Origin of the sequence: Mycobacterium sp. (assembly GCF_035633495.1) — a bacterium.
In the GTDB taxonomy this organism is placed as follows: domain Bacteria; phylum Actinomycetota; class Actinomycetes; order Mycobacteriales; family Mycobacteriaceae; genus Mycobacterium.
In genome coordinates this window covers 1-44020 of record NZ_DASQEU010000137.1, presented here as the reverse complement: position 1 = coordinate 44020, position 44020 = coordinate 1, and the positions used below count along the sequence as shown (strand labels likewise).

The following is a 44020-nucleotide window of genomic DNA, read 5'->3' as shown; positions in this document are numbered from 1 at the left end:
GCCGCTGCCGCTCATCCAGATGAGCACGCAGCACCGTGTACCGACCCGAGATCGACTCCGCCACATCCACGCTCGACGACATACCACAACCGTAGAGGCCATGGATGCGAAAACCTAATCTATTGTGTCGCGGATCCTTAGCGTGACGCCATCGGTCACCCCGCGGCCTCGATGTCGGAGATCAGACCGGTCAGCCCGTCGACGGTGCCGACGTAGCGCAGCGTCCCGTCGTCCACGGCAGCCAGATCACGCACCGAGCTGAAGTCCGGTGCCACCGCCACCGTGATGTCGAGGATCACCTCGACGTCACGCCGATCGGATCTGATTCGCGCGCGGCCGCGCTGGGCCCGCTGCAGGTCGGGCTCCGCCAGCCGGACGGTGGTTTCGCCACCAGCCGTCAGCTCACTCCAGTCGTCTTCGGACCCGTCCAGCACGAATAGCCGCACCGTCGCGACGGTAGGCCCGCCGACGCCCCCCTGCGATGGTTGCAATCACACGGAATCCATTGGAATGGCGCGCGGCGGCGATGAGTGAAGGGCACCGGCTTAGTAGTTTGTACACGTGACAACGGACCCTCGGCCGGACATTCCCGCGCAGTACCTGTTGTCGCGGTCGGCACCGGAACCGCGGACGCTGATCGACATCCTGCACGAGACCGCCGAACGTCAGCCCGATGCTCCCGCCCTCGACGACGGCGACGTACAGCTGACCTACGCGGAGCTGATCGCCGACATCGAGGAGAGCGTGGCGTGGCTGGCCGCCCGCGGTATCGGTCGCGGCGACCGCATCGGCATCCGGATGCCGTCGGGCAGCTACGCGCTCTACGTCGCCATCCTTTCGGCACTGGCCGCCGGCGCCGCCTACGTGCCCGTCGACGCCGACGACCCGCAGGAGCGCGCCGATCTGGTGTTCGGCGAGGCCGGGGTGGTGGCGATCATCACCGAACAGGGTCTGGTCCGCGGTCCCGGCTCGTCCCGCGGCTGGCGCGCCGGGGACCCGATGATCCGCGACGACGCCTGGATCATCTTCACGTCCGGCTCCACCGGAACGCCCAAGGGTGTCGCGGTGACACACCGCAACGCCGCCGCATTCGTCGACGCCGAGGCCCGCGTCTTCATGCGAGACAATCCGATCGGGCCAGGTGACCGCGTCCTTGCGGGACTGTCCGTGGCGTTCGACGCATCGTGCGAGGAGATGTGGCTGGCGTGGCGGTACGGCGCGTGCCTGGTGCCCGCCCCGCGCTCGCTGGTGCGCAGTGGCATGGATCTGGGTCCGTGGCTGGTGTCGCGTGACATCACGGTCGTCTCGACGGTGCCGACGCTGGCGGCGCTGTGGCCCGCCGAGGCGCTCGAGGCGGTGCGGCTGCTGATCTTCGGCGGCGAAGCGTGCCCTCCCGAACTCGCCGAGCGGCTCGCCGTCGAGGGCCGCGAGGTATGGAACACCTACGGTCCCACCGAGGCGACCGTGGTCGCGTGCCTGGCCAAACTTCAGGGGAGGGCGCCGGTCAGCATCGGCCTGCCGCTGCCGGGCTGGGACCTCGCCGTCGTCGACAAGGACGGCAATCCGGTGGCGATGGGCGAGATCGGCGAGCTGGTGATCGGTGGCGTCGGCCTGGCCCGCTATCTGGATCCCGAGAAGGACGCCGAGAAGTACGCGCCGATGCCGACCCTGGAGTGGTCGCGCGCCTACCGCAGCGGTGACCTCGTTCGCCTGGAGTCCGACGGCCTCTACTTCCAGGGCCGCGCCGACGACCAGGTGAAGGTCGGCGGCAGGCGCATCGAGCTCGGCGAGGTCGACTCGGCGCTGGTGCACCTGCCCGGCGTCAGCGGCGGCGCAGCGGCCGTGCGGCGGACGGCGAGTGGCACTCCCCTGCTGGTCGGCTACATCGCGAGCGCCGACCCCGACTTCGACGTGGCGGCCGCCCGTGTGGCGCTGGCCGAGTCGTTGCCCGCCGCGCTGGTGCCCAGGCTCGTGCTCCTCGACGAGCTGCCGACCAGAACGTCGGGCAAGGTCGACCGCAACGCGCTTCCCTGGCCGGTCGCCGACGACGCGGGAGACGGCCCCGATCTGGGCGGCACCACCGGCTGGCTGGCCGGCCTCTGGCGGGACGTGCTCGCCGCCCGGGTGGGCGGGCCCGAGGAGGACTTCTTCGCACTCGGCGGCGGCTCGCTGTCCGCGGCGCAGTTGGTGGCTGCGCTTCGGGCGCGCTACCCGGAGGTGACGGTCGCGGATCTGTACGACCATCCCCGGCTGGGTTCGCTCGCGGGATACCTCGACGAACTCGATCCGCCGGCCGCCGTGGAGACCCGGGTCGTCACACCGGTCTCCCGGCTGACGGAGCTGGCGCAGGTCGCGGCGTCCGTGCCACTGGCCACGTTGACGGGCATGCAGTGGGTGGTGTGGCTGGCACTGCTGAACAACGTGGTCGCCGAGGTGAGGCCGTCGTCCTGGGCCGTGCCCGTGAACTGGTGGCTCCTGCTGGCCGGGTTCATCGTCTTCGTCACGCCGCTGGGCCGCATGGCGATCGCGGTGATCGGCGCGCGGATCCTCATCGGCAGCTTGGCACCCGGCACCTACCGCCGCGGCGGGACCGTCCACTTGCGGGTGTGGCTCGCCGAGCGCCTCGGCGAGGCCAGCGGCGCCGAAAACCTAGCGGGCGCACCGTGGTTGGTGTACTACGCCCGCGCGCTCGGCAACCAGGTGGGCAAGGGCGTCGACCTGCACTCGTCCCCGCCCGTCACGGGAATGCTCACGTTGGGCCATCGCTGCTCCATCGAGCCCGAGGTGGACCTCACGGGGCACTGGATCGACGGTGACCTCTTCCACGTCGGCGAGATCACGATCGGCAACGACGCCACCGTCGGCGCCCGGACCACGCTGTTCCCGGGCGCCGTGATCGGTAAGAACGCCGACGTCGCGCCCGGCTCCGGGGTGATCGGCAAGGTCAAGGCCGGTCAGTACTGGAAGGGCTCGCCCGCCGTGAAGTCTGGCAAGGCGCGCCATCCGTGGCCCAGCGAACGGCCGCCCCGCGCCCCCGTCTGGGTGGCGATGTTCGGCGTGACGTCCATCCTGCTCGGCGCCGTACCGCTGCTGGCCCTCGGTGCGGGCCTTGCCGTGGTGGGCTGGGCGATCCGCGACACCGCGTCGCTGACCGACGCAATCCTGCCCGCGCTCGCGTGGACACCCGTCGCCACCCTGGTCGCGCTGGTGGTCTACGCGTGGGCGACGGTGATCGGCGTCCGGGCGATGGCACTGGGCCTGCGCGAGGGCTATCACCCCGTGCGCAGCAGGATCGGCTGGCAGCTGTGGGCCACCGAACGGCTGATGGACGCCGCCCGCAATTACCTGTTCCCGATCTACGCCAGCCTGCTGACGCCGTCGTGGCTGCGGCTGCTCGGCGCGCGGATCGGCCGGGGCACCGAGATCTCGACCGCGCTGCTCACGCCGAAGTTCACCGTCGTCGAGGACGGCGCCTTCCTGGCCGACGACACCATGGTCGCGTCGTACGAACTCGGCGGCGGCTGGATTCACGTCGCGACGGCGACCATCGGCAAACGGGCGTTCCTCGGCAACTCCGGAATCACCCAACCGGGCAGACGGGTGCCCGACGACGGGCTCGTCGCGGTGCTCAGCGCGACACCGCACAAGGCCAAGCCGGGATCGTCGTGGCTGGGCAGCCCGCCGATCCGCCTGCGTCGACAGCCGACGGCCGCCGACGTGCTGCGCACCTTCCACCCGTCACGCAAGCTGAAGATCATGCGCGGCATGGTCGAGACGTGCCGGCTGCTGCCCGTGATCGTCACGTTCGCCATCGGCGTTGCCGTGCTCGGCGGCCTGCAGGCCCTCGCCATCGAATTCGGTTGGCTCTGGACGTCACTCGCGGGCGGACTCGTCCTGCTGGTGGCGGGTGTCACTGCGGGCACCATCGCCGTGATCGCCAAGTGGCTGGTGGTCGGGCGCATCGAAGCCGTCGAGCATCCACTGTGGTCGTCGTTCGTCTGGCGCAACGAGGTGTCCGACACCTTCGTCGAGACCGTGGCCGCACCGTGGTTCGCGCGGGCGGCAAGCGGAACGCTGGTGATGAACCTGTGGCTGCGTGCGCTGGGCGCGTCGATCGGTCGCGGCGTCTGGTGCGAGACGTACTGGCTGCCGGAGGCGGACCTCGTCACCGTCGGCCGGGGTGCGACGGTGAGCCGCGGCTGCGTGGTGCAGACCCATCTCTTCCACGACCGCATCATGCGGCTGGACACCGTCACCCTCGAGGAAGGTGCGACCCTCGGGCCGCACTGTGTGGCGCTGCCCGCCGCCAAGATCGGGGCGGGCGCCACGGTGGGGCCCGCCTCGCTGGTGATGCGGGGCGACGAGGTGCCTGCGTCGTCACGATGGCAGGGCAACCCGATCGCGCCGTGGGGAGTCAAGCGCAAGAAGCGAGGCGGCTCGGCTCCAAAGGCCGGAAAGAACTCTGGAGCAAGCGCCGCGTGACGCGTTTCAAGCGACCGGCGAAGGGCACCCCGCCCGTCATCGACCCCTACCTTCCCGGCAACGGCAACTTCGGCTACCGGGTATCGCGGTACGAGCTCGACATCGAATACAAGGTCAACATCAACCGGCTCGCCGGATCGGCCACCATCACCGCGGTGACGCTCGCGTCGCTGAAGACCTTCAGCCTCGACCTGTCCGACGCGCTCTCCGTGTCGAAGGTCTCGGTCAACGGCCACCGGCCCGCGCACTTCAGTCGCACCCGCGGAAAGCTGAACGTCACGCTGTCCTCGGCCGTGGCCGCCGGTGCCGCGTTGTCGATCACCGTGCGCTACGCGGGCAACCCGAAACCCATCCGATCCCTCTGGGGTGACGTCGGATTCGAGGAGCTGACCTGTGGCGCACTGGTCGCGGGCCAGCCCAACGGTGCCGCGTCCTGGTTCCCGTGTGACGACCATCCGAGCAGCAAGGCGAGCTACCGCGTCGCCATCGCATGCGAGAACCCGTACTACGCGGTGGCCAACGGCAAGCTGGAGTCCCGCCGCACCAGGGCAGCCATGACCACCTGGACCTACGAGCAGCCCGAACCCACCTCGACGTACCTCGTCACACTGCAGATCGGCCAGTACGAGCAACAGCGACTCGCCAAACAACCGGTGCTGATGAATGCCGTTCTGCCGCAACGGTTGCGGCAGAACTTCGAGCACGACTTCGGGCGTCAGCCCCAGATGATGAAACTCTTCGTCAAGTTGTTCGGCGCGTACCCGCTCTCGAACGGCTACACCGTCGTGGTGACCGACGACGATCTCGAGATTCCCCTTGAGGCACAAGGTATCTCGATCTTCGGCGCCAATCACTGCGACGGCTCCCGCAGCGCGGAGAGACTGATCGCGCACGAGCTCGCACACCAGTGGTTCGGCAACTCGGTCACCGCGCGGCGGTGGCGCGACATCTGGCTGCACGAGGGCTTCGCCTGCTATGCCGAGTGGCTGTGGTCCGAGGATTCCGGCGGCCGGACCGCCGACGAGCACGCCCGCTACTACCATCAGCGGCTGCGGAACTCACCGCAGAATCTGCTGCTGTCCGACCCGGGGCCGCGCGACATGTTCGACGACCGGGTCTACAAGCGCGGCGCGCTCACCCTGCACGTGCTGCGCGGCGCGATCGGCGACCAGAACTTCTTCAAGCTGCTGAAGGACTGGACGAAGCGGCATCGGCACGCCACGGCCGTCACCGACGACTTCACCGGGCTCGCCGCCAACTACGCCGACGAATCACTGCGGCCGCTGTGGCAGGCGTGGCTGTACTCGACGGGCGTGCCCGACCTGTGACCGACGGCGCGGCCGTCCCCTCCCAAGGACCCGTCACCAGGAGCAGCGTCATCAGGGTCGGCGCAGCGACCGTCATCAGCGCGCTGTGCGGGTACGCGGTGCTCTATCTCGCCGCGCGTGACCTGGAACCAGCCGGCTTCTCGGTGTTCGCGGTGTTCTGGGGCGCGTTCGGACTGCTCGCGGGAGCGGCCAACGGCCTGTTGCAGGAGTCCACGCGCGAGGTGCGACAGGCCAGGCAGACGCCGCAGTCCGACGGCCCGCACATTCATCCGATGTGGGTGGCCGTCCTGGTCGGCGTCGTCGCCGCGGCGGTCGTCGCGGGGAGTGCGCCGCCGTGGTCCGGTCACGTCTTCGTCGACGCGCGGTGGCTCAGCGTCGCCCTGCTCAGCGTGGGGATCGCCGGATTCTGCATGCACGCGACGCTGCTCGGGGTGCTGGCCGGGGTGAACGGCTGGAGCCAGTACGGATCGCTGATCGTGGGGGACGCGATCGGACGGGTGGCGGTCGCGACTGCGACCTTCCTCGTCGGCTGGGGACTGGTCGGCTACCTGTGGGCCACCGTGGCCGGTTCCATCGCGTGGCTGGTCCTGCTCCTGGCCTCACCGACGACGCGGGCGGCGGCGCGACTGCTCACGCCCGGCACGATGTTCACCTTCCTGCGCGGCGCCTCCCACTCGATCGCGGCAGCGGGGGCCAGCGCAATCCTCATCATGGGCTTTCCCGTGCTGCTCAAGGCGACGTCAGCCGACCTCGGCGCGGCGGGCGGCGTAGTCATCCTCGCCGTCACGCTGACCCGCGCACCGCTGCTGGTGCCGTTGACGGCGATGCAGGGCAATCTCATCGCGCACTTCGTCGACCAGCGCGAGCGGCGCCTGCGGTCTCTGGTGGCGCCAGTGGCGGTGTTGGCGGTTCTCGGCGCCGGGGCGGTCCTCGTCGCCGGACTGCTGGGGCCGTGGCTGCTGCGCACCGCGTTCGGGCCCGACTACGAGGCGGGCGGCGCGCTGCTGGCCTGGTTTACCACCGCGGCCGTCGCGATCGCGCTGCTGACGTTGACCGGCGCCGCGACGGTCGCCGCGGCCATGCACCGGGCCTATGCCGCGGGGTGGATCAGCGCGACGCTGGCGTCGACTCTCCTGCTTCTCCTGCCGTGGGCGTTGGAGACCCGCACCGTCGTGGCACTGCTCTGTGGTCCGCTGGTGGGAATCGCCGTACACGTGGTCGCGCTTGCCAGAGTCCCAGCACCGTGACCGTGTAGTTTTGTCGCATCGACATGCGAGGCAACCGCTACGACGACGTGTGGATCGTGATCCCCGCCTTCAATGAGGCGACCGTCATCTCCGACGTCGTCGCCGACGTTCGTTCCGTCTTCGACAACGTGGTGTGCGTCGACGACGGTAGCCGCGACGACACCGCCGAGCAGGCGTGGCAGGCAGGCGCCCACGTCGTGCGCCACCCCGTCAACCTAGGCCAGGGTGCGGCGATCCAGACTGGTGTCGAGTACGCCCGCAGCCGACCGGGCGCCGCCGTCTTCGCGACGTTCGACGCCGACGGCCAGCATCGCGTCGCGGACGTGATGCGGATGATCGACCGCCTCACCAAGGAAGACCTCGACATCGTGGTGGGCACGCGGTTCGCCGACAGTGCACCGGTCGACATGCCGATGCTGCGGCGGGTGCTGTTCCCGTTGATCGCCAAGCTGAGCCCCACCAGCCGCAAGCTCGGGCTCACCGACGCCCACAACGGGCTGCGGGTGTTCAACCGCACCGTCGCCGACGGGCTGAACCTGACGATGAACGGCATGGCGCACGCCAGCGAGATCGTCTCCGACATCGTCGAGAACGGTTGGCGGGTGGCAGAAGAACCCGTCGAGATCCTCTACACCGATTACTCGATGTCGAAGGGCCAGCCCCTGGTGAACGGCGTCAACATCGTCTTCGACGGGCTGCTGCGAAGGAGGATTCGCCGATGAACTGGATCCAGGTTCTGCTGATCGTGGCCATCGTCACGCTGCTGGTGTACTTGCTGCGGTCCCGGCGCAGCGCGCTGTCCCGGGCGTGGGTGAAGGTGGGCTACGTGGTGTTCGTCCTCCTCGCGATCTATGCGATCGTGCGGCCGGACGACACGACGGTGGTGGCGAACTGGCTGGGCGTCGACCGCGGTACCGACCTGCTTGAGTACGCGCTGATCATCGCGTTCCTCTTTACGACGATCAGCACGTACATGCGCTTCAAGGACCTCGAACTCAAGTACGCGCAGCTGGCGCGGGCGGTCGCCCTCGGGGGTGCGCGGACGCCCGACCCTCACTAACAACCGGCGATTTCGGCGCGCTAACCGTCGCGTGGCGAACTGTAAGCGATGTCCTGAAAGTTCACACGTCGCGTGGCGAACGTTGACGCGCCCAAGTCGCATCAAGTGCGGAAGAAGTCGACCGTTCGCGCGATGCCGTCGACGAGCGGCACCATCGGAGCCCAACCGAGAACGTCCTTGGCCCGACCGTTGTCAAGGCGCGACCGCCGCACATCACCGAGGCGGGGCGGATGGAGCTCCGGCTCGTCGGGCGCACCGGCTGCGGCCGCGATGGCCGTGTGGAGTCGACGCGTGGAGGTCTCCACCCCGGTGCCCGTGTTGAAGCGCTGCCCGCTGCCCGCCTCGCCACCGGCCCTGACGAACGCGTCGACGACATCGTCGACGAACACGTAATCGCGGGTGTCGGACCCGTCACCGAAGATCTTGGTCGGCTTGCCCGACAGCAGGGCCTTGGCGAAGATCGCGACGACGCCGGCCTCACCGTGGGGGTCCTGACGTGGCCCGTAGACGTTCGCGGGTGCGATGTGCGAGCAGTCCAGGTCGTACAGGTTGCGGAACATGTTGAGGTACACCTCGCCGCACACCTTGCTCGCGGCGTAGGGCGACGACGGGTCGACGGGCACGTCCTCGTTGGTCGGGTAGACCGGCGGGACGCCGTAGATGGAACCACCGGAACTGGTGTGAACGATCTTGCGGACCCCCGACTTGCGCGCCGCCTCGGCGAGACGCACCGTGCCGACGACGTTGACGCTGGAGTCGAACTGCGGGTCGGTCACGGAGCGACTCACCGAGATCTGCGCTGCCAGGTGGAAGATCACCTCCGGCCTGGTGTCGGAGATCAGGCCCAGCAGGTCGGCGTCGACGATGTCGGCCCTGGCGAACTGATAGGTGTCGTGCCGTTCCGCGCCGACGATGTTGGCGCTGTTCCCCGAGCTGAGGTCGTCGACGCCGATGACGGTGTGACCGTCCGCCAGCAGTCGATCTACCAGCGTCGATCCGATGAAACCCGCCGCCCCCGTGACCAGTGTCCGCACTGGGTCACCATACCGACGCCCACGACGGTTCCGTAAGGTCTGCAGCAGTGAAACTCCGGTGGCCAGCTCTCCAGCGACCTGGGGACCGTTGGGTCATCCGCACCGCCGCCATGCTGATCTTGCTGCAGCTCGTCGTCCGGGCAGTGCTGGCGTTTCTGGGCTACTTCTACTGGGACGACCTGATCCTGATCGCCCGCGCGGGCACCCACAACCTGCTGTCGCCGGCGTATCTGTTCGCCGATCACGACGGCCACGTCATGCCCGCCGCCTTCCTCGTCGCCGGCGGCATCGCCAAGCTCGCACCGTTCAACTGGATCGGCCCGGCCGTCAGCCTGGTGGTGCTGCAACTCGTCGCATCGCTGGCGATGCTGCGCGCACTGCACGTGATCCTCGGGTGGCGGCCCGTGCTGCTGATTCCCCTGACCTTCGCGCTCCTCACCCCGCTGGGGCTACCCGCCTTCGCCTGGTGGGCGGCGGCCCTGAACGCGCTGCCGGTGATCGCGGCCATGGCATGGGTGTGCGCCGACGCGATTCTGTTGATCCGCACCGGCAATCAGCGCTATGCGCTCACCGGGACGGTGGTGTTCTTCGTCGGGCTGCTGTTCTTCGAGAAGGCCGCGGTCATCCCCTTCGTCGCCTTCGCGGTCACGGCGCTACTCGCCTACGTCCTCGGCGATCGGGCCGCTGTGAAGACCGTGTGGCACGGCGGTTTTCGGTTGTGGACCGCGTCGGGGGCGCTGACGGCCGCGTCGATCGTGCTCTATCTCGTCGTCGTCGACCAGCGGCGCTGGACGCTCGACCTTCCCATGACCGGGGATCTGCTGGTGCGGTCGGTGACACACGGCATCGTGCCCGCTCTAATCGGCGGCCCGTGGGACTGGGAGCGCTGGGCGCCGTCGTCGCCGTGGGCGTTGCCGCAGTGGCCGGTGATGGTGGTGGGCTGGCTGGTTCTGGTGGCGGTGATCGCGGTGTCGGTGGCACGCAAGGAACACGCACGCCTGCTGTGGCTGGTGGCAGCGGGATACGTCGTGGCCTGTCAGCTGCCGATCTACCTCATGCGGTCGTCGCGGTTCACCGCCATCGAGCTGGCTCAGACGCTGCGCTATCTGCCTGACCTGGCCGTGGTGCTGGCGCTGCTGGCGGCCATCGGGTTCTGCGCGCCGAACCGGGTGGCGTCGGCCCGGCTGGACGCCTCGCGCGCCCGGGCCGGCGTCGTCGTCTCGTGCGCGGTGCTCTTCGTGGCCAGCTGTGCCTACTCGACCGCCACGTTCACCACCAGCTGGCGCAACAATCCGACGAGGGCCTACGTCGACAACGCGCTGACGAGCCTCGCCGCGGCGAACTCAGCCACCACCGCGCCCCTGCTCGATCAAGAGGTCGACCCGCTGATCCTGCAACGCTTCGCGTGGCCCGACAACCTCTTCAGCCACGTTTTCGCGTTGGTGCGGGACCGCCCCGAATTCAGTACCAGCACAACGAATCTGCGTACGTTCGACCGCAAGGGTCACCTGGTCGACGCGCAGGTGACCTGGGTGCGGCACACCATGGCCGGACCGAAGCCGCAGTGCGGCTACCTCGTCCAACCCGACGCCCCGGTTCGGATGCCGCTCGACGGCCCGATGCTGCCGACGGAGTGGACGGCCGAGATCAACTACCTGGCCAACAGCGACGGTTCGATGACCTTCGCGCTGTCCAACGGCGACCCGACCAGGGTGCCGGTGCACCCCGGACTCAACCGCGTCTTCGTGCGCCTGTCCGGAGCCGGGGACGCGGTCCTGGCCAGCGCCAATACGTCCGCGCTGTCGGTGTGCCTGGCGTCCGGCCCCGTCGGATACGTGGCACCGCCCTAAGATGGTAAGCATAACTAACTTACGTGACGAGGGTCTGCAGGTCTTCCGCGAGTTGCTGCCGGGCGTCCTTCCCGACGGGGAGGTCGACTTCGGCACCGACGGCTTCGCACCCGAACTGATGGACATCGGCGTCGAGAACGTCTTCGGCAGGCTGTGGACGCGTGACGGCCTCAGCCGCCGCGACCGCAGTCTCGTCACACTGGGGATCCTCATCGCGCTGCGGGCGTCCGACGAACTCGTCGCCCACTTCCGGATCGCCCGCACCAACGGCCTCACCGACGACGAGTTGGCGGAAGTCGTCTACCAGGCCACGGGATACGCCGGCTTCCCCGCGGCCAACACCGCCAAAGCTGCCGCCATGGAGGCGTTCGCGGAGTGAGGGAGGGGAACTGGGGCCGCCTCCGGGAATCGAACCCGGGACCTTCTCATTACGAGTGAGACGCTCTACCGACTGAGCTAAGGCGGCACGCCCGGCCCGATCAGCACTTGCGCGAAGAACCTTCGGTCTGGGGCGGGACGAGTCTACGTGAGCCGGTGCCCGGTACCCAATTCGCTCAGCGTCCGCCGCCGACCGTCAGCCTCGCAGCGCCTGCCCGACGGTGGCCACCAGGGCGTCCACCGCGAACTTCGGCTTGACGTTCGCCGCCAACGCCTCGCGACATCCGAGCACCGCCTCGATGCAGCGGAGCAGCCGATCGGGCGGGACGTGCGCCGCCATCGCCGCCACCTTGTCCGCCATGTCCGGATGGTTGGCTTGAATGGCGCCCGCACCCGACGACACCAGCAGCGCGTCGCGGAAGTACGTCGCCAAGTCGATCAGGGCACGGTCCAACGCATCGCGCGAAGCCCGCGTCTGCCGCGACTTCTGGCGCTTCTCAAGATCTTTCAGCGCTCCGGTCGCACCTCGCAGCGCACCGGCGGCGCCCCTGCCCGTGCCACCCGCACCGAGGGCCGTTCGCAGCTCCTCGGTCTCGGCCTCGTTCCGGTCGCCCGTGAGAGCCTTCGCCTCGTCCTCCGCGGTGGCCACCAACTCTTCGGCGGCCGCGTACGCCCGCGACGGAGTCGCCGCGTCACGGGCCAGCCCCAGCGCACGTTCCCTGCGGTGCCTGGCCTGCTCGTCGGTGGCCAACCGGCGCGCCCGCCCGACGTGGCCGCCGCTCACCGAGGCCGCCCACCTGGCGTCCTTCTCTCCCATGCCGTCGTTGTCGATCAGCACCTTGGCGATCGCGTCGAGCGGCGGCGTCACCAGAGCCACGTGGCGGCAGCGCGACCGCAGCGTGATCGCGATGTCCTCCGGGTCGACCGACGGCGCGCACAGCAGGAACACCGTCGACGCGGGCGGCTCCTCCACCACCTTGAGAAGCGCGTTCGCAGCACCTTCGGTGAGCCGGTCGGCGTCCTCGACGACGACGACCTGCCATCGCCCGGTGCCGGGCCGCCGCGACGCGATCTGGACTATGTCGCGCATCTCCTTGACGCTGATCGAGAGGCCCTCGGGAATGATCCGCCGTACGTCGGCGTGGGTGCCCGCCATGGTGGTGGTGCAGGCACGGCACTCTCCGCACCCGGGCATGCCCTCGGACGTGCACTGCAGGGCCGCCGCGAAGCACACGGCGGCGATGGACCGGCCCGAACCCGGAGGCCCGGTGATCAGCCATGCATGCGTCATCCGGCGGCCCATGGCGCCCGCAGCCAGCGGGTTGTGAGCCGAATCACCGCGGGCTGCCTGCGCCGCAGCCGACAACTCGGCTTCGACGGCGTCCTGCCCCACAAGACGCGAGAAAACACCGCTCATCGAGAGCCAACACTAGTGCTCCACGCCGACACACGGCCGAAGACAGCGTCGAACAGGGCCCGTATCGGCCCCCTGGGACCGATACGGTTGTCCCATGACCGCGCTGGCACCACCGATCGGGCGAATCACCGCATTCGTCCGGTGGGTGGCGCGCACGCCGTGGCCGGTCTTCACCCTCGGCATTCTGCAGGCCGACATCATCGGCGCGCTGTTCGTGCTGGGCTTCCTGCGGTTCGGGTTGCCGTCCGAGGACCGCATCCAGCTCCAAGACCTGCCCGCGTTCAACCTGGCCGTCTTTCTGGGCTACCTGTTCATCTCCTTCACGGTCGCGGCCTGGCTGACGCTGCGACTGCTACTCCCGGTGATCCGCTGGCAGCGCCGCGACAGCCTGCTCGCGGGTAGCGACCCGGCCGTGACGGCACTGGCCCGCGTGCGGGCCCTGAGGATGCCCTACTACCGGTCCGTGATCAGCGTCTCGAACTGGTGCCTGGGTTCCATCGTCTTCATCGCCGCCAGTTGGCCGGTGGCCAGCCGTTCGGCACCCGTCGTCGCGGTCGCTACGGCCCTGGGCGCAACCGCGACCGCGATCATCGGGTACCTGCAGTCCGAGCGTGTGCTGCGGCCCGTCGCCGTCGCCGCGCTGCGGGGTGGTGTCCCGGAGAACTTCCGGGCGCCCGGCGTGATCCAGCGGCAGGTGCTCACCTGGGTGCTGTCCACGGGCGTGCCCATCCTGGCCATCGTGTTGGCCCTGGTGGCCAGCAAGTTCGAGATCCTGACCGCACCCGCAGAGCGGCTCAACACCCCGATCCTGTTGCTGGCCATCGCCGCACTGGTCATCGGACTGGCGGGCACCGTGCTGGTGGCGATGTCGATCGCGGACCCCCTGCGCCAATTGCGCTGGGCCCTGGGCGAAGTGCAGCGCGGCAACTACAACGCCCACATGCAGATCTACGACGCCAGCGAGCTCGGTCTGCTCCAGGCGGGCTTCAACGACATGGTGCGCGATCTGGCCGAACGGCAACGGCTTCGGGACCTGTTCGGCCGTTACGTCGGCGAGGACGTGGCCCGCCGTGCGCTGGAGCGCGGGACGGAACTCGGCGGCCAGGAACGCGACGTGGCCGTGCTGTTCGTCGACCTCGTCGGCTCCACTCAGCTGGCGTCCACCAAGCCGGCGTCCGAGGTCGTCAGCTTGCTCAACGAGTTCTTCCGCGTCATCGTCGACACCGTCGCCCGGCACGGTGGCTTCGTGAACAAGTTCCAAGGCGACGCGGCGCTGGCGATCTTCGGCGCGCCCATCGAGCACCCCGACGCCTCGGGTGCCGCGCTCGCTGCGTCGCGTGAACTGCACGACGACCTCATTGAGGTGTTGGGCCAGACCGACTTCGGCATCGGGGTGTCCGCAGGTCGCGCGATCGCAGGCCATATCGGCGCCCAGGCCCGCTTCGAATACACGGTCATCGGTGACCCCGTCAACGAGGCGGCCAGGCTCACCGAGTTGGCCAAGCTCGAACAGGGTCACGTGCTGGCGTCGGCCATCGCCGTCAGTGGTGCGCTGGATGCGGAGGCACTGTGTTGGGATGTCGGCGAGATCGTCGAACTGCGCGGCCGATCGGCGCCGACCCAACTGGCCCGGCCCGTCAACCTCGTTGAGCCGTCAGAGCTTCCAAGCAACGTCGCCAGCCAATAGGATGCTCTGGTGATCGATCGTAGTGCGTTGGAAGATCGAATCATTAGGTCTTTCAACCGATTTCCCGAACAGCCCGCCACCTCATCACTCAGTGCACTTCGAAAACGGCTCGTCGGAGAGGTGTTCGGTGACGCCGATGACGTGGCGGCGACGCTCGACCCTGCCTTCGAAGTCGTGATCAACACCGCACTGCGGGTGCCACTCGACGCCTAAACCACTAGCTCTTCTTCGCCGCCTTCTTCGCGGGGGCCTTCTTGGCGGCCTTCTTCGCAGGCGCCTTCGCGGGGGCCTTCTTCTTCACCGGGCCCCGCGCGCGACGATCGGCCAGCAGCTCCGAGGCCCGCGAATCGGTGATCGACATGACGTCGTCGCCCTTGCGCAGACTGGCGTTGGTCTCGCCGTCGGTCACGTACGGGCCGAAGCGACCGTCCTTGATCACCATCGGCTTCTCCGACACCGGGTCGTTGCCCAGCTCGCGCAGCGGCGGCGTCGCGGCGCCCTGCCTGCCTCGCCGCTTGGGCTCGGCGTAGATCTTCAGCGCCTCGTCGAGGGTGATGGTGAACATCTGGTCTTCAGTCGCCAACGATCGAGAATCGTTGCCGCGCTTCAGGTACGGGCCGTAGCGACCGTTCTGCGCGGTGATCTCCTCGCCGGCGGGGTCGGTGCCCACGACGCGGGGCAACGAGAGCAGCTTCAACGCGTCCTCGAGCTGCACCGTCTCCAGGTCCATCGACTGCAGCAGCGAACCCGTGCGCGGCTTGGGACCGGTCGGCGGCTTCTTGCCCTGCTTCGCGGGCGCACCGTCGTCGGGCTCCTCGGGTGGCGCGGGCAACACCTCGGTGACGTACGGACCGTACCGGCCGTCCTTGGCGACGACCTCGTGGCCGGTCACCGGGTCCACGCCGAGCGAACGGCCTTCCTGCGGTGTGGAGAACAGCTTTTCGGCGAGCTCGATGGTGAGCTCGTCGGGCGTCAGCTCATCCTTCAGGTTGGCTCGCTGCGGTGTCGGTTCACCGTCGTCGCCGGTGATCATCCGCTCCAGGTACGGGCCGTTGCGACCGACCCGGACGTTGACCGCCCGCCCCTGGTCGTCGTCGAACAGCTTGATGGAGTTGACTTCTCGCGCGTCGATTTCTTCGAGGTTGCCGCCGACGAGCTTCTTGAGCCCCCCGGAGCGGGCGATGGAGCCCTCGACGCCGTGCTCGCCGCCGAAGTAGAAGTTGTTGAGCCAGTTGGTCCTTCGCTCGTTGCCCGAGGCGATCTCGTCGAGTTCGTCCTCCATGGCGGCGGTGAAGTCGTAGTCGACCAGTCGACCGAAGTGCTGCTCGAGCAGACCGGTCACCGCGAACGCCACCCAGGACGGGACCAGCGCGCTGCCCTTCTTGTGGACGTACCCGCGGTCCTGGATGGTCTTGATGATCGACGAGTACGTCGAGGGTCGACCGATGCCGAGCTCTTCGAGGGACTTGATCAGCGACGCTTCGGTGAAGCGGGCCGGCGGGCTGGTGTTGTGCCCGTCGGCGGTCAGATCGGCCGCGTCGACGCGCTGGCCCTGGGTCAGGTTCGGCAGGCGGCTCTCCGCGTCGTCGGCCTCACCGCCGGCCAGTTCGTCGAGGCTCTCGACGTAGGCCTTCAGGAAGCCCGGGAACGTGATGGTGCGGCCGCTGGCGTTGAACACGACCTGCTCGCCCGAACTGGCGGCGCCGGCGATGCGCAGTGACAGCGTCGTGCCGCGAGCGTCGGCCATCTGGGAGGCCACCGTGCGCTGCCAGACCAGCTCGTAGAGCCGGAACTCGTCGTTGTCGAGCCGACTGTGCAGCTGGCCCGGCGTCTGGAACACGTCGCCCGACGGCCTGATGGCCTCGTGGGCCTCCTGCGCGTTCTTGACCTTGCGGGTGTACTGGCGAGCCGTCGGATGGACGTACTCCTCGCCGTAGAGCTGTTTGGCCTGGTTGCGGGCCGCGTTGATCGCCGTCTCCGACAGGGTCGTCGAGTCGGTGCGCATATAGGTGATGTAGCCGTTCTCGTACAGCCGCTGAGCGATGCTCATCGTGCGCTCCGACGAGAACCGCAGCTTGCGACCGGCCTCCTGCTGCAGCGTGGAGGTCATGAACGGCGGATAAGGGCGGCGGGTGTAGGGCTTCTGCTCGACGGACGCCACGCTGAGCTGGGCACCCCGCAGCCCGCTCGCCAGTGCCGACGCCGACGCCTCGTGCAGAACCAGCACCTCGTCGGGCTTGCGGACCGCTCCGAGCGAGTCGAAGTCCCGCCCGCTGGCGACACGCTTGCCGTCGACGGTGTTCAGCTTGGCCGTGAACTTCGGCGGCGACGCCTGCGCGTCCGAGACGCTGGCGTCGACCTCCGCGGTGACGTCCCAGTAGCCGGCACTACGGAACGCCATGCGCTCGCGCTCCCGCTGCACGATGATCCGGGTCGCCACCGACTGGACGCGGCCCGCCGACAGCTTCGGCGCGACCTTCTTCCACAGCACGGGGCTGACCTCGTAGCCGTACAGACGATCCAGGATGCGGCGGGTCTCCTGCGCGTCGACCAGATCGATGTCCAAGTCGCGGGGGTCCTCGGCGGCCGCCCGAATCGCCGCCTCGGTGATCTCGTGGAAGACCATCCGCTTGACGGGGATGCTGGGTTTGAGCGTCTCGAGCAGGTGCCAGGCGATCGCCTCGCCCTCGCGGTCACCGTCCGTCGCCAGATACAGCTCGTCGACGTCCTTGAGTAGGCCCTTGAGCTCGGTGACCGTGCTCTTCTTCTCGGGGCTGATGATGTAGAGCGGTTCGAAGTCGGCGTCGACGTTGACCCCGAGCCGAGCCCAGGGTTCCGACTTGTACTTCGCGGGGACGTCGGCGGCGGCCCGCGGCAGGTCGCGGATGTGTCCTCGCGACGATTCGACGATGTAGCTGGGTCCGAGGTATCCGGCGATTTTGCGCGCCTTGGTGGGCGACTCGACTATGACGAGTCGCCTGATCCTGCCGTTGCCGCTGCCACTGTCCTGGTCAGCCAACTGTGTTTACGCTCCACTTCTACGCTGCCAGTGAACGCGGGACCACTGAATCAGCGGCCCCACCAGCCCACGGCAACTGACAATTTCGCACTCCGGGCGAGCCTACGCAAACTGGCTTCATTCTCCGAGGGCATCAGGTACGGGGCCAATGCTGGAACGCATCGGTGCCGTCCGGAGGTTCCCCCACGTTCTCTACCAGGCGCGATAGCCGCCTACGACCGCTGATCCGCAGTGCCGGGTGCGTCCCGCGAGTGCCGATCAACGTCGGTGCGATTCCCACCCTCATCATCGCCGAGGCGAGTGTGGAATGCGTATCCGGCGCGTGCGGATCCAATCCCAGCAGATAACGGTCGGCCTCCGGGGTGCCGGCGGCCAACGTCCACGCCCGCAGCTCGCGCGGACCGGGCAACCACTGCGGAGGCACAGTCTTGACGGCACCGCGCGTCCAGTTCGCCGCGATCGCCGACAGACGCCGGTCGGGCGCCGTCCGGACCAAGGGGCTGTTCTCGTCGGTGCGCCCGATCTCCGGCTGCAGGCCGGCCTCGGCGATCATCTCGGCCAGCGCCTCCGCACGCCACAGTTGATCGACCACCACCGACAGGCGCGCGGCCCGGTCGTCGCCCTGGCCGACGAGCACGATCTGTCCCGGCGCAGCCAGTATCCCGGTGAGGTCGGCGACCGCAGGCGGCACCGCCTCTGCCGAGAAGAAGGACAGCTGGCTCACGATTCCGACACTAGGCCAGCGAGGCATCCCCGCTGCGGCACCGTGCCGGATGCGCGACCGACCAGTTCCGCCCGCGACCGGGCATAGTCGGTCAGGTATGGGACCCTCGCGGCGGCCGGCCAGATTCGACGAGGTGGTCTGCCTAGAATTCGGGAGGAGGGAAGGTGTCCGAGGGAGTGGTCGACGCGGTTTCAGGCGGGAACTCCGACTTCGGCCGCGAACTGCTCGCCTGTGCCGTCGACGGCACCAGACCCGACGAGCATCCGCTGCGGCACGTCTCCGACCTCGCTCCCCGCCGGGCCCGCCCGCAGCCCTGGCCGCAGTGGGCCGATCCCGACGTCGTGCACGCCTTCGTGGACCGCGGCATCACGGAGCCGTGGACCCATCAAGCAGCCGCAGCCGACCTCGCCCACTCCGGTCGCCACGTGGTGCTCAGCACGGGGACCGCGTCGGGCAAGTCACTCGCCTACCAGCTGCCGATCCTCACGACGCTCGCGGCGGATCCGCGAGCGCGGGCGCTGTACCTCGCGCCGACGAAGGCCCTCGGCCATGATCAGCTGCGGGCCGCCCAGTCGCTGACGAACGCGATCGACCGACTCGCCGACGTCGCACCCAGCCCATACGACGGCGACAGTACGACCGACGCGCGACGGTATGCGCGCGAACGCTCGCGGTGGATCTTCTCCAACCCCGACATGATCCATCTGTCCCTGTTGCGCAACCACGCCCGCTGGGCAGTCTTCCTCCGCAACCTGAAGTACGTCGTGGTGGACGAATGCCATTACTACCGAGGGATATTCGGCTCGAACGTGGCGATGGTGCTACGACGCCTGGTGCGCTTGTGCGAGCGCTACTCGCCCGGCGACGGTGCAGGCCCCACCGTGATCTTCGCGAGTGCGACGACGTCGTTGCCCGCGGCCACCGCATCGGAGCTGCTGGGCCACACCGTGGCCGAGGTCACGGACGACGGCTCACCGCAGGGCGGCAGGACGGTGGCCCTGTGGGAACCGGCCCTGCGCGGCGACATCACCGGCGAAAACGGAGCCCCGGTAAGGCGATCCGCCGGATCGGAGGCGGCGCAGGTGATGGCCGACCTGATCGCCGAGGGCGCGCGCACGCTGACGTTCGTCCGGTCGCGACGTGGGGCCGAGCTCACCGCTCTCGGCGCAAGGGCGCGACTGGAGGACGTCGCGCCCGATCTGGCCGGCCTGGTGGCGTCCTACCGGGCCGGCTACCTCGCCGAGGACCGGCGGGCATTGGAGCGAGCCCTGACCGACGGTGAGTTGCGCGGGCTCGCCACCACGAACGCGCTCGAACTGGGGGTCGACATCGCCGGCCTAGACGCGGTGGTGCTGGCCGGGTTCCCCGGCACCGTCACCTCGTTCTGGCAGCAGGCGGGGCGTGCGGGGCGGCGCGGGCAGAGCGCCCTGATCGTGCTGATCGCCCGGGACGATCCGTTGGACACCTTCCTGGTGCATCACCCCGCCGCGTTGCTCGACAAGCCGATCGAACGCGTAGTGATCGATCCCTCCAATCCCTATGTCCTTGGCCCGCAGCTACTTTGCGCAGCGACCGAGCTGCCCCTCACCGAGGCCGAGGTACGCACGTGGGACGCCGAGGCGGTCGCCGATGCCCTCGTCGACGATGGCCTCCTGAGACGACGACCTGCCGGGTACTTCCCCGCGCCAGGGTTGGATCCACATCCCGCCGTCGACATCCGGGGTTCATCGGGTGGGCAGATCGCGATCGTGGAGACCGGAACGGGTCGCATGCTGGGCAGCACGGGAGCGGGTCAGGCGCCGTCATCGGTGCATCCCGGCGCGGTCTACCTGCACCAGGGTGAGAGCTACGTCGTCGATTCGCTCGACTTCGAGGACGGCATCGCCTTCGTTCGCGCCGACGATCCCGGGTACTCGACGTCGGCCAGGGAGCTCACCGACGTCACCGTGACCGGTTTCGGTGAGCGTCGCACCCTGGGACCCGTCACCGTGGGACTGGTACCGGTATCGGTCAGCCACACCGTGATCGGCTATCTGCGTAGACGAATGAACGGCGAGGTCATCGACTTCGTGGACCTCGACATGCCCACCCAGGCGCTCGACACCATGGCCGTCATGTGCACCATCGAGCCGGAGGCGTTGCAGCGCAGCGGTATTGCCGACACGCGAGTCCCCGGATCGCTACACGCAGCAGAGCACGCGGCGATCGGACTGCTCCCCTTGGTGGCCAGCTGCGATCGCGGTGACATCGGTGGAGTATCGATGGCGGTGGGCCCGGAGACGGGGACGCCGACGATCTTCGTCTACGACGGCCATCCCGGTGGAGCCGGCTTCGCCGACCGCGGGTATCGCCAGATCAGCACCTGGTGGGACGCGACGGCCTCGGCGATCGAGGCATGCGAGTGCCCCCGGGGTTGCCCCTCGTGCGTGCAATCACCCAAGTGCGGGAACGGAAACGATCCACTCGACAAGGCTGGCGCCGTGACGGTGCTCCGACTGATGCTCGGCGAGTTGGCGAAGGGGGCGCCGTGAACCGCCCCGTGGCGACGGCCCACCCCTCGACGGACGTCTGCCACGGCACGGCAACGGACGCCAGTGAATGCACGCCGAACACCTCGACGACTGCGAGCAACGGCCGGACAACGCGATCCGTTCTCAGTCCCGGCAACCCAGGCGCAAGCAAAAAATACCCCTTGGCAAGGGGTAACGCAATAGTGGTGCACGTCTCGAATGCCCGCCCGACGCTGCGAGCACGCGGCTGACCACGGATTTCGTCGTCGGACGCTCCGGCTAAGGCCGTGCGGCACCCGACGGTAAGATGCCGCCATGACGCACGACTGGCTCCTCGTGGAGACACTTGGTAGCGAGCCTGCCGTCGTTGCGCAAGGGCAGAACACCAAGAACATGGTGCCCATCAGCGCCTTCTTGCGTCGAAACCCCAACCTGATGGCCATTCAGACGGCGATCAACGAGACGGTGCACGCAGGCAAGGCGCTGAGCAGTCTGACGCCCAAGAGCGATCGGGTGATTCGCACCGAGGTGGTGCAGATGACCGACGGTCGGATCCACGGCGTCCACGTCTGGATCGGACCGCCGGACGAGGAACCGCCGGACAGGATGCTGCCCGGCCCGTTGAAGTGGGATCTGTCGAATGGGATCGCCACGGACACCCCGGAGTCGCTGACGAACAGTGGCCTCGATCCCACCGTCGAGGCAACGCAGGGGCGTGCGTTCGCCGAGGACCTGCCCACGCGGAACCTGAACCCGAGCGAGGCGCGGGTGCTTGCGGTGGCGATCAAGCCGGAGGCCGGCCGAACCTTCTGCAGCACCTGGGACATCACCGACTACAAGGGCAAACCGATCACCGTCGGCTTCGCGGCACGGGTACTGGAGGAAGCCGACGACACCGGGCGTGACAGGTTGATCTGTCGGGCCATGAACTGGCGCGGCGCACGCGACGAGTCCGCGGAGCCCCCCAACGATCTCGGGCAACGAATCCTCAACGGCCTGGCTCAGCCCGGTGTCCACCGTGCGCTGGTCGACTTGAAGACGTGGAAGCTCTTGAAGTGGCTCGACGAGCCGTGCCCGTTCTACGACTGGCGCGCCCAGGAGGACGGCGAACCCATCGTCCATCCCGACGACGAGGTCCACCTCGCCGAGATGGCCACTGCCTTCGATTCCGGCACGGCTTCCCACGTGCTGCGGTTGCGGGCACTCGACGGTGGGTGGACGCCCATCCACGTCACGGCACACCGTGTCGAGATCGACGACGACACGTTGGCCGGGCTGCTGTCCCTGCGGTTGCCAACCGAGGACGAACTGAATCTCCCGCCGCGCAAGATCACTCGTCGCGCCAAGCCTCGCGCGGAGAAGTCCGCTCGCACCTAGTCAGGCCGGCCCGGCGCGGGCGGCTGCCCTCGCCAAGTGGACGCCCCAGCGCCCGAGAGCGACGGGGATCTCGACCGTCACCACGACGTCGAGATCCTCGACCGTGCAGGACGCCATCGTCGCCGACATCGCCGCGGCGAGCGACGCGGCCGACTGACATGCAGTCGCCGGCCCGGACGTCAGGTGGCCCGCCGCCGAGAGCGCGGCCAGATCTGCTGCCGCTTGCGCTCGATGTCTGGCGATCACCGCCGAGCCCACTACTGCCCCGCCGACGGTCAACGCCATCAGCACCGCCATCACCGCGGCCGCCACCACGCTGGCCGAACCGCGTTCAGAGTCCGGGTTCCACGGACGCCACCGACTCGGCTGCAATGGTGATGCCCGGCAACAACATTGACCGCGAACTGACCCGTGCGACGACGAACCCACCGTCGCGGCGCAGGACCAGGTCCGCACTCGCGGGCCCACCCCTGCGCACCACGTCCGAGGCGGCGCCCTCGTCACCGCGGGCCGCCAACCGCGCGGCCTCACGCGACGAGTCGACGCACCGCACCTGCATCCCCATCGCGGCGAGCCCACCCACGCACAGCACCAGCACGACCGCCAGTGCCGCGACGGCGAACGCCGCTTCCACGGTGACGCCACCCGCGTCTCCGCCGAGACCTAGACGTTCGTGTTCAACGCCCGCGTGATGATGTTGGTCAGCGCACTCACGATCGAATCGCCGGTGACCACCGTGTACAGGATCGCCCCGAACGCCGCCGCGGCGATCGTGCCGATGGCGTACTCGACGGTCGACATGCCGGATTCGTCCACCACGAGCACGAAGATCCGTGCCTGAATCCGCTGAAAGACCCCGTACCTCGAGCCCATTGTCATCGCTTCTCCCCATTCTTCCTCCCACGACCCGCGGTCCCTCCGCGCGTCACGTCCTCAGTCACCACACTCCGGACTGCAGCACGTCGCCTGCCAGGCCGACCACCACCGGGATAATCCCCAGGCACACGAACGCAGGCAGGTAACAGACACCTAGCGGACCCGCGATGAGGACCGAAGCCCGCTCGGCGGCCGCCCGCGCCGAGTCGGCGACGTCCAGTCGAGACTGGTCGGCCAGTTCGGATACCGCCTGCGCCAGCGCGGTTCCCGAGGACGCGGACCGTCGCGCGAGCCTGCACAGCGCATCCACGTGCTCGTCTCCCGTCCCGCCCGCAGTCGACCAGGCCATGGCTGCATCGGCCCCCAAGGCCAGCAGATCCGCCGCACGCCGAAGGACGACGGCCAACGACGGTGGTGCGAACGGTGCCGTCGCCCGCGCGGCGCCTGCCACGGCCATGCCGGACGACAGGCACGCTGCGTACACGTCCAGGCTCGACGCCACGGCGAGCGGATCGTCCGAACCTCCGACCATTCTTGCCGGAGGCAGGACGGCCCTGCGATCCCGCACCGCGGTGCGCGCACGACCGCCGGTGAGGAGCATCGCCATCGCCAGAAGCACGGCTGCCAGGCTCATCTGAGTACCCGGTCGGTGATGCGATCGGACCACCACAGCCCGGCGCACGCGAGTGTCACGCCGGTCAGCAGCAGCCAGCCGCCGGCACCGCCGGAGAGGAGGAAGCGAAGTGGCTCCGCGCCGATGAGGTGACCCAGTCCGACGCCGAGGAAGGGCAAGCCAGCCAGTATCGCGGCGGTGGCCCGCGCGCCGGCCATTCCGGCGGCCACGCTGGAGGCGAATCGTTCGCGCGCGACGATGTCGCGCTGCGCCGCGCGGACGAGCGCGACGATCGCCAAACCGTGCGTCTGGGCCAGCAGCCAGCTGGCGGACAGCCGCTCCCAGTATCCCGGCACGGTCGAATGCACGGCCGCCGAACGCAGTCCGGCGGCCACGTCGGCGCCCAGCCGTGCTCGAGCCGCAACCGCCCGCAGTGACTCCGCAACGGTGCCTTCGACCTCGGCGGCGGCGGACTCGAAGGCGACGACGGGATGCGCCCCCACCCGCAATTCCCCCACCAGCACGGTCAGCGCGCCTTGCAACGCCGCGGACTCCTCGGCGCGCCGGGCCCTGCGGCGGGAACCGCTGCGGCGCAGGAAGATCGTTGCCGCGACCATTGCGCCGGCGGAGGTTGCGGTCACCGGCACGAGCACGGCGATCGCGACCGTACCCGCGACCGAACCCACGAGCATGGTTGCGCGTCGCATCCGTCTGGGCGACCGACGCGGGCCGAACCGGTGTCGTGGCTGCCCGGGTGCCACCATCAGCGCCAGGGCAAGAGCCAACGCCGCGACCGTCACGGCCGCCGCCGCACCGACAGCAAGCCCGCCAGCCGCTCCATGCCCGTGTCGAATCCGCGATCGGCGTGCCACGCGCTGACCGCCGACACCATTCCGTCGTCTCCACGGCGCAGGACGGCGATCTCCTCGAGGCGCCGCACTGCCGCACTGTCCCTGCCGACGTGTAGCACGACGCTGACGGCGGCGGCGAGCTGACTGTGCAGTGCGGAGCGTCCGAGCCCGCCGACGGACGCGAGAGCCTCGAGCCGCGCGGGCACCTCGGCCGGACTGTTGGCGTGGACGGTGCCCGAGCCTCCGTCGTGGCCGGTGTTGAGTGCCGCGAGGAGGTCGACCACTTCGCCGCCACGCACCTCACCGACCACGATGCGGTCGGGACGCATCCGCAAGGCCTGCCGGACGAGGTCGCGCACCGTCACCTCGCCGACGCCCTCGACGTTGGCGTACCGGGCAACCAGGTTGACCAGATGTGGATGCCGCGGGGCGAGTTCGGGGGCGTCCTCCACGCAGACGATCCGCTCGTCGGCCGCGACGGCGCCCAACATCGCCGACAACAAGGTCGTCTTGCCTGCGCCGGTTCCACCCGAGACGAGGAAGGCCACCCGGGCGGCGATCACGTCGCCCACGACGGCTACGGCCTCCGAGGCGATCGCGCCCGCGTCGACGAGGGCCGCGAGATCCTGTGTGGCGGGCCGCAATACCCGCAGCGACAGACAGGTACCTGCCGGCGTGATGGGTGGAAGTACGGCGTGCAGCCGAACGGTGAATCCGCCTGCGCCAACGCCCATCAGCTGGCCGTCGACCCACGGCTGCGCCTCGTCCAGTCGGCGCCCGGCGGCCAGCGCCAGGCGCTGGGCCAACCTGCGCACCGCGGCCTCGTCGGCGAAGCGGATGGCGGTGCGGCGCAGGCCGCGGCCGTCGTCCACCCAGACCGAATCGGGTGCCGACACCAGAACGTCGGTCGTTCCCTCGGCAGACAGCAGCGGTTCGAGGATTCCGGCGCCGGTCAGCTCGGTCTGGAGCAGACGGAGGTTGCTCAGCACATCAGTGTCGCCGAGCACGCCCGAGGACTCCGCGCGGATCGCTTCAGCGACCACGCTCGGTCGCAGCGGGCCCGTCTCCGTCGCCAGCCGCTCCCTGACCCGCTCGATCAGCGAGGCACTCATGCGACCATCTGATCGTCGGTCGTGCCTGCTTGCCGATGCAGCACCTCGAGCACGCGTCGGGCGCCGGCCATCATCGGCGATCGGCGCCGCGGCCTCATTCCGTCGTGCTCGAGCTCGGCCGCGAGGCCCGGCTGTGGCCGCATCGCTGCGAGCAGGGGCAGCCCCGTGATGCGAGCCACGTCCGATGAGCGGAGCCCGCCGGGCGCCGGTCCCCTCACGACCAGGCCCACGTTCGGGTTCGCCTCGCCGATCCACTGCGCCACCGATGCTGCGGCAGCGCATGACCTCACGTCCGCGGGGGTGACCAGTACGACGAGGTCCGCCGCGTCGAGGGCGGCACCGACGGCGGAGGTGGGGCGACGGGGAAGATCGCAGATGATCGTGGCACCCCCGCGGCAGCCACCGTCGATCACCGCGGCCAGCGCAACGGCGTCTATCTCGTGACCCGTTTGACCCGCCGACAACACGGCGATGCCGTGGCGCGAGGGCAGTGCCGCGCACAGCGCCGGGTAGCCGACCCTGCCGCCGCCGAGCGCGAGGTCCGGCCAGCGCAACCCGGCGTCGTGTTCACTCCCGAGGGTCAGGTCGATTCCGCCGCTCCACGGGTCGACGTCCACCAGCAGGGCCCGCGGTGCACTATGGGCGAGCGCCGTTGCGAACACCGTGGCGCCGGCTCCGCCGCATCCGCCGATGACCGCCAACACCGCCCCTCGTCGACCGTCGTCCCTCGTCGATTCGGCCGCATCGGACAGTTCCGACACCAGCGCACCCTCGTCGGCGGGCAACGACAGGACACGTTGCGCCCCGACAGAAATCGCGAGCTGCCAATGCTGGGGGATGGGCTCGGCGCGACCGATGACAAGAACGCGGTCGCGTCGCGGTAAGCCCAGTTCGGCGCAACGGCGAGCGCCGGCAGCATCGAGGACGATCGCCGACGCCGCCATCCACACCTTGCGACTGGACGGCTCGCCGACGTGAAGCACCCGAACCCCTGCCGCGGCGGCTACGCGGTCGACGTCCGTGCGCAGTGCCGGATCGACGACCAGAGACAGAATGCCGTTGTTCGCGCTCATGCCCCCACTGTGTGGCCGCGGTCCGACGCTCCGCCATGCCCCGGGGTCAGAATGTGCATGGACACGCGACTGTGGACAAAGCCGACGGTAAGCGCAACCGCGCAAACATAGAGGGAGACATCCGGCCACCTTAGGGGCCAGTTGACACTCTTGCCGCTAAAAAGGGACGACCCCCGCCAGGGGGGAGGAGGCGGAGGTCGTCGTGTATCAGCCCCGGGGGGTCGGGCTGATGCACACCCGGCATAAGCCGAGTAATGCTCACTATACACACGAAAATGTGGAGCAGCGCAAGTCATCGCGACTCTAAGATTTGCCATGAAATCGCATTGTGACCTGGAAAGTTACAGCGAGGGACATGTGGCTCAAGCTGCCACTTCGTGCAGTTCGACGGCTCGCCCGATACGCCCGCCGCATATGCTGGAAACCGTGACCGCTTCCGGCGCCGCCTCGGCGGACCCGACAGATCCGCGATCCACGCCCGCCACGGACCCACCGGTCCGTACCGCAGCGTTCTTTGATCTTGACAAAACGGTCCTCGCCAAGTCAAGCACCCTCGCTTTCAGCAAACCCTTCTTCGATCAGGGGCTGATCAACCGCAAGGCGGTTCTGAAGTCCACCTATGCGCAGTTCCTCTTCCTGATGTCGGGCGCCGACCACGAACAGATGGATCGCATGCGCTCATATCTCACCACCATGTGCACGGGATGGGACGTTGAGCAGGTGAAGTCGGTCGTCGCAGAGACGCTGCACGACATCGTCGATCCGCTGGTCTTCGCCGAAGCTGCCATTCTCATCGCCGACCACAAGCTGTGCGGCCGAGACGTCGTCGTGGTCTCCGCATCCGGTGAGGAGATCGTCGCGCCGATCGCCCGCGCGTTGGGGGCGACCCATGCGATGGCCACCCGAATGGTCGTCGAGGACGGGAAGTACACCGGTGAGGTGGCCTTCTACTGCTACGGGGAGGGCAAGGTCGAGGCCATTCAGGAGCTCGCCGCCCGCGAAGGCTATGCCCTCGACCACTGCTACGCGTACTCCGACTCCATCACCGACCTTCCGATGCTCGAGTCGGTCGGTCACCCCACCGTGGTAAACCCCGACCGGGCGCTGCGCAGGGAGGCGACGGGCCGCGACTGGCCCGTGGTGACGTTCTCCCGACCCGTATCCCTGAGGGACCGCATCAGCGCTCCGTCGAGCGCCGCCGTCGCGACGTCGGTCGCCGTCGGCGTCAGCGCGCTGGCAGCTGGCGCGCTGAGCTACTCGTTGCTGCGCCGCTTCCTGTTCTGACGGGCGCAACGCGTTCGTGGACACGGTTGCTGACGCCCTCGAATAACGATCTGGCGACGCGGCGGAATTGACCCTTGATGTGACCGCAGTCACGGAGTAGAAAGGAGTCACGGAAGCCGGGCGAGGCCAAGGCCGAATCAGAAGAGAAGGTTCGTCCTCCCGAGTCAGGCATCCCAGCACGGAACCTGCGAACCCACGCGGAGCACAAGCCGCGATAATGGCAGAAGTGTTGCGGGCCTGCGCCATTGCGAATAGCGGATGCCAAGCAACGACCCCTTGGGTGGGGTCAGCAGCCGTAGCGCATCGCAAGAACGCCGAGGCCACCCACGCATCCCACCGAGCACGCTTGGTAACCAGAGCTCCGTGCTAGCGGGCGACGAGCCGAATCACATTCGGAACGTCGCCCGCTTCATTTTTGCTGATCGTCACCTGCCTGCCGCCTCGGCGATGGACAGCGCCTCCCGCGCACCTGCCTTCAACGCGCGACTGCTGTTGACCAGCCACGCCGCGAGCCCCTCCCGCGTCCCCGACTCGAACCCTCGCGCTGCCGCGCGGTAATCGCCGGGCTTCTGCATCCAGAACGACTCCGGCACGCCGAGACCGTGTGTATCCAGGCCACTGGCGATGGTGGCCAACCGCGACACGCCGCGGGCCACCACACCGTCCGCGACGCCGAAGGGCGCGAGCACGAGCAACTCGCCGTGCACCACTGCGGCGAGCACCGGAGCGGGTACACGCGTGCCCGTCACGACGTCGGCGAGCATTTCGAGACGACGCCCCACCCCGGCGTCTGCGCGCGGCCGACCGAGCCGGTCGTCGTCGGTCAGGTCCGCAGCGGCCAAGGCATGAAGCCGGGCGATCGCCTGCAGCGGCGCGCGCTGCCACACCCCCACCAATGCGGTCGCTCCACCCTCGAGCGCCTCGGCGACGCGTAGCGCTCCCGCCAGTACCGGGTCGGGCTCCTCGTCCGCGCCGATCACCAGCGACCCGCCGTCCAGAACCGACGACGCGCGGGCAGCGCGCATGGCCGCCTCGGCCGCCGTCGAGGGCCACCCCCGCCGGTTCGTCTTGTGCCGATGGGCCAGGGCCAGCGCCTCGCGTGCCTCTTCGCCGGCGTCGGCCACCCCCGGCAATTCCGCCAACGGAGCGAGGGGATCGGGAGCGGCCACGAGGACACGCTAACGCCTCGCGACGGCGATTCGGCGCGGGGTGCGACGACCGTTGGACCCGCCCATACGCTCGTTCGTCGCGCGACGGGCACCTTCTGCAGCCGCTGGTGTGAGTCAACACCGTCGACCACGCTTCTGGTGACTACGCTCACATCCATGCCCGAGATCGACACCGAGGTTCCGTCCTCCTATCCGCCCCCCGCCGCGTTCGCCGAGGACGCGAATGCCACGGCCGCGATGTACGACGAAGCCGAACGGGACCGCCTGGCGTTCTGGGGCGCCCAGGCCGCCCGGCTGTCGTGGGAGACGCCGTTCACAGACGTTCTGGACTGGTCGGAGGCGCCCTTCGCCAAGTGGTTCGTGGGCGGGCGACTAAACGTGGCCTACAACTGCGTCGACCGGCACGTCGAGGCAGGCAACGGAGATCGGGTCGCCATCCACTGGGTCGGTGAACCCGTCGACGACGAACGCACCATCACCTATGCGGAACTGAAGGACGAGGTGTCCAAGGCCGCCAACGCTCTGACGGAGCTGGGGCTGGTCGCCGGGGACCGGGTCGCCATCTACATGCCGATGGTGCCCGAGGCGATCGTGGCCATGTTGGCCTGCGCCCGGCTCGGCGCCATGCATTCGGTGGTGTTCGCCGGCTACTCGGCGTCGGCGCTGAAGGCCCGCATCGAGGACGCCGAGGCCAAGCTCGTCATCACCACCGACGGGCAGTACCGCCGCGGCCAGGCCGCCTCGCTCAAGGAGGCGGTCGACGATGCCGTCGCTGGGCAGCCGAGCGTCGAGCACGTTCTGGTGGTCCGGCGCACCGGGATCGACGTCCAGTGGACCGACGGCCGCGACCTGTGGTGGCACGACGTCGTCGACCCGGCCTCACCCGAGCACACGCCCGAGGCATTCGACGCTGAACATCCGCTGTTCCTGCTGTACACCTCGGGAACGACGGGCAAGCCCAAGGGCATCATGCACACCACCGGCGGCTATCTCACGCAGTCGTCGTACACCCACCACAACGTCTTCGACGTCAAACCGGAGACCGACGTGTTCTGGTGCACCGCCGACATCGGCTGGATCACCGGGCACACCTACATCGTCTACGGGCCCCTGTCGAACGGCGTGACACAGGTGGTCTACGAGGGCACGCCGGCGTCGCCCGACGAACACCGTCACTTCCAGGTCATCGAGAAGTACGGCGTCACGATCTACTACACGGCGCCGACCCTGGTCCGCACCTTCATGAAGTGGGGCAGGCAACTCCCCGCCGAGCACGACCTGTCCAGTCTGCGACTGCTCGGCTCGGTGGGCGAGCCGATCAACCCGGAGGCGTGGCGCTGGTACCGCATGGCTTTCGGTTCGGACGAGACGCCGATCGTCGACACCTGGTGGCAGACCGAGACGGGGTCGGCGATGATCTCGCCGTTGCCCGGCGTGACGACGTGCAAGCCGGGTTCGGCCATGCGACCGCTGCCGGGGATCTCCGCCAAGATCGTCGACGACGACGGCAACCAGCTCGAGCCCGGCACCGACCACGGCGAACAAGCCAACGGCTACCTGGTCCTGGACAAGCCCTGGCCGTCGATGCTGCGCGGTATCTGGGGCGACCCCGAGCGTTTCAAGGAGACCTACTGGTCGCGGTTCGCCGAGCAGGGCTGGTACTTCGCCGGTGACGGCGCCCGCTACGGCAAGGACGGCGAGATCTGGCTCCTCGGCCGCATCGACGACGTGATGAACATCTCCGGGCACCGCATCTCCACTGCCGAAGTGGAATCCGCGCTCGTTGGGCACTCGGGGGTCGCCGAGGCCGCGGTCGTCGGAGCGACCGACTCCCACACCGGCCAGGCCATCTGCGCGTTCGTCATCCTCAAGGCCCACCACGCCGACACTCCTCAGGAACAGATGATCGACGAGCTCCGCAGCCAGGTCGCCACCGAGATCTCCCCCATCGCGCGACCCCGCGAGATCCACGTCGTCCCGGAACTGCCCAAGACCCGCAGCGGCAAGATCATGCGTCGTCTCCTGCGCGACGTCGCCGAAGGCCGCGAACTGGGCGACACCTCTACCCTCCTCGACCCCGGCGTGTTCGAAGCCATCCGCGCCAGTAAATAGTCGGTGAGCACGGCCGCGGGGGGAAGTGACGGGGACGAAAGTCCACGTCCGCGGCCCGCTGAGTTGGACTATCGTGGCTGCTATGTGCGGCATCGACGCACGTCGCGAGGAGCGTGATCGACCGTGGGGACATCCAGGACGTTGGGCAGCGGGGCTTCGGCCCTCGTCCCGTCGGCCAAGGTGCGCGCGGTTCACGAACTCTTCGTCGCCGGTGACGTCGATGCCACGTACCTGGACTCGATCCCGTTGCGGCGGGTCGTCGCCGAGAGCTGGCAGCGCAGCCTGGACAGGGGCGTGGACCCCGACCGCGGCGGGGCCCGGTCCTCCGAACTGGCTCAGAGCGTTGCCCGAATGCGGGCGGCGCACCCCTTGGCCTCGGCACTCCCGGTAATCCGGAGGCTGCTCGTCGAGGATGCGACGTCCTCCGGCGTCATGGTCGCCATCAGCGCGGCGGACGGCACCCTGCTCTGGGTGGAAGGCGACTCCTCGGCCTGCCGCAAGGCCGAAGCGATGAACTTCGTGCCGGGCGCCGACTGGAGTGAACGCAGTGCGGGCACCAACGCGCCGGGCACCGCGCTTGCCCTGAACGCCGAAGTGCAGATTCACGGCAGCGAGCACTTCTCCCGAATAGTCCAGCCGTGGAGCTGCACGGCGGTCCCGGTGCACGACCCCGCGACCGGAGCGCTGATCGGCGCGATCGACCTCACGGGCGGAGCCGAAGTGTCGTCGTCACAGACGCTGGCACTTGTCCGCGCGACCGTCGTCGCCGTCGAGAACCACCTGGCCCTCCTGCGTCTCACCGAATCTCCGCGCACCACCCCACGCGTCGTCGTACCCCCTCGCCTGACGGTGCTCGGCGCCGATCGCGCCCAGTGGGAGATCACCGACGAACGCGGGCACCTGCACCGCACCGCGCTCACCGGGAGACACGCAGACATCCTGGTCCTCTTGAGCAGACACCCCGAAGGCCTGAGCGCCGATCACCTGGCCATGCTGTTGGACGACAAGCACCTCGACGTCGTCACCGTTCGCGCGGAGATGTCCCGGTTGCGCAAGGTAGTCGGAGCCGAGTTGCTCTCCTCGCGGCCCTACCGGCTCACGGCGCCCATTTCGAGCGATCTCGCCGACGTGTTCGACGCCCTTTCCGCGGGTGACGTGGCGTCGGCCCTCGACGGGTACGCCGGTCCGGTGCTAGGTCAGTCGGTGTCCCCGTCCATCGGTCGGCTGCGCACCGAACTGAGCATGAGCCTGCGCGGCGCGGTGCTGGCGACCGGAAGTCTCGCGCTGCTCCGGCGCTGGCTCCACCTCCCCGAGGGCCGCGACGATCGCGACGGCTGGCGCCTGCTGCACGACAGTGCGCGCGTCAAGCCCGTCGTTCGGGCTCAAGCCAGTGGCCACCTCGCCGGCCTCGACTTCGAACTCGGCTGAAACCTGAGCAGGGTCGCGGCGCAGCGCCGCTGACCTGCTCAAACAATGATTCCAAAAGCGAGTTGTCAACGGCCATAAGCCATTCCACGATGAACTCATGGACTTTCACGACTACGCCGAGTTCGTCCCCGCGACCTACGCAGCCAACATGACCGCGCCGACCAGCACATGGTGGCAGTGGCGCGGCAGGCGCGTCCACATCGCCCGCGCCATCGTGCCTGACGCCGCCGTGCGGGTCATGGTGATCCACGGTGGCGGCGGCTACAGCGGCGCACTCTGGCCCGTCGCGGCCGTGGCGGCCGGCGAAGGCGTCGACGTCCTCGCCCCCGACCTGCCGCTGTACGGCGACACGGAGGCGGCCGATCCGTCCGCGGTCCGCTACGACGACTGGGTCGACCTGTTGCGCGACCTCGTCCGCCTCGAGCGCGCCTCCGACCCGCGCCCACTGGTCCTGTTCGGCGCCAGCATGGGCGGCCTGCTGGCCTACGAGGTCGCGGCGCGCACCGGACTCGTCGCCGCGGTGGTGGCCACCTGTCTTCTCGACATGTCGGACCCGGAAGCCCGTGCGGGCGCCACCCGATTCGCGTGGATGGGCAGGCCCGCGCCGGCGCTGCTGCGCACGATCGAACCCGTCCTCGGCGGCATCCGGCTGCCCATCCGCTGGTTGGCCGACATGGCGAACATGAGTTCCGATCCGCGGCTTTCCCGCCTGTGCGCCTCCGACCCACGTGGCGGCGGCGTCAGGGTTCCGCTCGGATTTCTGTCCAGCTGGATGAACTTCCGTCACACCGCGCCGGAGGACTTCGACGCCGCCCCAGTCACGCTCGTCGCACCCGCGGCCGACAAATGGACTCGACCGGAGTTGAGTATTCGCTTCCTGCAGCGTATTTCAGCACCCACCACTCTCATCATGCTGGACAACTGCGGACACTTCCCGATCGAAGAGCCCGGTCTCACCCGGCTGCGTGAGGCGATGCGCGCCACTGTCACCGAGGTGGCGGCGCAAGCTGATTGACCATGTGCACCAGCGACTCGACGTCGAAGGAATTAAGGGTCATCACGCGGTGCAGCTGCGCGTCGATCGTGTGCACCAGCGTCTGCGCCGTCAGCTCGACGTCGTCGCCGCCGCGGTCGCAGCGCTTCAGATGGAACGCGACCTCGTCGCAGATCCGGTCCTCGAACGCCCGCAACTCGTCGAGCTGCTTCGAGCTCTGCGGCACCATCCGGTGCAGTAGCGCGTGCAGCCGTGGCCGGTCGCTGTGCAGATCCACGAGAGCCTCGAGCATCGCCCGCATCGTCGCGTCGAACGGGGCGCCGTCGTCGCGCAGCTGCGCGAACACCAGGGTCAGCCGGCGGTCGGCGTCGCGCACGTGCCGATCGGCGATGGCGTGCAGCAGCGCCTGCTTGTCCGGGAAGTACTGATACAGCGTGCCGATCGACGTGCCGGCCCGCTCGGCGATCCGGTTCGTGGTGGCAGCCAGGCCCTCACGGGAGAACACCTGCGCGGCCGCTTCCACCAGCGTGTTCACTGTTTCGCGGGAGCGCTGCTGGCGGGGTGTGCGGCGTGGTTCGGAGATACCGGGATTCTCCCCATAGTCTGCCCAACGATGCAACTGTGGTGCAACGGTCAGCCGCGTAGTTTCAGTGATGACCGACACACTTCGTTGGCCCCGATGCAGAAGAGGAAGTCCATGACTGTTTACGCGCGGCCCGGTGCCGAAGGCTCGCTGATGACCTTCGAGTCCCGCTATGACAACTACATCGGCGGCGAGTGGGTAGCCCCCACCGCAGGCCGGTACTTCGAGAACCCCACGCCGGTGACCGGCAAGACGTTCTGCGAGGTCGCCCGATCCGATGAGTCCGACGTCGAGAAGGCCCTCGACGCCGCCCACGCCGCCGCGCCCGCGTGGGGCAAGACGTCACCCGCGGAGCGTTCGGTCATCCTGAACAAGATCGCCGACCGCATCGAGGAGAACCTCGAGTCGATCGCCCTTGCCGAGTCGTGGGACAACGGCAAGCCGATCCGCGAGACCCTCAACGCCGACATCCCGTTGGCCGTCGACCACTTCCGCTACTTCGCCGGAGCCATCCGCGCGCAGGAGGGGTCGCTGTCGCAGATCGACGACGACACCGTCGCCTACCACTTCCACGAGCCGTTGGGCGTCGTCGGACAGATCATCCCGTGGAACTTTCCGATACTGATGGCGGTGTGGAAACTCGCCCCCGCACTGGCCGCCGGCAACGCCGTGGTGCTCAAGCCCGCCGAGCAGACCCCGGCGTCGATCCTCTACCTGATGTCGGTGATCGGGGATCTGCTGCCCGCCGGAGTCATCAACGTGGTCAACGGCTTTGGCGTCGAGACGGGCAAACCGCTGGCTTCGAGCAATCGCATCGCCAAGATCGCCTTCACCGGCGAGACCACGACCGGGCGCCTGATCATGCAGTACGCGTCGCAGAACCTGATCCCGGTCACCCTGGAACTCGGCGGAAAGAGTCCCAACATCTTCTTTTCCGACGTGATGGCGAACGTCGACGACTACCAGGACAAGGCACTCGAGGGCTTCACGATGTTCGCCCTCAACCAGGGCGAGGTCTGCACGTGCCCGTCGCGCAGCCTGATCCAGGCCGACATCTACGACGAGTTCCTGGCGCTGGCCGCGATCCGCACCAAGGCCGTCCGCCAGGGTGATCCGCTGGACACCGAGACGATGATCGGCGCCCAGGCCTCCAACGATCAGCTCGAAAAGATCCTGTCCTACATCGAGATCGGGAAGGACGAGGGCGCCAAGGTCATCACGGGCGGCGAACGCGCCGAGCTCGGCGGCGACCTGTCCGGCGGGTATTACGTTGCACCAACGATCTTCACCGGCCACAACAAGATGCGGATCTTCCAGGAGGAGATCTTCGGCCCCGTCGTCGCGGTCACCTCGTTCACCGACTACGACGACGCGATGGCGATCGCCAACGACACGCTCTACGGCCTGGGCGCCGGGGTGTGGAGCCGCGACGGCAACACCGCGTACCGAGCCGGCCGCGACATCAAGGCCGGTCGGGTGTGGACCAACTGCTACCACGCCTACCCCGCGCACGCCGCGTTCGGCGGTTACAAGCAGTCCGGCATCGGCCGCGAGAACCACAAGATGATGCTCGACCACTACCAGCAGACCAAGAACCTGCTGGTGTCCTACAGCAACAAGGCCCAGGGCTTCTTCTAGCCGCCCCGACCCCCGGCCGAACGTGGATTACCCCCACGCCCTTTCGACAAAGGCGTGGGGGTAATCCACGTTCGGCGAAAGCTGGTCAGTGGGCGCGCATCGCCCGGATGGCGGGCGCCGTGGAGGCGGCGAGAAGCGTCGCCATGTCGGGCGGGTAGCAGACGTCGACGACCGCCGACGGCGGGAAGCGATACGGTCGGCCGTGCACCAACCCTGCGAGTTGCTTTCGGAGGCGCGACATCTCGGCCCGCACGGTCACCACCCTGGACCGGTCACCGTACAGATCGTCGGCGAGCTCAGGCGCAGAACGTCCGTCGCGGTGAGTGGCGAGGACGAGCAGGATCTCGGCGTGCCGCGGCGAGATGTCATGCCTCCAGCAGCCGAACTGGCCGACCATCTCGAGTGACGGCGCACCCGAGTCGCGAACGTCGAGCGTCACGCGGGAGATACCGGGTGCGGCGTCCTCGTCGGTCGGCCGTACCAGCCAGCCGCCGGGCAGCAGCTCGATCTCGCACATGCCGAGCGGCGGTACCCAGGTCCGCCCCGGAGCGGTCTCGTCGGGCAGCAGAATCCTGTTGTGCAGCGGCAGCGAGTCGACCGCGGCCACCCAGCCGTCGTGATCGACCGCGAGCGCCGGCGCCCCGATGCGGGCCAGGATGGGCGCCGCCACCGACCGCAGTCGATTCAGCGTGCGGTCGTGTTGCTCGCGCAGCCGCGACTCGGCGAGCCTGGCGACCACGTCCACCAGCGCCACCGTCGTCGGGTGCACCGTGGCCGCAGGTCCCGAGACGTCGACCACGCCGATGACCTGACCCGTCCTGGGATCCTTGATCGGCGCCCCGGCACACGTCCACGGGTGATGGCTGCGCTGGTAGTGCTCGGCGGAGAACACCTGCACGGCACGACTGGAGGCCAGCGCCGTCCCGATGGCATTCGTGCCGACCGCGTTCTCACCCCAGTGCGCGCCCTCGATGAAGCCCAGCCGATCGGCGTGGTTGAGTACCGACGCCGAACCGCTGCGCCAGAGCACCCGCCCCCGCGCATCTGCCACGACGAGGATGTTGTCCCCGTCGGCGATCAGAGACTCCAGGTTCCGCGAGACCTCGTCCAGCACCGCCAGCAAGCCCGACGACCGCCGCAGCATCTCGAGTCCGGCCAGCTCGACGACGGGAGCCGAGAGCCGGTCGGGGTCGATGCCGTTGGCCCTCATCCGCTGCCAGGAGTCCTCGATCACCGACCGGGGGCGGGCAGGCGCACGCGTGCCCGCCATCCTCGCGTCGTAGACGGCCGACATCAGCCGCGCATAGTGGCGCGGATCCTCGCCGACCGCGACGGCCGGTTCGGGAGCGGACAGATCTTGCATCGTCACCGATTGTGCTCCCGATCACATTCGAACGCCATGGCCCACCTCAGCGGTACACCAGCCCACCGTCGATCAACCCGGACTGGCCCGTCATGTAGTCCGCGTCGGGGCCGGCCAGGTAGGAGACGAAGCCCGCGACGTCGTCGGGCGTCTCGGCGCGGCCGAGCGCTATGCCGCCCACGAACTTGTCGTAGGTCTCGCCTTCGGCGGCGCCGGTCAACGTAGCGAACCGCTTGTCGATCTCCACCCACATGTCGGTGCCGACCACGCCGGGGCAGTACGCGTTGACGGTGATGCCGTCGGCGGCGTGTTCCTTTGCCGCAGCCTGGGTCAACGCGCGCACGGCGAACTTCGTGGCGCTGTACACGCCGAGCATCGCGAACCCGTCGTGGCCCGCGATCGACGAGGCGTTGATGATCTTGCCCGGCCTGCCGAGCTCCTTGAGCTTGGCCACCGCGGCCTGGATGCCCCACAGCACGCCGTCGACGTTCACGGCCCAGATCTTGGCGACGTCCTCCGGTGTGGTGTCGACCAGCGGTGCGACGAGGGCGATGCCTGCGTTGTTCACCATGACGTCGAAGCCGCCCAGCGTGGACGCCGCGTGGTCGACGGCGGCGAACACCTGCTCGCGGTCGCTGACGTCGGCAACGAAAGTGGTTGCCTTCGAGCCGATCTCGATGATGTCCTCGGCGACGGCGGTGATGCCGTCGGGCCCGAGGTCGACCAGCGCGATGTCGGCGCCGTCGCGAGCCAGCCGCAGGGCGATGCCGCGGCCGATGCCGCGGCCGCCGCCGGTGACCAAGGCGACCTTGCCAGCCAGCGGTCCGCTCATCACGCCATCCCCGCGATCGTCGGGTCGACCAGGACCTTCATCTTCTTGCCTGCGTGCAGCGCGTCGAAGCCCTCGTTGATCACGTCGTCCAGGGCGATCGCCGTCACCCAGCCGGTCGTGTCGTAGGTGCCCTTGGACATCAGGTCGATCACCGCCGCGAAGTCGGCCGCGGTGTAACATAGCGACCCCTGGATGCGGGACTCGTTCATCACCAGATTGAGAAGCGGTGTGATCAAGGGTTTCTCGTAGATGGCGACGCTCACCATCGGCCGTCGCGCCCCGACGCAGGCCAGCGCCGTCTCGACGGCGGGTGCCACCCCCGCGGCGTCGAACACCGCGTCGGCACCCGCGCCGTCGGTGTGGTCCGCGATGAAGACGGGGACGTCGATCGCCGTCGGATCCAGGGTCCGCGCGCCGAGCGCTTCGATGGACTCTCGCCGGGTGGCCGACGGTTCCACGACGAAGACGTCCTCAACGCCCTTGCCGCGCAACGCGAACCACAGCCCGATGCCGATCGGTCCCGCACCGAACACCATCGAGGTGCCGTCGGTGGTGGGCTCGCCGAGGGTGGCCGCGTGATACGCCACCGACATCGGTTCGACGAGGGCGCCGAGTTCGAGGGAGACGTTGTCGGGCAGGCGATGCAGCATGTCGGTCGGCACGACGGTGTACTCGGCCATGCCGCCGTCGGACATCAGCCCGTGGAAGCCGATCTGCTGGCAGATGTTGTAGTTCCCCGCCCGGCACGGCCCGCAGTGCCCGCACCGGTACAGCGGCATGATGGCCACCCGGTCACCTACAGCCCAGTCGGTGACGCCCGGCCCGACCTCGGCGATGACGCCGGAGAATTCGTGTCCCAGGGTCAACGGCATCTGCTGACCGGTGAGCGGATGCGGTTCGGTCGGCACGAAGATCGGCCCCGCGTAGTACTCGTGAAGGTCGGTACCGCAGATGCCGTTGAAGCCCACCTTGACCTTCACGGTGTCGGGCCTGACCTCCGGTTCCGGGACGTCGGCGATCTCGAGATTGTTCGGCCCGTAGTACACAGCTGCTCTCATGGGCCATGTCTATGTGACCGGAGCCACACCCCGAAAGAGTTGCAGTCCGTTGCATCCCCCAGCATCCCTCCGCGATTTCGGCGCGCAAACGTTCGCTGACCGATATGTGAGCGCAACCGCGCACGCCGAAACCGCGGTGGGGGTCAGCCGGCCGACACCGAGAGGCCGCTGCTGTGCAGGTCGCTGCACGCCTCGATGACACGTTCGGTCATCCCGGCCTCCGCCTTCTTCAGGTAGCTGCGCGGGTCGTAGACCTTCTTGCTGCCGACCTCGCCGTCGATCTTCAGCACACCGTCGTAGTTGGCGAACATGTGCCCGGCGAGCGGACGGGTGAAGGCGTACTGGGTATCGGTGTCGACGTTCATCTTCACCACGCCGTAGTTCAGCGAGTCCTCGATCTCCGACTTCAGCGAGCCGGAGCCACCATGGAAGACGAAGTCGAACGGCTTGCTGCCCGCCGCCAGACCCAGCTTGGCCGTCGCCACCTCCTGGCCCTCCTTGAGAACCTCTGGCTTCAGCTTGACGTTGCCCGGCTTGTAGACGCCGTGCACGTTGCCGAAGGTCGCGGCGAGCAGGTACTTGCCGTGCTCGCCGGCGCCGAGGGCGTCGATCGTCTTCTCGAAGTCGGCAGCCGTCGTGTAGAGCTTGTCGTTGATCTCGGCCTCGACACCGTCCTCCTCGCCTCCGACGACGCCGATCTCCACCTCGAGGATGATCTTGGCCTCGGCCGCCAGCTTCAGCAGTTCCTTGGCGATCTCGAGGTTCTCGTCGATCGGTACCGCCGACCCGTCCCACATGTGCGACTGGAACAGCGGGTTCTGTCCCTTGGCGACGCGCTCGGCCGAGATGGCCAGCAGCGGCCGGACGTAGGTGTCGAGCTTGTCCTTGGGGCAGTGGTCGGTGTGCAGCGCGACGGTGACGTCGTACTTGGCGGCGATCACGTGGGCGAACTCGGCGAGCGCCACCGCGCCGGTGACCATCTCCTTGATGCCGAGGCCGGACGCGAACTCCGCTCCGCCAGTGGAGAACTGGATGATGCCGTCGCTGCCCGCGTCCGCGAAGCCCTTGATCGCGGCGTTCACCGACTCCGAACCGACGCAGTTGATGGCCGGGAACGCGAAGGAGTGCTCCTTGGCACGGCCCAGCATCTCGGCGTAGACCTCGGGCGTGGCGATGGGCATGGGAGTTCCTCTCGGTGCAATGCAGATCGGCTTTGCAGGCAGTATCTCAAGAAGCGCGCACACTTGTCCTGGGGGCTGAGATTCTGCGTCAACTTCCATGGCGATCAGCCGCCGCCTGCCCAGCGGCCCCGAAGCACGGGGAAACACCCGGTTTCTTTCCGAGGGCCGCCCATGGCGTTGCGGACATTGCCAACGGAAGGAACCCAGCATGTTCGAGAAAGCCATGCGGAGGGCGGTACTCACCGCGTGGACGTCGGCGTTGGGAGCCGCCGCAGTGCTCCTGTACGCCGCGCCCGCACAGGCGGCGCCGTGCGACCAGTTCGGTCTCGGAGGGAACATGATTGCCGTGAAGACCTCCGGGTGGAAGGTAGTCATCCCCGGGTCCGGTACTTTCGCAAGCGGACGGGCCACCGCAGTGGATCCCCGGGGGCAGTCGAAGCAGGGCAACGCCAGCGGCAGCATCTCGGGTCGCCACGTGGACTTCACGATCACCTACGACAACGGCCAGTTCCAGCGATACGTCGGCGATGTCGACACCGATCCCAATGACCCGTAGCCGCCAAACTCGACGGCCCTCAACGCGCTAGACCACGAGCACCATTCGGTAGCGCGCCTTGCCGGTGTCCATGGCTTCGTACGCCTCGGCGGCCTGTGCCAGAGGACGCTCCTCGACGACTGCGCGCGCCCCGGTCTGCAACGCGAAGTGCATCGTCTCCTCGACGTCACGCGCGGTGCCGGAGGGGTGACCGGACACCGAGAGTCCCGCGGTGATGAGGTCGAGCGGGCTGATCGGCAAGTTGTCGGGGGTGACGCCGATGATGACCAGTTCACCCTGCGGCCCGAGTCCGCCGACCGTCGCGGCCATCGCGTCGGAATTGGCCGCCGTGGCCAACACCACCGCGGCGCCGCCGAGGTCCTGGAGTGCCGCCGCGACGTCGGACTGAGTCGAGTCGACGTAGTGGTGCGCACCGAGCTTCTTCGCGTCGTCGGCCTTGCCCGAGCCGCGCGCGATGGCCACCGTCTCGAAACCCATCGCCCTGGCGAACTGCACGCCCAGATGCCCGAGTCCGCCGACGCCGAGCACTGCGACGAGGTCGCCGGCCTTCGCCTTCGTGCTGCGGAGTCCGTTGAACGTGGTCACGCCCGCACAACCCAGCGGCGCCGCCTCGACGAATGACAGGCCATCGGGGATGCGGGCCAACGCCGTCGCAGGGACGGTGACCGACTCGGCATAGCCACCCGGGTAGTGCCAACTCGGCACCTGCAGGCGCTCGCACTGCATGAAGTAACCCTTGCGACATGGCACGCAACGGTTGCAGTTCCCGCCGAACCAGCCGACCTCCACCCGGTCGCCAATCGCAAAGTCCTCCACGCCGTCGCCGATCTCGGCGATGGTGCCCGCGATCTCGTGGCCTGGAGTGACCGGCCAGGTCAGCCCCGGAAATCCGCCGTTGACGATGGCGTGATCGGTGCCGCACACCCCCGCTGCGGCGACGGCGATCCGGACGTGATCCCGCGGCGGCGAGGTGGTTTCGACGTCGACGAGTGTCAGCGGCTGGCTCGCGGACGCCACCTGGACGGCCCTGTGGGTGGTCATGCCTACAGCGTAACGAGGCGAGCCCGTCCCCTGCCTGCGATTGATGCACCCGTACCCGCGGTGAGCGCGGTCGGGGGTGCACAAATCGCTGTGGCCGGGGTGCGACTCCGCGTGTTCGGAGCGTCTCGTCGCGCAGACGTGTGAGCGGACCGGGATCCCGGTCCAGCGTCTGATGGCCGCGGTTGACACCCGGCACTAGCCAACCGTAGGGAAACACCCGATTACTCTGCCGGCGAATACTCTTAGCGTGATGTCACCGGACATCATCAGGGGGACGTGCCATGCAGAGGCGAACCGGCATGCCACACGGTGCCACCACCGTTCTCGGCGTCGTGCTCCTGGTGTCCACCGCCTGCGGCGGTAGCGTTGTCACGCAAGGAAATTCACGTCCCACAACTCCGACGGGCAGCACGTCTTCGGCGAGCGCAGCGTCCGCGACGGGCGGCCTCTTCCGTACCGGCCAGCCCTGGACGACCGACGTCTCCGGCACCGAAAAGTCCGAGCGCAGCGACGCCATCATCGCCGAACTGAAAAATCTCGGCGGCTGGGGAAACGACAACGTCCTGCAGACCGATTTCGCCATCCCGATCTTCTTCGCCGACGCCAACACCCCGCGCAGCCAGGTCGTCGGCCTCGAGGACTACTGCTTCGGCGGCGGTCCCGACTGCGACGACGTTCCGGCGCAGATGCCGGTCCCGGCGGACGCCAACATCGAGGGGTCGGACGACCTCAGCTGCGACATCGCCGAACAAGACTGCCACCTACTCGTCGCGGAACGCGACGAGAACAAGCTGTACGAGGTCTACCAGGCCAACAAGGTAGGTGACGACATCACCGCCACGGGCTTTTTCGTCTGGGATCTCGGCAAGACCTATCCGGAGACGCTGCGTGGCGACCAGTGCACCAGTGCCGACGCCGCCGGGTTCCCGATCGCCGGACTCACCCCCACCGCCGACGAGGTCGCCGCAGGCGAAGTCAACCATGCCCTGCGGTTCATCCTGCCCAATGACCGGATGAAGGCCGACGTGTACGTCCGCCCCGCAACGCATGCCGGTGGGCCGGAGAGCACCGACCCCGACGCGCCGCCCTACGGCGTCCGTTTCCGCCTCAAGGCCGACTTCGACGACTCCGCCTACAACGATTCACAGAAGGTCATCCTGCAGGCGCTCAAGGAGCACGGAATGTTCCTCTCCGACGGCGGCGAGATCGCGCTCACCTTCGCCGACGACCGAACCAGCACCGCCAAATGGGCCGACCTGGGCATCGACCCACAGTCCTTCAGCTCGATCACCCCCGACGCGTTCGAAGTGGTCGAGCTAGGCGACGAGGTCGACGTCACCTACGAGTGCGTCCGCAATCCGTGACCGCCAATCATTCGGGGATCTGAGGGCCGATCTTGCGAGCCAGCTCGACGGCGGCGTCGTTGGCCGCGCCACCACCGAGCATGCTCAGGACCGCCACCTGAACGGTGTTGGAGCGGCCGCCCGCAGCGAACTCGACCGACCCCGGGCCCAAGAATCGCATGCCGTCCGGACCCGGCGTCGTCAGGTCGGGTGTCCCGGGCTCGGGGGCCGGCAGTGTGCCGTTGGAGGCGGTGCCCGGACTGCCGATCTCGATGCTCACCGATTCGAGGTTCTCGCGGTTCTCCCAGACGCAGCCGTAGTTCGTCGACTGCCCCGCCACGGTCGCGCCCAACAGCGCGGAGACGTCCGCCGACGACAGAAGCGAACACACGTCGATCGGTGCGGCGGTCTCCTCGCCGGCGGTCGCCATCGACGAGGCAGACGACTCGGCAGCGCTGAGGCCAGATCCGCCACCCTTGTCTGACGACCCGCAGCCCACCAGGGCGACACCGACCGTAAAGCAGATGAGCACGGGAGCGACTCCGCGGACCTGGAAGCGGCGCGCCGGTAGTTGGATTTCAGTCATGACTCGACGGTATTTCGAGCACCTCGAACATGAATCGGGTGTTTCCCTTCGATGTGGAGCGCGACGGTCTGCCGCCGCAGTTTCCGGGTTCGACAGGGCACGCCGGTATCTTGTTGTGCCATGACCACCACCACCCTGGCGCTGATGCCGGACTTCCTGGACCCGCTGACGCTCATCGGGTACTTCGGCACGTGGGCACTGGTGGGTCTTCTGG

38 protein-coding genes, 1 tRNA gene and 1 pseudogene are annotated in these 44020 nt (G+C 68.4%); 19 read left to right on the top strand and 21 right to left on the bottom strand.

The genetic code is table 11. The features are described 5' to 3' along the window. Positions 1 to 155: 155 nt before the first annotated feature. Positions 156 to 446 carry a hypothetical protein gene (locus tag VET27_RS20390; protein ID WP_526521405.1) on the bottom strand — a complete coding sequence of 97 codons (291 nt, stop codon included), beginning with the start codon at positions 444 to 446 and terminating at the stop codon, positions 156 to 158. Between the two features lie 115 nt (positions 447 to 561). Here VET27_RS20390 and VET27_RS20385 point away from each other — a divergent pair, with 115 nt between their 5' ends. From VET27_RS20385 to VET27_RS20365, 5 genes are read left to right on the top strand one after another with little or no spacing between them, the layout of a single operon-like run. Beyond that, complete coding sequence (locus VET27_RS20385; protein WP_526521403.1) at positions 562 to 4482, top strand: Pls/PosA family non-ribosomal peptide synthetase; 3921 nt, start codon at positions 562 to 564, stop codon at positions 4480 to 4482. Further along, positions 4479 to 5810 carry a M1 family metallopeptidase gene (locus VET27_RS20380; protein ID WP_526521401.1) on the top strand — a complete coding sequence of 444 codons (1332 nt, stop codon included), beginning with the start codon at positions 4479 to 4481 and terminating at the stop codon, positions 5808 to 5810. The genes VET27_RS20385 and VET27_RS20380 overlap by 4 nt, the downstream gene beginning before the upstream one ends. After that, complete coding sequence (locus tag VET27_RS20375; RefSeq protein WP_526521413.1) at positions 5807 to 7057, top strand: hypothetical protein; 1251 nt, start codon at positions 5807 to 5809, stop codon at positions 7055 to 7057. The genes VET27_RS20380 and VET27_RS20375 overlap by 4 nt, the downstream gene beginning before the upstream one ends. Before the next feature lie 23 nt (positions 7058 to 7080). Next, positions 7081 to 7779: a polyprenyl-phospho-N-acetylgalactosaminyl synthase PpgS gene (gene ppgS, locus VET27_RS20370; protein WP_526521399.1), complete on the top strand. Its 699-nt coding sequence runs from the start codon at positions 7081 to 7083 to the stop codon at positions 7777 to 7779. Further along, on the top strand, positions 7776 to 8117 hold the full coding sequence (locus tag VET27_RS20365) for a DUF2304 domain-containing protein (RefSeq protein ID WP_526521397.1): 342 nt from the start codon (positions 7776 to 7778) through the stop codon (positions 8115 to 8117). The genes ppgS and VET27_RS20365 overlap by 4 nt, the downstream gene beginning before the upstream one ends. A gap of 101 nt (positions 8118 to 8218) precedes the next feature. On the opposite strand, the gene VET27_RS20360 is transcribed toward VET27_RS20365, so the two are convergent. Then, positions 8219 to 9151, bottom strand: a complete 933-nt coding sequence (locus tag VET27_RS20360) for an NAD-dependent epimerase/dehydratase family protein (RefSeq protein WP_526521395.1) — start codon at positions 9149 to 9151, stop codon at positions 8219 to 8221. A gap of 110 nt (positions 9152 to 9261) precedes the next feature. Here VET27_RS20360 and VET27_RS20355 point away from each other — a divergent pair, with 110 nt between their 5' ends. Together VET27_RS20355 and VET27_RS20350 are read left to right on the top strand one after the other, a co-directional pair. Beyond that, the gene (locus VET27_RS20355) at positions 9262 to 11001 is read left to right on the top strand and encodes a hypothetical protein (protein ID WP_526521393.1); all 1740 of its coding nucleotides are present in this window, start codon (positions 9262 to 9264) and stop codon (positions 10999 to 11001) included. Between the two features lies 1 nt (position 11002). Next, positions 11003 to 11380, top strand: a complete 378-nt coding sequence (locus tag VET27_RS20350; RefSeq protein WP_526521391.1) for a carboxymuconolactone decarboxylase family protein — start codon at positions 11003 to 11005, stop codon at positions 11378 to 11380. 11 nt (positions 11381 to 11391) lie between these two features. Here the strand turns inward: VET27_RS20350 and VET27_RS20345 are convergent. Together VET27_RS20345 and VET27_RS20340 are read right to left on the bottom strand one after the other, a co-directional pair. Further along, positions 11392 to 11467 (bottom strand) — tRNA-Thr (locus VET27_RS20345). Positions 11468 to 11575: 108 nt separating this feature from the next. Further along, positions 11576 to 12796: a DNA polymerase III subunit delta' gene (locus VET27_RS20340; RefSeq protein ID WP_526521389.1), complete on the bottom strand. Its 1221-nt coding sequence runs from the start codon at positions 12794 to 12796 to the stop codon at positions 11576 to 11578. A gap of 94 nt (positions 12797 to 12890) precedes the next feature. Between VET27_RS20340 and VET27_RS20335 the strand changes: the two genes are divergently transcribed. Beyond that, entirely contained in the window at positions 12891 to 14483 is a 1593-nt protein-coding gene (locus VET27_RS20335; protein WP_526521387.1) for an adenylate/guanylate cyclase domain-containing protein, read from the top strand. Positions 14484 to 14492: 9 nt separating this feature from the next. Beyond that, the gene (locus VET27_RS20330) at positions 14493 to 14696 is read left to right on the top strand and encodes a hypothetical protein (RefSeq protein ID WP_526521385.1); all 204 of its coding nucleotides are present in this window, start codon (positions 14493 to 14495) and stop codon (positions 14694 to 14696) included. Positions 14697 to 14700: 4 nt separating this feature from the next. On the opposite strand, the gene topA is transcribed toward VET27_RS20330, so the two are convergent. After that, positions 14701 to 17502 (bottom strand): type I DNA topoisomerase, encoded by a 2802-nt coding sequence (topA, locus tag VET27_RS20325; protein ID WP_526521383.1) that lies wholly within the window; start codon positions 17500 to 17502, stop codon positions 14701 to 14703. Positions 17503 to 17635: 133 nt separating this feature from the next. Further along, positions 17636 to 18226 (bottom strand): hypothetical protein, encoded by a 591-nt coding sequence (locus VET27_RS20320; protein ID WP_526521381.1) that lies wholly within the window; start codon positions 18224 to 18226, stop codon positions 17636 to 17638. A 176-nt stretch (positions 18227 to 18402) separates the two neighbouring features. Here VET27_RS20320 and sftH point away from each other — a divergent pair, with 176 nt between their 5' ends. Then, positions 18403 to 20757, top strand: coding sequence for a DNA 3'-5' helicase SftH (gene sftH / locus VET27_RS20315; protein ID WP_526521411.1), 2355 nt, complete (start codon positions 18403 to 18405; stop codon positions 20755 to 20757). Between the two features lie 294 nt (positions 20758 to 21051). Continuing rightward, a complete protein-coding gene (locus VET27_RS20310; RefSeq protein WP_526521379.1) occupies positions 21052 to 22113 on the top strand; it encodes a PAS domain-containing protein in 1062 nt (353 codons plus the stop codon). Here VET27_RS20310 and VET27_RS20305 read toward each other — a convergent pair whose 3' ends face one another. From VET27_RS20305 to ssd, 7 genes are all read right to left on the bottom strand, one after another. Beyond that, positions 22114 to 22485, bottom strand: coding sequence for an Rv3654c family TadE-like protein (locus VET27_RS20305; protein ID WP_526521377.1), 372 nt, complete (start codon positions 22483 to 22485; stop codon positions 22114 to 22116). Then, positions 22445 to 22747: a TadE family type IV pilus minor pilin gene (locus tag VET27_RS20300; protein ID WP_526521376.1), complete on the bottom strand. Its 303-nt coding sequence runs from the start codon at positions 22745 to 22747 to the stop codon at positions 22445 to 22447. Before VET27_RS20300 ends, VET27_RS20305 begins: the two co-directional genes overlap by 41 nt. Before the next feature lie 29 nt (positions 22748 to 22776). After that, the gene (locus VET27_RS20295) at positions 22777 to 22986 is read right to left on the bottom strand and encodes a DUF4244 domain-containing protein (RefSeq protein WP_526521409.1); all 210 of its coding nucleotides are present in this window, start codon (positions 22984 to 22986) and stop codon (positions 22777 to 22779) included. Between the two features lie 64 nt (positions 22987 to 23050). Then, positions 23051 to 23623: a type II secretion system F family protein gene (locus tag VET27_RS20290; RefSeq protein WP_526521374.1), complete on the bottom strand. Its 573-nt coding sequence runs from the start codon at positions 23621 to 23623 to the stop codon at positions 23051 to 23053. Next, entirely contained in the window at positions 23620 to 24366 is a 747-nt protein-coding gene (locus VET27_RS20285; protein WP_526521407.1) for a type II secretion system F family protein, read from the bottom strand. Before VET27_RS20285 ends, VET27_RS20290 begins: the two co-directional genes overlap by 4 nt. Positions 24367 to 24398: 32 nt before the next feature. After that, a complete protein-coding gene (locus VET27_RS20280) occupies positions 24399 to 25565 on the bottom strand; it encodes a TadA family conjugal transfer-associated ATPase (RefSeq protein ID WP_526521372.1) in 1167 nt (388 codons plus the stop codon). Continuing rightward, positions 25562 to 26638 (bottom strand): septum site-determining protein Ssd, encoded by a 1077-nt coding sequence (gene ssd / locus VET27_RS20275; RefSeq protein ID WP_526521370.1) that lies wholly within the window; start codon positions 26636 to 26638, stop codon positions 25562 to 25564. The genes VET27_RS20280 and ssd overlap by 4 nt, the downstream gene beginning before the upstream one ends. Before the next feature lie 414 nt (positions 26639 to 27052). Here ssd and VET27_RS20270 point away from each other — a divergent pair, with 414 nt between their 5' ends. Beyond that, positions 27053 to 27922: an HAD-IB family hydrolase gene (locus VET27_RS20270; protein ID WP_526521368.1), complete on the top strand. Its 870-nt coding sequence runs from the start codon at positions 27053 to 27055 to the stop codon at positions 27920 to 27922. Between the two features lie 425 nt (positions 27923 to 28347). Here VET27_RS20270 and VET27_RS20265 read toward each other — a convergent pair whose 3' ends face one another. After that, entirely contained in the window at positions 28348 to 29091 is a 744-nt protein-coding gene (locus VET27_RS20265; RefSeq protein ID WP_526521366.1) for an oxidoreductase, read from the bottom strand. Between the two features lie 156 nt (positions 29092 to 29247). On the opposite strand from VET27_RS20265, the gene acs reads away from it, so the two are divergent. The 3 genes from acs to VET27_RS20250 all read left to right on the top strand — a co-directional run bounded on the left by acs (position 29248) and on the right by VET27_RS20250 (position 33646). After that, positions 29248 to 31203, top strand: a complete 1956-nt coding sequence (gene acs / locus VET27_RS20260) for an acetate--CoA ligase (protein ID WP_526521364.1) — start codon at positions 29248 to 29250, stop codon at positions 31201 to 31203. A 123-nt stretch (positions 31204 to 31326) separates the two neighbouring features. Continuing rightward, positions 31327 to 32631 carry a sigma-54-dependent transcriptional regulator family protein gene (locus VET27_RS20255; protein ID WP_526521362.1) on the top strand — a complete coding sequence of 435 codons (1305 nt, stop codon included), beginning with the start codon at positions 31327 to 31329 and terminating at the stop codon, positions 32629 to 32631. Positions 32632 to 32728: 97 nt separating this feature from the next. After that, positions 32729 to 33646, top strand: a complete 918-nt coding sequence (locus tag VET27_RS20250) for an alpha/beta hydrolase (protein WP_526521360.1) — start codon at positions 32729 to 32731, stop codon at positions 33644 to 33646. Here the strand turns inward: VET27_RS20250 and VET27_RS20245 are convergent. Further along, entirely contained in the window at positions 33618 to 34160 is a 543-nt protein-coding gene (locus VET27_RS20245) for a TetR/AcrR family transcriptional regulator (protein ID WP_526521358.1), read from the bottom strand. The two genes, VET27_RS20250 and VET27_RS20245, sit on opposite strands and share 29 nt — an antisense overlap. Positions 34161 to 34322: 162 nt before the next feature. Here VET27_RS20245 and adh point away from each other — a divergent pair, with 162 nt between their 5' ends. Next, positions 34323 to 35846: an aldehyde dehydrogenase gene (gene adh / locus VET27_RS20240; protein ID WP_526521356.1), complete on the top strand. Its 1524-nt coding sequence runs from the start codon at positions 34323 to 34325 to the stop codon at positions 35844 to 35846. 85 nt (positions 35847 to 35931) lie between these two features. Here the strand turns inward: adh and VET27_RS20235 are convergent, their stop codons facing one another. The 4 genes from VET27_RS20235 to fbaA form a co-directional block, all read right to left on the bottom strand. Then, positions 35932 to 37209 carry a helix-turn-helix domain-containing protein gene (locus VET27_RS20235; protein ID WP_526521354.1) on the bottom strand — a complete coding sequence of 426 codons (1278 nt, stop codon included), beginning with the start codon at positions 37207 to 37209 and terminating at the stop codon, positions 35932 to 35934. A gap of 46 nt (positions 37210 to 37255) precedes the next feature. Then, positions 37256 to 38041 (bottom strand): acetoin reductase, encoded by a 786-nt coding sequence (locus VET27_RS20230; protein ID WP_526521352.1) that lies wholly within the window; start codon positions 38039 to 38041, stop codon positions 37256 to 37258. Next, positions 38041 to 39099 (bottom strand): 2,3-butanediol dehydrogenase, encoded by a 1059-nt coding sequence (locus tag VET27_RS20225; protein ID WP_526521350.1) that lies wholly within the window; start codon positions 39097 to 39099, stop codon positions 38041 to 38043. The genes VET27_RS20230 and VET27_RS20225 overlap by 1 nt, the downstream gene beginning before the upstream one ends. A 143-nt stretch (positions 39100 to 39242) precedes the next feature. Further along, a complete protein-coding gene (gene fbaA, locus VET27_RS20220; protein WP_526521348.1) occupies positions 39243 to 40280 on the bottom strand; it encodes a class II fructose-bisphosphate aldolase in 1038 nt (345 codons plus the stop codon). Between the two features lie 208 nt (positions 40281 to 40488). Here fbaA and VET27_RS20215 point away from each other — a divergent pair, with 208 nt between their 5' ends. Continuing rightward, on the top strand, positions 40489 to 40836 hold the full coding sequence (locus VET27_RS20215) for a hypothetical protein (protein WP_526521346.1): 348 nt from the start codon (positions 40489 to 40491) through the stop codon (positions 40834 to 40836). A gap of 27 nt (positions 40837 to 40863) precedes the next feature. Here VET27_RS20215 and VET27_RS20210 read toward each other — a convergent pair whose 3' ends face one another. After that, a complete protein-coding gene (locus VET27_RS20210) occupies positions 40864 to 41877 on the bottom strand; it encodes an alcohol dehydrogenase catalytic domain-containing protein (RefSeq protein WP_526521344.1) in 1014 nt (337 codons plus the stop codon). A 299-nt stretch (positions 41878 to 42176) separates the two neighbouring features. On the opposite strand from VET27_RS20210, the gene VET27_RS20205 reads away from it, so the two are divergent. Then, positions 42177 to 43241, top strand: a complete 1065-nt coding sequence (locus VET27_RS20205; protein ID WP_526521342.1) for a hypothetical protein — start codon at positions 42177 to 42179, stop codon at positions 43239 to 43241. Positions 43242 to 43248: 7 nt separating this feature from the next. Here VET27_RS20205 and VET27_RS20200 read toward each other — a convergent pair whose 3' ends face one another. Next, positions 43249 to 43806: a hypothetical protein gene (locus VET27_RS20200; protein WP_526521340.1), complete on the bottom strand. Its 558-nt coding sequence runs from the start codon at positions 43804 to 43806 to the stop codon at positions 43249 to 43251. A gap of 120 nt (positions 43807 to 43926) precedes the next feature. Between VET27_RS20200 and VET27_RS20195 the strand changes: the two are divergent. Then, positions 43927 to 44020: pseudogene (locus VET27_RS20195) on the top strand (DedA family protein); the annotation flags it as partial.

Bases quoted from the DNA above. Each gene is read 5' to 3' on its own strand.
- ppgS (WP_526521399.1), top strand. From the start codon at position 7,081: ATGCGAGGCAACCGCTACGACGACGTGTGGATCGTGATCCCCGCCTTC.
- VET27_RS20365 (WP_526521397.1), top strand. From the start codon at position 7,776: ATGAACTGGATCCAGGTTCTGCTGATCGTGGCCATCGTCACGCTGCTG.
- VET27_RS20355 (WP_526521393.1), top strand. From the start codon at position 9,262: ATGCTGATCTTGCTGCAGCTCGTCGTCCGGGCAGTGCTGGCGTTTCTG.
- VET27_RS20350 (WP_526521391.1), top strand. From the start codon at position 11,003: ATGGTAAGCATAACTAACTTACGTGACGAGGGTCTGCAGGTCTTCCGC.
- VET27_RS20340 (WP_526521389.1), bottom strand. From the start codon at position 12,796: ATGAGCGGTGTTTTCTCGCGTCTTGTGGGGCAGGACGCCGTCGAAGCC.
- VET27_RS20335 (WP_526521387.1), top strand. From the start codon at position 12,891: ATGACCGCGCTGGCACCACCGATCGGGCGAATCACCGCATTCGTCCGG.
- VET27_RS20310 (WP_526521379.1), top strand. From the start codon at position 21,052: ATGACGCACGACTGGCTCCTCGTGGAGACACTTGGTAGCGAGCCTGCC.
- VET27_RS20295 (WP_526521409.1), bottom strand. From the start codon at position 22,986: ATGGGCTCGAGGTACGGGGTCTTTCAGCGGATTCAGGCACGGATCTTC.
- VET27_RS20290 (WP_526521374.1), bottom strand. From the start codon at position 23,623: ATGAGCCTGGCAGCCGTGCTTCTGGCGATGGCGATGCTCCTCACCGGC.
- VET27_RS20285 (WP_526521407.1), bottom strand. From the start codon at position 24,366: ATGGTGGCACCCGGGCAGCCACGACACCGGTTCGGCCCGCGTCGGTCG.
- VET27_RS20280 (WP_526521372.1), bottom strand. From the start codon at position 25,565: ATGAGTGCCTCGCTGATCGAGCGGGTCAGGGAGCGGCTGGCGACGGAG.
- ssd (WP_526521370.1), bottom strand. From the start codon at position 26,638: ATGAGCGCGAACAACGGCATTCTGTCTCTGGTCGTCGATCCGGCACTG.
- VET27_RS20270 (WP_526521368.1), top strand. From the start codon at position 27,053: ATGCTGGAAACCGTGACCGCTTCCGGCGCCGCCTCGGCGGACCCGACA.
- acs (WP_526521364.1), top strand. From the start codon at position 29,248: ATGCCCGAGATCGACACCGAGGTTCCGTCCTCCTATCCGCCCCCCGCC.
- VET27_RS20250 (WP_526521360.1), top strand. From the start codon at position 32,729: ATGGACTTTCACGACTACGCCGAGTTCGTCCCCGCGACCTACGCAGCC.
- adh (WP_526521356.1), top strand. From the start codon at position 34,323: ATGACTGTTTACGCGCGGCCCGGTGCCGAAGGCTCGCTGATGACCTTC.
- VET27_RS20235 (WP_526521354.1), bottom strand. From the start codon at position 37,209: ATGCAAGATCTGTCCGCTCCCGAACCGGCCGTCGCGGTCGGCGAGGAT.
- VET27_RS20230 (WP_526521352.1), bottom strand. From the start codon at position 38,041: ATGAGCGGACCGCTGGCTGGCAAGGTCGCCTTGGTCACCGGCGGCGGC.
- VET27_RS20225 (WP_526521350.1), bottom strand. From the start codon at position 39,099: ATGAGAGCAGCTGTGTACTACGGGCCGAACAATCTCGAGATCGCCGAC.
- fbaA (WP_526521348.1), bottom strand. From the start codon at position 40,280: ATGCCCATCGCCACGCCCGAGGTCTACGCCGAGATGCTGGGCCGTGCC.
- VET27_RS20215 (WP_526521346.1), top strand. From the start codon at position 40,489: ATGTTCGAGAAAGCCATGCGGAGGGCGGTACTCACCGCGTGGACGTCG.
- VET27_RS20210 (WP_526521344.1), bottom strand. From the start codon at position 41,877: ATGACCACCCACAGGGCCGTCCAGGTGGCGTCCGCGAGCCAGCCGCTG.
- VET27_RS20205 (WP_526521342.1), top strand. From the start codon at position 42,177: ATGCCACACGGTGCCACCACCGTTCTCGGCGTCGTGCTCCTGGTGTCC.
- VET27_RS20200 (WP_526521340.1), bottom strand. From the start codon at position 43,806: ATGACTGAAATCCAACTACCGGCGCGCCGCTTCCAGGTCCGCGGAGTC.